General features: G+C 63.2%; 56 protein-coding genes, 1 tRNA gene and 4 pseudogenes (1 of these 61 cut by a window edge). 28 read left to right on the forward strand and 33 right to left on the reverse strand.

Going from position 1 to position 56326, the window contains the following annotated elements:
* Positions 1–100 precede the first annotated feature (100 nt).
* On the reverse strand, positions 101–763 hold the full coding sequence (locus RCH11_RS15425; protein WP_327057911.1) for a pyridoxine/pyridoxamine 5'-phosphate oxidase: 663 nt from the start codon (positions 761–763) through the stop codon (positions 101–103).
* 68 nt (positions 764–831) lie between these two features.
* Here RCH11_RS15425 and RCH11_RS15430 point away from each other — a divergent pair.
* Positions 832–906 (forward strand) — tRNA-Arg (locus RCH11_RS15430).
* Positions 907–1065: 159 nt separating this feature from the next.
* On the opposite strand, the pseudogene RCH11_RS18240 reads toward RCH11_RS15430, so the two are convergent.
* The 3 genes and pseudogenes from RCH11_RS18240 to RCH11_RS15440 all read right to left on the reverse strand — a co-directional run.
* A pseudogene (locus RCH11_RS18240) lies at positions 1066–2082 on the reverse strand (tyrosine-type recombinase/integrase); the annotation flags it as partial.
* 3 nt (positions 2083–2085) lie between these two features.
* The gene (locus RCH11_RS15435) at positions 2086–2682 is read right to left on the reverse strand and encodes a helix-turn-helix domain-containing protein (RefSeq protein ID WP_327057912.1); all 597 of its coding nucleotides are present in this window, start codon (positions 2680–2682) and stop codon (positions 2086–2088) included.
* Between the two features lie 483 nt (positions 2683–3165).
* Positions 3166–3981 (reverse strand): annotated as a pseudogene (locus RCH11_RS15440) (ISL3 family transposase); the annotation flags it as partial.
* A 65-nt stretch (positions 3982–4046) separates the two neighbouring features.
* On the opposite strand from RCH11_RS15440, the gene RCH11_RS15445 reads away from it, so the two are divergent.
* The 3 genes from RCH11_RS15445 (at position 4047) to RCH11_RS15455 (ending at position 6988) form a co-directional block, all read left to right on the forward strand.
* Positions 4047–5191, forward strand: a protein-coding gene (locus RCH11_RS15445) for an IS3 family transposase (RefSeq protein WP_327057913.1) whose coding sequence is annotated in 2 segments (ribosomal slippage) — positions 4047–4326 and positions 4326–5191 — 1146 coding nt in all. Because the reading frame shifts where the segments join, the coding sequence is not laid out codon by codon here.
* 400 nt (positions 5192–5591) lie between these two features.
* Entirely contained in the window at positions 5592–6041 is a 450-nt protein-coding gene (locus RCH11_RS15450) for a hypothetical protein (protein ID WP_327057914.1), read from the forward strand.
* A 293-nt stretch (positions 6042–6334) separates the two neighbouring features.
* Complete coding sequence (locus tag RCH11_RS15455; protein WP_327057915.1) at positions 6335–6988, forward strand: hypothetical protein; 654 nt, start codon at positions 6335–6337, stop codon at positions 6986–6988.
* Between the two features lie 15 nt (positions 6989–7003).
* Here the strand turns inward: RCH11_RS15455 and RCH11_RS15460 are convergent, their stop codons facing one another.
* On the reverse strand, positions 7004–8257 hold the full coding sequence (locus RCH11_RS15460) for a tyrosine-type recombinase/integrase (RefSeq protein ID WP_327057916.1): 1254 nt from the start codon (positions 8255–8257) through the stop codon (positions 7004–7006).
* Between the two features lie 354 nt (positions 8258–8611).
* Here RCH11_RS15460 and RCH11_RS15465 point away from each other — a divergent pair, with 354 nt between their 5' ends.
* From RCH11_RS15465 to RCH11_RS15475, 3 genes are all read left to right on the forward strand, one after another.
* Positions 8612–8863, forward strand: a complete 252-nt coding sequence (locus RCH11_RS15465; protein WP_327057917.1) for a type II toxin-antitoxin system Phd/YefM family antitoxin — start codon at positions 8612–8614, stop codon at positions 8861–8863.
* Positions 8860–9120 (forward strand): Txe/YoeB family addiction module toxin, encoded by a 261-nt coding sequence (locus tag RCH11_RS15470; RefSeq protein WP_327057918.1) that lies wholly within the window; start codon positions 8860–8862, stop codon positions 9118–9120. The genes RCH11_RS15465 and RCH11_RS15470 overlap by 4 nt, the downstream gene beginning before the upstream one ends.
* 472 nt (positions 9121–9592) lie before the next feature.
* Positions 9593–10030, forward strand: a complete 438-nt coding sequence (locus RCH11_RS15475) for a GNAT family N-acetyltransferase (RefSeq protein WP_327057919.1) — start codon at positions 9593–9595, stop codon at positions 10028–10030.
* Positions 10031–10070: 40 nt separating this feature from the next.
* Here RCH11_RS15475 and RCH11_RS15480 read toward each other — a convergent pair whose 3' ends face one another.
* Entirely contained in the window at positions 10071–10391 is a 321-nt protein-coding gene (locus RCH11_RS15480; protein ID WP_327057920.1) for a hypothetical protein, read from the reverse strand.
* A gap of 541 nt (positions 10392–10932) precedes the next feature.
* On the opposite strand from RCH11_RS15480, the pseudogene RCH11_RS15485 reads away from it, so the two are divergent.
* Positions 10933–11163: pseudogene (locus RCH11_RS15485) on the forward strand (VOC family protein); the annotation flags it as partial.
* Between the two features lie 182 nt (positions 11164–11345).
* Here RCH11_RS15485 and RCH11_RS15490 read toward each other — a convergent pair.
* From RCH11_RS15490 to RCH11_RS15555, 15 genes and pseudogenes are all read right to left on the reverse strand, one after another.
* Positions 11346–12236, reverse strand: coding sequence for a sigma-70 family RNA polymerase sigma factor (locus tag RCH11_RS15490; protein WP_327057921.1), 891 nt, complete (start codon positions 12234–12236; stop codon positions 11346–11348).
* Between the two features lie 476 nt (positions 12237–12712).
* Positions 12713–12949, reverse strand: coding sequence for a hypothetical protein (locus tag RCH11_RS15495; protein ID WP_327057922.1), 237 nt, complete (start codon positions 12947–12949; stop codon positions 12713–12715).
* 138 nt (positions 12950–13087) lie between these two features.
* Positions 13088–13585, reverse strand: a complete 498-nt coding sequence (locus tag RCH11_RS15500; protein ID WP_327057923.1) for a hypothetical protein — start codon at positions 13583–13585, stop codon at positions 13088–13090.
* A gap of 56 nt (positions 13586–13641) precedes the next feature.
* Entirely contained in the window at positions 13642–14235 is a 594-nt protein-coding gene (locus RCH11_RS15505) for a hypothetical protein (protein WP_327057924.1), read from the reverse strand.
* Positions 14236–14362: 127 nt separating this feature from the next.
* Positions 14363–14641: a DUF4304 domain-containing protein gene (locus tag RCH11_RS18245; RefSeq protein WP_442789059.1), complete on the reverse strand. Its 279-nt coding sequence runs from the start codon at positions 14639–14641 to the stop codon at positions 14363–14365.
* Between the two features lie 15 nt (positions 14642–14656).
* Entirely contained in the window at positions 14657–14932 is a 276-nt protein-coding gene (locus tag RCH11_RS15510; protein ID WP_327057925.1) for a hypothetical protein, read from the reverse strand.
* A gap of 346 nt (positions 14933–15278) precedes the next feature.
* Positions 15279–16076: pseudogene (locus RCH11_RS15515) on the reverse strand (integrase core domain-containing protein).
* Between the two features lie 26 nt (positions 16077–16102).
* Complete coding sequence (locus tag RCH11_RS15520; protein ID WP_327057926.1) at positions 16103–16408, reverse strand: hypothetical protein; 306 nt, start codon at positions 16406–16408, stop codon at positions 16103–16105.
* 197 nt (positions 16409–16605) lie between these two features.
* Entirely contained in the window at positions 16606–17259 is a 654-nt protein-coding gene (locus RCH11_RS15525) for a VOC family protein (RefSeq protein WP_327057927.1), read from the reverse strand.
* A 261-nt stretch (positions 17260–17520) separates the two neighbouring features.
* Positions 17521–17712: a hypothetical protein gene (locus tag RCH11_RS15530; protein ID WP_327057928.1), complete on the reverse strand. Its 192-nt coding sequence runs from the start codon at positions 17710–17712 to the stop codon at positions 17521–17523.
* A 126-nt stretch (positions 17713–17838) separates the two neighbouring features.
* Positions 17839–18351 (reverse strand): hypothetical protein, encoded by a 513-nt coding sequence (locus RCH11_RS15535; protein ID WP_327057929.1) that lies wholly within the window; start codon positions 18349–18351, stop codon positions 17839–17841.
* A gap of 38 nt (positions 18352–18389) precedes the next feature.
* The gene (locus RCH11_RS15540) at positions 18390–18911 is read right to left on the reverse strand and encodes a hypothetical protein (protein WP_327057930.1); all 522 of its coding nucleotides are present in this window, start codon (positions 18909–18911) and stop codon (positions 18390–18392) included.
* Positions 18912–19328: 417 nt separating this feature from the next.
* A complete protein-coding gene (locus RCH11_RS15545) occupies positions 19329–19784 on the reverse strand; it encodes a bleomycin resistance protein (RefSeq protein ID WP_327057931.1) in 456 nt (151 codons plus the stop codon).
* 158 nt (positions 19785–19942) lie between these two features.
* Entirely contained in the window at positions 19943–20125 is a 183-nt protein-coding gene (locus tag RCH11_RS15550) for a hypothetical protein (RefSeq protein WP_327057932.1), read from the reverse strand.
* An 85-nt stretch (positions 20126–20210) separates the two neighbouring features.
* Positions 20211–20888, reverse strand: a complete 678-nt coding sequence (locus RCH11_RS15555; protein WP_327057933.1) for a cold shock and DUF1294 domain-containing protein — start codon at positions 20886–20888, stop codon at positions 20211–20213.
* Positions 20889–21055: 167 nt separating this feature from the next.
* On the opposite strand from RCH11_RS15555, the gene RCH11_RS15560 reads away from it, so the two are divergent.
* The 3 genes from RCH11_RS15560 (at position 21056) to RCH11_RS15570 (ending at position 24577) form a co-directional block, all read left to right on the forward strand.
* Positions 21056–22315 (forward strand): 6-phospho-beta-glucosidase, encoded by a 1260-nt coding sequence (locus RCH11_RS15560; protein WP_327057934.1) that lies wholly within the window; start codon positions 21056–21058, stop codon positions 22313–22315.
* The gene (locus RCH11_RS15565; protein ID WP_327057935.1) at positions 22312–23343 is read left to right on the forward strand and encodes an N-acetylglucosamine kinase; all 1032 of its coding nucleotides are present in this window, start codon (positions 22312–22314) and stop codon (positions 23341–23343) included. The genes RCH11_RS15560 and RCH11_RS15565 overlap by 4 nt, the downstream gene beginning before the upstream one ends.
* Positions 23344–23485: 142 nt before the next feature.
* Complete coding sequence (locus tag RCH11_RS15570) at positions 23486–24577, forward strand: glycerate kinase family protein (RefSeq protein ID WP_327057936.1); 1092 nt, start codon at positions 23486–23488, stop codon at positions 24575–24577.
* Positions 24578–24673: 96 nt separating this feature from the next.
* Here the strand turns inward: RCH11_RS15570 and RCH11_RS15575 are convergent, their stop codons facing one another.
* A complete protein-coding gene (locus RCH11_RS15575; protein ID WP_327057937.1) occupies positions 24674–26104 on the reverse strand; it encodes a helix-turn-helix domain-containing protein in 1431 nt (476 codons plus the stop codon).
* A 189-nt stretch (positions 26105–26293) separates the two neighbouring features.
* On the opposite strand from RCH11_RS15575, the gene RCH11_RS15580 reads away from it, so the two are divergent.
* The 9 genes from RCH11_RS15580 to RCH11_RS15620 all read left to right on the forward strand — a co-directional run bounded on the left by RCH11_RS15580 (position 26294) and on the right by RCH11_RS15620 (position 36602).
* Positions 26294–28153: a phosphoenolpyruvate carboxykinase (GTP) gene (locus RCH11_RS15580; RefSeq protein WP_327057938.1), complete on the forward strand. Its 1860-nt coding sequence runs from the start codon at positions 26294–26296 to the stop codon at positions 28151–28153.
* An 83-nt stretch (positions 28154–28236) separates the two neighbouring features.
* Positions 28237–28836 (forward strand): sigma-70 family RNA polymerase sigma factor, encoded by a 600-nt coding sequence (locus RCH11_RS15585; RefSeq protein ID WP_327057939.1) that lies wholly within the window; start codon positions 28237–28239, stop codon positions 28834–28836.
* Entirely contained in the window at positions 28820–29593 is a 774-nt protein-coding gene (locus tag RCH11_RS15590; protein WP_327057940.1) for a hypothetical protein, read from the forward strand. The genes RCH11_RS15585 and RCH11_RS15590 overlap by 17 nt, the downstream gene beginning before the upstream one ends.
* A gap of 52 nt (positions 29594–29645) precedes the next feature.
* Positions 29646–31691 (forward strand): TPM domain-containing protein, encoded by a 2046-nt coding sequence (locus RCH11_RS15595; protein WP_327057941.1) that lies wholly within the window; start codon positions 29646–29648, stop codon positions 31689–31691.
* 82 nt (positions 31692–31773) lie between these two features.
* Positions 31774–32511, forward strand: coding sequence for a PspA/IM30 family protein (locus tag RCH11_RS15600; protein WP_327057942.1), 738 nt, complete (start codon positions 31774–31776; stop codon positions 32509–32511).
* Positions 32512–32601: 90 nt separating this feature from the next.
* Positions 32602–33243: an NADPH-dependent F420 reductase gene (locus RCH11_RS15605; protein WP_327057943.1), complete on the forward strand. Its 642-nt coding sequence runs from the start codon at positions 32602–32604 to the stop codon at positions 33241–33243.
* Positions 33244–33287: 44 nt separating this feature from the next.
* The gene (locus RCH11_RS15610; protein WP_327057944.1) at positions 33288–34109 is read left to right on the forward strand and encodes an arginase family protein; all 822 of its coding nucleotides are present in this window, start codon (positions 33288–33290) and stop codon (positions 34107–34109) included.
* Positions 34110–34218: 109 nt separating this feature from the next.
* The gene (locus tag RCH11_RS15615; RefSeq protein ID WP_327057982.1) at positions 34219–35004 is read left to right on the forward strand and encodes a crotonase/enoyl-CoA hydratase family protein; all 786 of its coding nucleotides are present in this window, start codon (positions 34219–34221) and stop codon (positions 35002–35004) included.
* 194 nt (positions 35005–35198) lie between these two features.
* The gene (locus tag RCH11_RS15620; protein ID WP_327057945.1) at positions 35199–36602 is read left to right on the forward strand and encodes a dihydrolipoyl dehydrogenase family protein; all 1404 of its coding nucleotides are present in this window, start codon (positions 35199–35201) and stop codon (positions 36600–36602) included.
* A gap of 32 nt (positions 36603–36634) precedes the next feature.
* On the opposite strand, the gene RCH11_RS15625 is transcribed toward RCH11_RS15620, so the two are convergent.
* A complete protein-coding gene (locus RCH11_RS15625) occupies positions 36635–37867 on the reverse strand; it encodes a glycosyltransferase (RefSeq protein ID WP_327057946.1) in 1233 nt (410 codons plus the stop codon).
* A gap of 226 nt (positions 37868–38093) precedes the next feature.
* On the opposite strand from RCH11_RS15625, the gene RCH11_RS15630 reads away from it, so the two are divergent.
* Entirely contained in the window at positions 38094–38936 is an 843-nt protein-coding gene (locus RCH11_RS15630) for an SDR family NAD(P)-dependent oxidoreductase (protein ID WP_327057947.1), read from the forward strand.
* Here RCH11_RS15630 and RCH11_RS15635 read toward each other — a convergent pair.
* On the reverse strand, positions 38933–39769 hold the full coding sequence (locus RCH11_RS15635; RefSeq protein WP_327057948.1) for an endo alpha-1,4 polygalactosaminidase: 837 nt from the start codon (positions 39767–39769) through the stop codon (positions 38933–38935). The genes RCH11_RS15630 and RCH11_RS15635 overlap by 4 nt on opposite strands.
* 22 nt (positions 39770–39791) lie before the next feature.
* Positions 39792–41207, reverse strand: coding sequence for an amidase (locus RCH11_RS15640; protein WP_327057949.1), 1416 nt, complete (start codon positions 41205–41207; stop codon positions 39792–39794).
* A 99-nt stretch (positions 41208–41306) separates the two neighbouring features.
* Here RCH11_RS15640 and RCH11_RS15645 point away from each other — a divergent pair, with 99 nt between their 5' ends.
* The gene (locus tag RCH11_RS15645) at positions 41307–42464 is read left to right on the forward strand and encodes an LCP family protein (protein WP_327057950.1); all 1158 of its coding nucleotides are present in this window, start codon (positions 41307–41309) and stop codon (positions 42462–42464) included.
* Between the two features lie 26 nt (positions 42465–42490).
* Here the strand turns inward: RCH11_RS15645 and RCH11_RS15650 are convergent, their stop codons facing one another.
* Positions 42491–42856 carry a hypothetical protein gene (locus RCH11_RS15650; RefSeq protein WP_327057951.1) on the reverse strand — a complete coding sequence of 122 codons (366 nt, stop codon included), beginning with the start codon at positions 42854–42856 and terminating at the stop codon, positions 42491–42493.
* Between the two features lie 92 nt (positions 42857–42948).
* Between RCH11_RS15650 and RCH11_RS15655 the strand changes: the two genes are divergently transcribed.
* Positions 42949–43278 (forward strand): DMT family transporter, encoded by a 330-nt coding sequence (locus tag RCH11_RS15655; RefSeq protein ID WP_327057952.1) that lies wholly within the window; start codon positions 42949–42951, stop codon positions 43276–43278.
* A 1-nt stretch (position 43279) separates the two neighbouring features.
* Positions 43280–43600 (forward strand): TetR/AcrR family transcriptional regulator, encoded by a 321-nt coding sequence (locus RCH11_RS15660; RefSeq protein ID WP_327057953.1) that lies wholly within the window; start codon positions 43280–43282, stop codon positions 43598–43600.
* A gap of 160 nt (positions 43601–43760) precedes the next feature.
* Here RCH11_RS15660 and RCH11_RS15665 read toward each other — a convergent pair whose 3' ends face one another.
* Genes RCH11_RS15665 through RCH11_RS15675 form a run of 3 tightly spaced genes read right to left on the reverse strand, consistent with a single transcriptional unit; the run spans position 43761 to position 45522 of the window.
* On the reverse strand, positions 43761–44339 hold the full coding sequence (locus tag RCH11_RS15665; protein WP_327057954.1) for a GNAT family N-acetyltransferase: 579 nt from the start codon (positions 44337–44339) through the stop codon (positions 43761–43763).
* Between the two features lie 9 nt (positions 44340–44348).
* The gene (locus RCH11_RS15670; RefSeq protein WP_327057955.1) at positions 44349–45029 is read right to left on the reverse strand and encodes a uracil-DNA glycosylase; all 681 of its coding nucleotides are present in this window, start codon (positions 45027–45029) and stop codon (positions 44349–44351) included.
* A 1-nt stretch (position 45030) separates the two neighbouring features.
* Complete coding sequence (locus RCH11_RS15675; protein ID WP_327057956.1) at positions 45031–45522, reverse strand: phosphoribosyltransferase; 492 nt, start codon at positions 45520–45522, stop codon at positions 45031–45033.
* A gap of 86 nt (positions 45523–45608) precedes the next feature.
* On the opposite strand from RCH11_RS15675, the gene RCH11_RS15680 reads away from it, so the two are divergent.
* Positions 45609–47078 (forward strand): MFS transporter, encoded by a 1470-nt coding sequence (locus tag RCH11_RS15680; RefSeq protein ID WP_327057957.1) that lies wholly within the window; start codon positions 45609–45611, stop codon positions 47076–47078.
* Between the two features lie 8 nt (positions 47079–47086).
* Here RCH11_RS15680 and RCH11_RS15685 read toward each other — a convergent pair whose 3' ends face one another.
* On the reverse strand, positions 47087–47875 hold the full coding sequence (locus RCH11_RS15685) for an SDR family NAD(P)-dependent oxidoreductase (RefSeq protein WP_327057958.1): 789 nt from the start codon (positions 47873–47875) through the stop codon (positions 47087–47089).
* Positions 47876–48125: 250 nt separating this feature from the next.
* Between RCH11_RS15685 and RCH11_RS15690 the strand changes: the two genes are divergently transcribed.
* Entirely contained in the window at positions 48126–49133 is a 1008-nt protein-coding gene (locus RCH11_RS15690) for an alcohol dehydrogenase catalytic domain-containing protein (protein ID WP_327057959.1), read from the forward strand.
* Positions 49134–49280: 147 nt separating this feature from the next.
* On the opposite strand, the gene RCH11_RS15695 is transcribed toward RCH11_RS15690, so the two are convergent.
* A complete protein-coding gene (locus RCH11_RS15695) occupies positions 49281–50972 on the reverse strand; it encodes a formate--tetrahydrofolate ligase (protein ID WP_327057960.1) in 1692 nt (563 codons plus the stop codon).
* Between the two features lie 507 nt (positions 50973–51479).
* Here RCH11_RS15695 and RCH11_RS15700 point away from each other — a divergent pair.
* On the forward strand, positions 51480–52241 hold the full coding sequence (locus RCH11_RS15700; RefSeq protein ID WP_327057961.1) for a hypothetical protein: 762 nt from the start codon (positions 51480–51482) through the stop codon (positions 52239–52241).
* 706 nt (positions 52242–52947) lie between these two features.
* Here RCH11_RS15700 and RCH11_RS15705 read toward each other — a convergent pair.
* Both RCH11_RS15705 and RCH11_RS15710 read right to left on the reverse strand, forming a co-directional pair.
* The gene (locus RCH11_RS15705; protein WP_327057962.1) at positions 52948–54612 is read right to left on the reverse strand and encodes an MFS transporter; all 1665 of its coding nucleotides are present in this window, start codon (positions 54610–54612) and stop codon (positions 52948–52950) included.
* Positions 54612–55178, reverse strand: a complete 567-nt coding sequence (locus RCH11_RS15710; RefSeq protein ID WP_327057963.1) for a PadR family transcriptional regulator — start codon at positions 55176–55178, stop codon at positions 54612–54614. The genes RCH11_RS15705 and RCH11_RS15710 overlap by 1 nt, the downstream gene beginning before the upstream one ends.
* 162 nt (positions 55179–55340) lie before the next feature.
* Between RCH11_RS15710 and RCH11_RS15715 the strand changes: the two genes are divergently transcribed.
* Positions 55341–56326: the 5' portion of a bifunctional o-acetylhomoserine/o-acetylserine sulfhydrylase gene (locus tag RCH11_RS15715; protein WP_327057964.1), read on the forward strand. Its footprint extends 343 nt past the window's final position; 986 of the gene's 1329 nt are visible here — the first part of the coding sequence; it begins with the start codon at positions 55341–55343; the stop codon falls past the right edge of the window.

Genomic DNA, 56326 nt, shown 5'->3' on the forward strand with positions numbered 1-56326 from the left:
GCGAGGCCCGACGCTCAGTCCTGCCCGCGACCAACAATCCCACCTAAATCGAAATCAGGCAGCCACCCCGAGTCGGTCGGTGGATCGAGGCTAAGGGCAGCTACGGCCAGAGCAGGTCGCGCACCCAGCCGTCTCCGTCACGTCGGTAGCGCAGCCGAAGCTGGTCCCGCTCACGCGCGGCCTGCCAGAACTCGAATTCCACCGGGCGCACAAGGTAGGCCTGCCACTCATCGGGTACGTAGTCGGGATCGGCGTCGATGCGCTCGCGAGCCGCACCCACCACGGCCTCGTATTCCGCATCCGTCGCCGGCAGCGGCTCGCTCTGCTGGCCGCCTGCCGCAATCGCCCGGGCGTTGGGATGCCGTTTGAGAAAGTCGATGCGAGCGAGCTCGCGCGAGCCGGGCTCCACGTCGCCCACCACGCGGATCTGCCGCCCTTGTTCCCGCCAATACAAGAGGAGGGCTGCGCGCGGATTCTTAACGAGGTCGCGTCCCTTGGGGCTCGACGACAGGGTGGCGAACCACAGGCCCTCTGGCGTCACATCCTTGAGAAGAAGGGTGCGGGCGGATGGCGCACCTTCGGTGCTTACGGTAGCGATGGCCATAGCGTGGGGCTGAGACACCCCGGAGTCGAGAGCGAATCCCAGCCACTCTGTGAGCAGTGAAGTCGGGTCCGCCGGGGCGGCATCCGTATCAAAAGTCGGCAGTTGGCCGCTGAAGACGGGCAGCGCTCGCAATCGGTCGCGCCAGGAGGAATCGGTCATACAACCAGCCTACGTTTCGACCCGACCGTGCGGCTGGCAGCGGGCTGGTAACGTTGAGGTGCACTTGGGCCCCCATAGCTCAGGGGATAGAGCACTGCCCTCCGGAGGCAGGGGCGGCAGTTCGAATCTGCCTGGGGGCACCACCATAAAAAGCCCGTATTCATTGGGATCGAAGGCTCCTTATCCACAAGGCGCAGGGTCGGCTTTTCACCATTTGCCCACATTTTGCCCACATTCAAATTTGTTACCACCTGATTCAGCGCTACCGCAACGCTGTCGAGATCGGTATCGAACAGTTCGGCGTACGTGTCTAGCGTCTCTTTGGCGGAGCTGTGCCCCAGCATTCTCTGCAGCGCTTTCACGTTCGCCCCGGCACTCACGGCAAGGCTGGCGCAGGTGTGACGCAGCTCGTGCGGTGTAAGCCCTGGCACACCGATCTCGTCGGCTGCAGGGTCGAAAAAGCCTCGACGGAAGACCCGATTGCGGAGCACTCCCCCGGCCTTCATGCCCACGAATAAAGTCGCATCGGGCTGTCTGCCGGCACGCGCTCCCTCAAGGTACTCGAGCAGGAATTCGGGAACGGGTATCGACCGCTCCTCGTAATCCTTTGGTGTGGAGGCTTCAAGGTATCCGTTGATCTCGATCATCGTGTTCTTGATCTCAAGCCGGGACCGGTCGAGATCCACACTGCCCACAGTCAGCCCCGCCAGCTCTCCCCAGCGGAGCCCGCAGTAGGCCAGCACGAGGACGATGGTCCCGTATCCGTCCCCGCGCTTGTCAACGGCCGCGGCCAGCGCGTGAACCTGCTCGTGGGTCAGATATCGCTTCTGATTCTTGGACACTTTGGGGAGCTTCAACCTGGCCGCGGGGTTGGCTGCTATTCGCCCGTCATCTACGGCCAGCTGCAGCGCCCCTGACAGGGTGTTGACGATCTTTCGCACAGACCACGGCGACTGAGTTTCCGAGAGCTGAGAGGCCCACTCCTGGACGCGTAGACGGTTCAGATCACCTATCGGAATGCTCCCCAGGGGAGGCGTGATGTTACGCCGGATGATTCCCTCTATCCGGTCGAGCGTCGACGGGCGGAGATCCGATCGTGTGGCTGTCCAGGTTGTCATCCACTCGGCCACCGTGACTCGTGCACGAGTCGGATCGACATAGGCGCCGCGGCTCTTAGCGACCTCCACAGAGGCTAGAAACAGCTCTGCCTCACGCTTTGTCTTGAACCCGCGTTTGTCTGTCTGGGAGCGGTCAGGCTTCCGATAACGCACCCTGTACCGCTTGCCCGCCGCGGTCTCATACGGAGTGACGCTAGGCATTTGCTAGATCCGCTTCTCTTCATCGCCCATATCCTCGGGGTCCCAGCCAACCGCCTTTAGCGTGATCTGCACTCGGTAGTCGGATAGCAGCTCGTTCCATGCAGTTGAGTAGTCACCGATTCCAGCGAACAGGGCGAGCGGTGCCCATATTTGATCAAGAGGCACCTTGTTCCCCTCAGCGTCATCGACCCATGCAGTCGGCTGTTCGGAATACAGCCGAAGCGCCTCGGTGTAGGCCAACCGTTGATACTTGAGCGTCCGCATTTGCTCCACGGTGTCGAATAGCGCTTCCGCGTAGTCGCGCCCAGTGTGGCGAACTTCATTGGCTAGTGACTCGGGAGACCCGGGAAACTGGTCGGCCAAGGTCTCAACGGGAACCCCAACCGCCTCGGCAAGGCTCACCGCCTCACCGACCGTGACCTTCCTGGAGCCCTTTTCTATTTTGTAGATCGTCTGTTGATGAAAGTCGAAGCCGCGCATTGTCATGTGCTTCGCCAGATCCTCTTGCGTCAAACCTTTGGCCTCACGCTTTGCCCGGATTGCTGCAGCGAAAGCTTCGTCCGCAGATGGGAAGGCGCCTCGCGCGCTAGTTTCGCTCATGCCTCAAATATATCCGGATGAGTGTGTGCTTGCAATCCCGATTGGTGTGAGTCATAATAGTGTGACACCGTACACCAAACAGGAGAGCAGCAATGGACAAATATCTATCACCCGAGCAAGTCTGCGAACTTATGCCGGGAATGACCCCCGGTGCACTGGCACAACGGCGCTTCATCGGCCTATCGCCCCGATTCCTCAAGCCCTCGCCAAAACGTGTGCTCTACAGGGAATCAGACGTTATCGAATGGATCGAAGGCTCGGTACGCACGCAGACCGACCGCACAGCAGTCGCGTAATGACTGCAAACAAAAGGCCAGCAGGAGCTGTAACTCCCACTGGCCCAAATTGCCCGAAAACCCAACGATCAAGTAAGGAAAACGAACTCATGAAATCTACTGAAATCGTAACAGTCGCACCCTCGGCAGGACGTAACCGAGTCACAAATAAGACGCTGATTACCGGCTCTCCTGACTCTTCCGTGGGTTAAATCCGGCCGGGGAGTACCGGTTTGTGGCCGCCGAGGCTGAGCATCGCGAGGGCGATGAGGGCGTCGGGGGAAGCGAAGCCAAAGGCGATGCGGGTCATGAGTCGGATCTTGGTATTCATTGATTCCACGCGGCCGTTGGAGAGGCCGTGCTCGATCGAGGCGAGGATCGCGGCCCGGTGTTTCACGATGCTGCGTTGGAGTTTCACAAACGTGGGGATGCGGCAACGTCTGGCCCAGCCGACCCACTTGTCGAGTGCTTCGCCTGCTTCATCGATCGGGAGTTTGAAGATGACGCGGAGACCTTCTTTCAAGTAGTAGGCCCGGCCGAGCCTGGGGTCGGTCTGCACGATCCAGGCGAGCTTGACCTTCTGTTTCTCGGTCAGGTTCTCCGGGTTCTTCCAAAGCGCATAGCGGGAGTTCTTCACCCCGGCGGCGCGGGCGCTGTCCGGGCGGGGCGGGGCGTCCTTCGGAGGTCGGCCCCGAGTGCGTCTGGCGTCGCCCAGTCGGGCGGCTTTCCGGGCATCGTTCCATGCCGCCCGGCGTACCTCATCGAGGGCGTCGGTGGCCCATTTGACGACGTGGAACGGGTCAGCGCAGCGGATCGCGTTGGGGCAGCGCACGGCGACGACAGCGGCGATCCACGCGGCCCCGTCCGCGGAAACATGCGTGATCTGGGCTGAGCGTTCCGGGCCGAGCGCATCGAAGAACGTACCCAAAGTCGCTTTGTCCTGCCCCGGGGCCGCCCAAACGAGTCGGCCTGAGTTGTGGTCGACGACGCAGGTCAAATACTTGTGTCCGCGCTTGTAGGAAAGGGACTGCCCCCGGTTTGGTTGACTCCTGACCTGTGGAGATTCGTTTCCGCTGGAAGGATGTCACCATGCCCAAGCCCTACCCACCCGAGTTCCGGCGCGATGTCGTCGCGGTCGCTCGCAAGCACGAAGCCCCGCTGAATCAGATCGCGAGGGACTTCGGGATCTCCGAGTCGTGCCTGGCGAACTGGCTGAAGAAAGCCGACGTCGAAGAGGGGGTGAAGCCCGGCGTCACGGAGAAGGAGTCCGCTGAGCTGCGGGAGGCGCGGAAACGGATCCGGCTGCTGGAGCAGGAAGCCGAGGTGATGCGCCGCGCGGTCGCGTATCTCTCCCGGGATGTCAACCCAAAATGATGTACCCGCTGGTCCGCGAACTGGCCGTCGACGGGGTCCCCGTCACGGTGACCTGCCGGGTATTGCACTTCTCCAAACAAGCTTTCTGTCAGTGGCTCCGAAACCCGGTCACGCAACGCGATTGGGACGACGCGCACCTGACCAACGCGGCGTGGGACGCCCACCAGGACGACCCCGCGTTCGGCTACCGGTTTATCGCCGACGAGCTCAACCATGCGGGTTTGAAGGCGGGCGAGAACCGGGTCTGGCGGTTGTGCTCCCAGCAGCGGCTCTGGTCCGTGTTCGCGAAGAAACGCGGTCTGAGGGGCAAAGCCGGCCCGCCCGTCCACGACGACCACGTCCAGCGCAACTTCACCGCGACAGGCCCGAACCAGCTGTGGTTGACCGACATCACCGAGCATCGCACCGATGAAGGCAAAATCTACCTCTGCGCGATCAAGGACGTCTGGTCGAACAAGATCGTCGGCTACTCGATCGACTCCCGGATGAAAGCGTCCCTGGCCGTCGCGGCGGCCCGCAACGCGATCGGGCAACGCGACATCGCCGGCACGATTCTGCACTCGGACAGAGGCTCGCAATTCCGCTCTAACGCGTTCGTGCGGGTGTTGAAGAACAACGGCATCACTGGGTCGATGGGCCGCGTCGGCGCCTGCGGCGACAACGCCGCGATGGAGTCCTTCTTCGCTCTCCTGCAGAAGAACGTCCTCGACCGGCAGCGATGGTCCACCCGAGAGGAACTGCGCCTGGCGATCGTGGTCTGGATCGAGCGGACCTACCATCGGAAGCGTCGGCAACGCGGCCTCGGTAAACTCACCCCAATCGAGTTTGAGACCATAAACATGGCCCTCAACGCCGCGTGAAACCACTAACCCACCGAGTCAACTGAACCCGGGGCAGTCCCGATGATGGGCACCGCGTACTGAGTAACGATCTGTATGAGGCGATCAACGCAGTCGGTCAGACTTGCACGTTTGAGATCCTCGGCCCGGGTATCTATACCCTGTTCTCCCGCGAGTGGGACTGGATCCGCGAGCAAGGCGGCCGGCCTCGTCGGACGCTTTAGACGGTTCGCTCATATTCAGGGCACCACCATTGCACGATGTCCTCCCCCGCTATCTCGCAGCGTGTCAGGCAATCGGGACAAGTCGATCTCACGCGCTAGTCCGTAAGAGGGCCGGCTCACGGCGTCACAGCGACCCCGGACAGGTCCCTTTGAGATCGCCGATAGTAATCAGACGTGGAATTCGTTATCGTCAGCTCATGACGGACAAAGCGCAAGTGAAAGCAATTTTGCATGGCCTCATGGGCGAGACCATGGAGGTAGATCTCGAGGGACCACCATTCCAGCGCACGATCGAGGGGAACTGGTTTAGTTACCTCAACGGGGAATTGCTCCCTTGCTTCGATTACCGTCTGGGGCAGGATGAGACGTCACTGGAGCAGCACTACGACTTCAGGGAAAATAGTCAGGCCGTCACAGACAAACCGCAAGTAATAGCGATTGCTCATCTGCCCACCGGCGAAACGCTGAAGGTGGAGATTGAAGGGCCTCCGTTTCCCACCTCGCTTCCCGGGAGTATGTTTCCTCTCCCAATGCAGGCAGTAAATTTCATTGTCCTTCATCGTCCGGAGCAGGATCCGGAATCGTTAGAGCAGCACTACGACTCAGACACGGGATACCCTGCTGGAGCTCTTCAAGCTGACGACTAGGTTTTGCCCACATTTTGCCCACACTTGCCCACAGAACTACCTGATTCATCCGAGTTGATATGAGCTATTTCCCCCGTATTTCCGGGGTTTTCAGCGTTTCTCTGAGCGTCAATTAGTGCTCAAAACACCCTCCGGAGGCAGGGGCGGCAGTTCGAATCTGCCTGGGGGCACCATACGAAAATGTTGGTTAGGTGGGTCGTGCCGATCCCGACACCACCGGCGAATCACCCTCGTGGCAACACTTTGGCAACACTTACTAATAGCTCCACGTGCACTTGTGAGAGCATTCCTAAATGGCCGAAGTTCATCGTTGGCTCCTAGACGGAGAGCTAGCCCCGGTCGGTGGAGGCGTCGCTTTCCTAGACCGGCCCCTGGACGAAGTTGTCGCGGCCCTCGTCGAATGGAAAACCGGTCTTGAACAAAAGCTCGAGACATCCCCTGGCGGCGCATTCCCGCACTGCCTTACAGCCCTGGACCCGGTCCAATCGCCGTGGACCGTTGAATTGCTCATCGAACACGGGGACTGGACCGCCTACCTCAACAACTCGCGAGACGGCAGTGACCTCTCCAATGACTACCTGAGCCGAGTGCTCGATTGCCGCTGGGTCAGCGGGCAGCACCATCCGTGTTCGGCCGCCGGCCACGCCATCACGGAGTTCAAAATGGCGGGACCCGAGGGCACCACGCCCGGCATGAATATCCGCACCGTCTACAGCTATGCAGCCGATGGGCGCTGGGATTTCAACGCCTTCGGCGAGGTGCAGCCTTTCGAGCAGACGCAGGCATACACGGCTCGCCTGAAACGAGACCGCATGACCCGCGAGATGCTGATCGACTATCTGGACCATTTTGGAATCTATCCCGACGATGGAACGAGTTTCGGCCGCTCAGTTGTGTTCCGCCAGATCGTGGAATGGAAGAGCTACACGAACTCATTAGCAGGCTAGCGGGAGTATCTCGGTTTACCTCCCATCAACGGTGCAGCGGCCGATCTCATCGCTTGATTGCACGCATGCCTGTCGGTTCCAGATGCGACCCCGAGATAATCCGCCCTCACAACAGGGAATCGCTCGCCACCTCCTTCCGTGCCATCTGCTGAGCGACTTCATCCCCGCGCGAACGATCGCCTTGTCGAGTGCCGCCGACACCGCATCGAGGTCGTTGTCAAACAGATCTGAGAACACGTCGAGCGTCACTGCGCCCGACGCATGGCCGAGCATCCGCTGGACGGCCATGACGTTCGCCCCGGCACTGATCGCGAGACTCGCTGCTGTGTGCCGCAGTTCGTGAGGCGTCAGCCCATCCTGGCCGATCATGTTCGCGGCGTCGTCGAGCCAACCGCGCCGGAAAACGCGGCCGCGCAGCCAACCACCACGGGCTGCCGCGAAAGCCGGTGAACCGCCTTCCTTACCCTCGACGTGGGATTTCAGGTCGGCCAGGATCGACGCCGGCACCGGGATCGATCTGGCCTCGTAGTCCTTAGGCTCGGAGTCCAGCTGCACTCCATCGACTTCGACGATTGTGTGTTGAACTTCGAGCCGGCCGCGAGCGAAGTCGATGTCCTGAACCCTCAGCCCAGATGCCTCGCCCCAGCGCAGCCCGCAATACGCAAGTACTTTCACCAGGAGGCCGTAGTTGTTGCGCTCACCCCGGTACATACCCTTGCCGAGCGAATCGACGCCGTCGGCGAGTTCCCGGGCTTCATCGTGGGTCAGATACCGTTTGACGGGCTTACCAACCTTGGGAAGATTCAACCCGTGGGCTGGATTGGCGGGGAGCCGTCCGTCCTTCACCGCCATCTGCAGACTGCCGGAAAGCACGTTGACGATCTTCCGCACACTCGATGGAGACTGCGTTTTGGAGAGACCACCAGCCCAGCCCTGGACCGCGCCATGGGTCAACGAGCCGAGCGGGTAGCCGCCGAGCGAGGGCTTGATGTGAAGCGCGACGATACCGCGAGCTCGCTCGCTTGACGTTGCGCGCCAGTCTGCGCGGCCATCCATCCAAGCGTCGAGCCACTCCCCTACAAGCACGCGCGACTTTGAAGGGTCGATGTAGGCACCGCGACTCTTGTCGATCTCGACACTCGCGAGGAACAACTCTGCCTCGCGCTTGGTCTTGAAACCGCGCTTCTGGGTCTGAGCGTGGTCAGGCTTTCGGAACATCGCTCGGTAGCGCTTGCCTGATTTGGTTTGGTACGCGCTGATGCTTCCCATGATTCGACAGTACGTCGGGGCGCTGACGCTATCTCGAACAAATCAACTCGACGACCGGCAACTCACTCACCGCGTCTCACCACATCGACTTCATCCCTCAACTTTTTGCTTATTTGCCGCACCCCTTTACTTCCCAACCTCCCACTCCAAGAGCTTGCGATGGGTGTGGGAGGTTGGGAAGCGCGCGCAGCGCGGGGGTGGCGGCTGATCGGCAAAAAACCAGCCCCAGCTGTTCCTTTGCGTATTCCAGCCCGTGGAATATGCAGAGGAAGCCCCACGATCAACCTTCCTCTGCGATCCCGCCATGTCACCATTGAGTGGTACGCTATCGAGTACTACTTACCGGAGGCGACAATGTCGGCAATCACCGCGACCGAAGCACGAAAGAACCTGTTCGGGCTCATCCAGCAGGTCAACGATGATCACACCGTCGTCGAGGTCGTGTCCCGGCATGGAAACGCGGTCATCGTGTCGAAGGACGACTACGACGCGATGACCGAGACGGCCTACCTGCTGCGGAACCCCGCGAACGCCGAGCGGCTGCTCGCTGCGATCGAGCGTGCCCGGCGCGGCGAGTTCGAGCAGCACGATCTCCTGGACGCGTGACGCGGACGATCGCCTTCGACCCCAATGGGTGGGAGGACTACGTCTACTGGCAGACCCAGGACCGCAAGACTCTCAAGCGCATCAACCAGCTGATCACCGACGCGCTGCGCGATCCGTTCGCTGGCATCGGCAAGCCCGAGCCCCTCAAGCACATCCTCTCCGGCGCGTGGTCGCGCCGCATCGATGACGTCAACCGCTTGGTCTACTACGTCACCGACGACCACATCGTCATCCTGCAGGCCCGCGAACACTACTGATCTGAAGTCCACGCTTTCCGCAAGGCGGAGCCGCGGCATCCCGGTGGCAACAGAATGGCAACAACTGAGGCAGGCACGGGGTCATCAAGCACATCCGAGGTCACTTTGGAACCCAGCAAGTAGGCGGGAGTTCGGGCGTTATCGGTGCAGACCGCGCCTAGCTTCCGCCCTCCGGAGGCTGGGGCGGCAGTTCGAATCTGCCTGGGGGCACCACGGTGCGCGAACTCAATTCCGATTTTGACAGCTATTCCGGACCAGCGGCCCTGTGGAAGGTTCCGCCGTACTACCGGGGCAACAACGGCTCGCGATCAACGCTCCTAAGCGCGAACCCTTCCGGGTAGGGCAAGGGTATACGGGCATCGCGACCCATCCGGATCGGCGCTCCCCCAGGAGCTGCCTACCAATAACCGCCAACCGTCACGCTTGCGAACCCGCGCTCAGGATCGCCCATCATCACCGCTAACCTCGGCGTATGTCGGAGATTGGTTATGTGGTTCGCCGGGCCCGTGCTGACGACGCGGAAGAAGTTTTTTCGCTTGTGAAGGATTTTCCTCCGGAGGTAATCCCAGACCACCAAGCATTTCAGGCCTCCTTCGCGGCGCTAAATGACATCGCCGGGAGCGTCCTTTTCGTCGCGGAAAGTGCGAGCGGAACTGTCCTGGGGTACATCCTCGTTTCTTGCCATCCGTCCTTCCTCGCAAATGCTCCCGTTGCGTGGGTGGAAGAAGTCATGGTCGCAAATGGCTGGCGGCGCAAAGAGGTGGGGAAGGCATTGATGACCGCTGCGGAGGACTGGGCAAATCGATGCGGCGCGGCATACGTTGCTCTAGCAAGTCGCCGATCCGCACCGTTTTATCTAGCGTTAGGGTACGAGGACTCCGCTGCTTTTTTCAAGAAAGCGCTCACGTAACCAATTGGCTGATGCCGCTCACGGCCATCGTCCGTCCGGCCTACGAACGAATCAGCGCGATGATTTCCGAAGCTACGCGCTCTGGGTCGATCAGCATGTGGAGGTGTCGGCCGTCCAGGGTTGCGACCGGCCATCCTTCGGCTTCGGCTCTGCGTTGTTCCTCCGCGTAGGTGCTACCGAAGGCGAGGTATCCGGATGGCGTTTCGTTCCATCCGGCTTCGATCTCAAGCTGTCCGAGTAGGAAACCGATCGGTAATGTCGGTTGTTTCGCCTCTATGAGTGATCGGGTGGCCGGGCTAGGAACGAGAACTGCGGGAACGATCCGCTGAGTACCCGATTCGACCGGGACCACAGCGTCCACGAATACAACTGAGGATATGTTCCGTGATGCGATGAGGGCAGGAATGAAACTGCCGGCATTGGAATGCGGGACCAAGATCACCGGGTAATCGGAGGGGACGGCCGCAGCGTACGCGATTGCGGCCTCCTCCGGAGTCGATGGGGCGAATCCCTCGTCCGGGGCAATGACTACATCCCACCCGAGCGTTCGCAGGTGACATGCGACTGGGTCCCAAGCTGCCGGTCCCAGCAGACAACTCGCCATGAGCACGATGACTGGCTTCTCTCCTGACTTTCCGGCTGAAGCCGAGAGATTCTGCATAATTACCTCCGTGGCTAAACGGTAGCGTCACAGCGAGAAGCGCACACGGTGTTCCCCTTTCGATGATCCCGCAAGACTTCCAATTGTCGGGTCCGCTCTGCACCCACATCTGTCAAAGATCGGCACTGGCCTGCGTTGGGTCGTTTGCGGTGGACACCCATCGGGGCCGAGCGGCACGATTGAGAGACATCAACGACGGGACAAGCCCGTGCACATCATCCGCATCACGACTGACCTCACAGTGCCCGACATCGAGGAGGCGAGGGCCTTCTACGCGGACTACCTCGGGCTCAAGGGGGAGGACATGGGCCTCGACTGGGTCACCCGCTTCGTCGTGCCCAACACCGGGGAGCACATTCAGCTCGTTTCGCGGGACGCGACATCGCCCGAGAACCCCCTGCTCACCGTCAAGGTCGACGACGTCGATGACGCCTACGCGGAGGCCCGTCGCCGCGGCTACGAGGTTGTTCATCCCTTGACAACGGAGCCGTGGGGTATTCGCCGGTTTTTCGTCCGCGCCCCCGATGGGACGGCCCGCTGGGAGTTCGGCTCGCGAGACTCGGTGCACGGTTGGCCGTTGGGGTCAACTGTTACTCGACCGGTGTGGCAGATGCGCCCATGGCCGTGGTGGGAGCCTCGGAAGGTTCGGTGGGTTCACACACGGTGTTGGCCTTGGCGGTGCTGGACTTGGCCCAGGACATTCGATTGCGCTCGGAAGTCGATTCGCTTCACCCTTCCACGATCGATTGTGAAGTCGAAGACTATTTTCGGTTCTCCGCGGTGGATCCAGGCGGCTGCTGGCCGATCCGCAACGTAGATGGGGAACGCGGCTTTGGCTGCGCCATTGAAGAACTTCGCCACCTGTTCAGCCCCCTCCAGGAGGTTCGGCGTTCCGAGGGCGACTGCGGCCTTGTCGCCTTCCACCACCACGTTGGGGGCGAGCAGTTCCAGCAAATGGGTGAAGTCACCATTTCGGGATGCGGCCAGGAACGCGTCGACAACTTGCCAATCGGCTTGCCTCCCAAAATTAGTAGACCGTGTCGCCGGCTGCGCTATTTTGCCTCGCGCCCTGGACGCCAGCTTGCGTGCGGCCGCCGGTGACCGCCCCAACATTTCCGCGATCGTGGAAAAGTCGAACCCGAAGCTGTCGTGCAACACAAACGAAACCCGCTCGGTTGGGGTCAACCGATCAAGCAAGATGTGAAGGGCGAGACCAACCGTCTCAGCGAGAGCAATCTCCTCAGATGCGTCCGGTGCATTCTCAGCCAGGTCAACGTCCGCTTCCGGCACCGGGATGCGGGCCCGCAATCGGTCCAAACACAATCGGGTGGTAACTGTCGTCAACCAGCCCGGAAGATTGTCGATGTCGCCGTCCGCCGCATCCATTCGCAGCCACGCGTTCTGGACGACATCCTCAGCTTCATGCGGCTCGCCGAGTACTCGCCCTGCGATCCGCAGCAACCGGGGCCTGTGCTGCTCGAACTCGGCGGTCTGGTCCACCGTGGTCCTCGTCTTCATCAGCCCGGTCGGACGGTCGAGGCTCAACTTAGTCCTCAGGAAGCGCGGCGAACGCTTTCTTTGCACCGGAGTACCAGTCCATCGACTGCTTCGGGTGTTTCCAACGGTTTTTCATGTCTTCACGCGCCTGCATGTGTGTGGCGTTACCGTCTGCGACCGCCTGCTTGAGGTGGCGGTCTTGGTCCTTAATTATTTGATCGGCTGTGACGGCATGAAGCTCGTGGTCACACGGGCCGCCCAGCTGTCGGCATGTCATTGTTTTCATTAGTGAGCTTCCCGTTCGTTTGGTTGCGCAGGGCTGCGAAATGCATCCCTTACCTAGCTGACGATTCGAGCGGGGTCTGTGTGACCGCAGACCGCTTAAGTTTTCGGAGAAGGACAGTATGGCCAACCCGATGAGGGCAGGCCCGCGCCCAATCTGACCGTGCTACGTCCGAAAGGGAACGAGAGGCGGGAAGGCTGTTTTCTCATAAACGCATATCCACTGGGTCACACGCCTTGCATCACCGCCGCGACCAGGAAATTTCGTTCGACTTCCTACCGGCCCATACGAGCGTGAGCAGGAACGCGACGAAGCAGACTGCGACCGCCGCCCAGAACCAAGCCGACGCGTGGGACGCCAGATTGGCGAAGGAGGTTCCAAGGAAGAAAAAGATGAGCGGCAACACGAATCGCGGAGTCCAAGCCATTCCGCAATACAAGCCGACATAACGACTGTTGGCAATCACCGCGAAATCCAAAGGTCTAACTGTGACGCAACTCCACGGCGATCTATACGGCGTGAACTCCGTTCATCCCAATGAATAGTTGAAATGCGGAAAACAAACTTCATACGTTTCCTATGCGTAACTCCACGAGATGGCGCTTCCGGATCAACATCATGCGCGGGCCGAGTACAGGCACCAGACGTATCCCAGGGACGAACCGCCCGAGTCGCCCTCTCGAAGTTGATCGCGACCTACATTTGTTTCGACACTGACTGCCTCTGCCGGTTCGATTCCAGCGGGCCAGTCCGGAAAGTCCACGGGGTTACCCGTCAGGAACGGAACAGTCCGCCCGTCTCGAAGATGCACCGTGAAGATGCTGTAACCCATCCCTGACTCCCCCGCCTCGTAGATTAAGTTTGCGAGCGCGGGAGGAAGCCGCACGGGACTGTCTTCAATCGACGCCACCTCGGACACGTCGAGGAACGGGCGATTCGGATCGTTGCCCCACATCTCCAGGAAGGCCGACTCCTCCACAACATAGACGCGCGACAGCACCTCCCCTGAGTGCAAGCGAACAAGACAAGGGGCGTACTCCAGAAGCCGGTCACGGCTAGTCGCCACACGAGCCAGTTGATCAGCCAGGCCCATCGGAAGAGATGGTGCGGACATGTTCCCTCCAAATACCTAACTGAAGCGGAACTCCACCAGATGGCGGCTCCAGTTGATCATTCGGAAAACGAAGCGAGCTGACGAAGTGCGTGGTCCAGGCCGACGACATCAGTGACGTCCTGGAACAGGATCGGTACTGGGTTGATCTGAAGAGGATCCCAGCCGGTGAGAGGACCCATCATCGCCGACATTGACATCGAGGTTCGGCCGAACGTCCTGCGCAGGTTGGCGTCATCGGGGAACCCAAAGTTGACGGTGATCTTGCGACGGTCGCGCGTCCACGTCGATGACAGGGTCTGGGCGTCGACTCTGGTGCTCTTCATCGATCGCGGGCCGAAAATGATCGCCCGGTTCGAGGTCAGAAAGTAACTCGTGGTGCGGCGTCGGTAGTGACCGACGAAGAACCGTAGAACCACGATGTAAACCCCGATGACAACGAAGACGCCGCCGAAAAGAGCGAAGAAACCTGGGGCACCCGACCTGAGGACCGAGAACTCCCAGAACACCGCGAAACCTGCCCAGAGCAGGCTGAATGGGATCAGCAGGGCATCGCCTGGCGAGAACCAGACGTCGACATCCGGGCCGCCCGACCACAGCACCCGCTCGCCGGTCGTCAGCGTGGCGGTGACACGCTCAAGACCATCGCTCATACAGAGATCATGGCAGAAGCCGAGTTGAACTTATGTCACCCACACGAGGTCCAATGAGGCGGCGCACGACATCCATAGTCAATGGGTAGCTACACGTTGAAGCAGGTATGCACCATGTCGCGGCGCATCAGCCTTTGGCGTGTCGAGGAAGCCACGGAGTGACAAAATTACCTTTTGGCTGTTCTCGCAACCACGGGATTCCAAATTCGCGGATGTCGTGGATCACCTCAACAGCGATGCTGAGCGTCGGCCCGTCAGCGGGCACCTTCCACCAATGGTCGCGACCACGGGATAGGAAACCCAGTCGTTCATGGTGCGGATATAACCGTTGAGGCGATCGGCGCACCTCGTTCGCACTCAAGGCCGATTCGATCGGATCGGCTGCAAGGTTGATCGTGAAGCTCACCTCGAGGATGTCGTCCTAGGCCGAGCGCTGAAAATCGAGAGCCAGAAGATGCGTATCTGACGGAAGTCGAAACTTTTGACCGCTCCCTTTGAACCCGAGCTCCCTCAACCGTGGCGCGATTTCGTTCTTGGCCATCAACACGAAGGCCTGCTGAGCCGTGGGGAGCCGAGCTCTCCGGCGGTCGACGATGGCCTCCTCGCGAATGAGAAAGCGCTGAAGAAACTCCTGCTGCTCCGCTGGAGTCTGCTCCCACCGAACGACCTTGATCTCAGGCGCCTGGTCGTCGGCCATGCAGCAAGGATGTCAGCCCCTGTACGAAAAGGCCGCTGCCAAGAAGTTCGTAGCTGCAGCCAGGTGCCTAACTGCAACGGAACTTCACTACGTCCCGCGCCCCTATTCGCCCGTTGACAATCCCCTCTATGTGAGGAGGCTGAGGTCATGAGGTCATATGCACAGTTTGTCCCCGTGATCTCTCTGACGCTCGTTCTGATCGGGATCGCATTCATTTTATTGAATCAGGACTACGTAGTTGGATTTCCTGCTTTTGCCATCGGAGCTGTCGGTCTGATTTCCCTCGCGATTACTCGGGGTCGTTCTCGAAAGAAAGATGATCAAGACGTCTAACTGTGACGGAACTTCACTGGGTGTATCGCCCAGGGAGGTTGGTTAACCGGCTGATGGGTGGCTGGCCCCCGATGGCGCTGTGGGGTCTGTGGTGATTGTATTCGTGGATCCATGTTGGGAGAGCGTTTCGGCGGGCCGATTCTCTGTTGTAGTGCCTGCGGGAGGCCCACCGGTCGGCGAGAGTGCGATGGAACCGTTCGATCTTCCCGTTGGTCTGGGGTCGGCATAGACGACTCGGGAATAGTCATCGATGGCTGTATAGATAAACTCTGTGCCGAGCAGGGGTTGGCGACGGTCATTGCGTTTTGCCTCGACGGTCGCGGCACGGTTGCGGTTGCCCTGCTGCCGACCGACGTAACGGCGTCCGCCGCCGTCGGGGATGTTGCCAAACTTCGTCACGTCGACATGGATCATCGATCCGGGATTGTCGTGTTCGTAGCGACGCACGATCTCGCCGGTGCGTTTATCGATAGAGCGCAGCCGGTTCAGCCAGCAGCGGACCAACACCGCGTGCACCGTTGATGCCGGCATGCCCAGTTTCGCGCCGATCTCGATCGGGCCCAGAGGTTGCCTCCATCGCAGATGCCCAATTTTTCCGCACCAGGGCAGGGTTCGTCTTCGTCGGGTTCGAATGCGGTCTGGATGATCGGTGCACCATCCCGTCACGACTCATCACCACATACCGTTCAGCCCACCGCTTCGCGGTCAGCCAGGACAGGTTGAAATGCAAAGCGGCCACCCGGACCAGCCACCCATCATCAACGGTGTGACGCCCAATCCGGAGACGGTGAGAGCGAGTCGTCACACCGATTCAACCAACGTCCCTGGGCAGTACACCTAGCTCGGTTCGATCAGCTTGCGGATGATGCAGTGGTTCTTGCCTTTTGGCCGCTCGTAGTTAAAGCCGGCCCGCTCGAACATGGCGCCGTCAAGCGCGGCCATGGTTACACCCTCACCGCGATAACGCCGGTCGACGAAGAAGCAGGTGATCTGGTTCTCGGGGAGACAATCGACGTGTCCCGTCGAACACCAGAGCCGCGTCGGCGCGACCGGTTTCGATCCGTCGCCGTTGTTCCTGGAACACAGGGCGGCGAACGCCTTCCAGGTTTCGCCCCTCAGCGCCTTGATCGTGTGCTCGCCCATCGTGAGCCTGCTCACATTGTCGTGATGCACTTAGGCGAACAGCGTCGCGCTTCCCACCGACAGTCAAGCTGTCATTGCCGAGTGGCACCGACTTCTCGATGCGCCCGCCGCTGGCATTCGGCACAACTGGCACCCGCACTTACCCACCAAAGAATCACTCAACGCTGGCGACCACTGACCCAAAAAAGCGCAGTCGTCTAGTCTCTGATGTCCCTCCACGGCGCGACGTCCACCTCGTTGCCCTCGGCGTCAGCAAGCGTCCACCAGTGGGGTGCGTGCGCGTCGTTCACGATGTGGCCGCCGGCGGCCAGAGCGGCGGCGATGCGCGCTTCGGCCTGGTCGCGTGGCACCGAGACGTCGATGTGGATGCGGTTGCGTTGCGGTCGTGTTGCATCCATCTGCTGGAAGGTGACCCACGGTCCACGACTGAGCGGGTCTACTACATCCTCATCTCCGAACCGGTCGTAGCCGAGCACTGCGCCCCAAAACGGCAGCACCTCCGGAATGAAGAGCGAATCGATTGAGACCTGCACGGTCTGCACCTTGGAGGGGTCGGCCGAGATGCCAAGCTCACGTGCGGCCATCGAGATCTGCTGCGCCAGCGCCACGTCACGGTCGCTGATGTCGCCGACCTCGTGTGTGAACAGGCCAACCACCACACCGGGGTAGCGCAGGTCGATATCCGGATGATGATTCGCCGCGTCGGCAAGCCGCCCGATGATTTCGACTAGCGCGACGCCCCTGGCGAATGAGCCGGTAGCAAAGTACGTCTTCGCGCCGTCGAAGAGCACCCTCCAATCCTCAACGCCATCGGATGCGTGGAACTGCTGGGGAGAGATGCGCTCGGCCATGTGCGCCTCCAATTCTGAGGATGCGTTAACTCTGCACTTCGGCACCGAGTGAAGTCAACCGACTGATGCGGGAGTCCGAGCTGTGACACATCGATTGACAAAATTGATCACTCAGCAGTTGACAAATTTGACGACCCACTAGAGAAATAACCACCCCGATGAAAAACGACAAGAATCGTCCACCCGGCCGACCCGCTTGCGGGCGTCATCCGCGGGCTAAGAGCTGTCTGCTTCGGAGAGGCCGCCTTGTCCGATTGAGTTTCAGATTAGTCCAGTGCCGACGGGTGCAGCTTCGTCGACTCCTGTCCAGACTTCGGTCATGTCGCTGATGAGGTCGTTGCACAGTGTTATGAAGGTGGCTACCTCGAAGTGGTTCAGCTGTCCCTCGATCTCGGCTGTGACGTGAGCACGTCCGACATCCCGCTCCGCCTGGCCGACGCAGTCCTCAAGCACGAAACCCTGGAACCCGGGATACTCCGCGTTGAGGCGAACCCGGGCGCCGGTCGAAAAGCGCGACCCGACACATCACCGCCACGGACGATAGGAATCCCGCTACTCGGGTCGGCGGACAGCACCCAGCTACTGCCCGGGCTGCACCACCGGAACCTGGACCAAAGCTGTCTTATCGGTCTTCTTCGGCGGCGTGCCCGGCCATTCCCCGAGTTGCTTTCTGAGGCTCACAGATCCGGTGACGACGATTGATGGCTGGTCAGCGGTTGTTTTCAAGTTAGTCCAACCGGCGCTTTTCCCGACCGCATCCAAGTTCACCTGGGGGGTAGTGGTGAGCACGATCCCTATGCCGTCGGGGTTGTGTTCATTGATCGACCACATCGTCGAAACGATGTAGTCGACAAACGCGGCGGTGTCTTTCGGTTGAAAACCTGGTTTGAGGTCGATCTCGACATCTTCTCCCCACTCTTTCTGGAAACCGTTGTAGGCGCCCTCAACGGTGAATTTTGCTGACGATACGCCCGGTATCGCGAGGACCGTGCTTCGAGCCGACGCGATGCTTTGCCCCCCTTTTATCGGGTTTGAGCATCCACCCAGCGTTATCGAGAGCAGACACACCACCACCAGGCAGGCACCTGTCACAGCCCGACGTCTCAAGGGCCCGGCACCAGTGGCGATTGTCACTTGCGTACCGCCGCGTAGTCGGTGACGGTGAGGGTGCCGCCCAAAAATCTGGTGATATTCGGGTCATTGTTCACGGTCGGGTTGTTGATCGCCATCACCGCGTAATGATTTGGATTGTGGACGTTGGCGGGATTCATGGTCGGGTTGCTCTCACCGACAAGAGGGTAACCGGTATGGTGCACTGTAGTCCACGTCTTCGGGTTGGTTGCCCAGTCAAGAGTGGGAACGAGGTCCTGACTTCCCTCCACAGCAACGACATGAATGGTGGGCGAGATCGGCATCGTGCCGATCGGGGATCCGGCAGTAACCGCCTGCTGAATGTTGTAGTCGCTGGAAGTGGCGGCGATCGCCCCGGCTGTAATTCCACCGAGGCTGAAGCCGGTGACCATCACCGGTGGTGCACCGTCCCCGGTCGGGATCTTCGCTTGGACCATAGCATCGAGGACCGCGTTCGCCAGCGCGGTCTGGTGGCGGTACCGCATCGCATATACATCGGAGGTGACATCATGCGGAACCATGCCGGCCACAGGATTCCAGGAACTGGTGCTCGGAATTATGACGACGGCAAGTTTTTCTGGCTCGGTAACGCTGCACTGAACAGAACAGAACAGTGGAACGTCACAGCTGGCTTTATCAGGCCGGAGAAACCTCTGAATGAGCCGTCTCGCGAGATGTTGACGAAGAAATCAGCGTGCGTTCCCGTGTAGTTGGCATCATCGGCGTGTGCGGAGGCCTCTGTTTGCAGGCGTCCCATCCTCACGGTGACGAGGTGACCTCTATGACGATCCTCAACCTGTGGGACTCATCGACCAGGACCTCGAACTCCATGCGGTGACGAACTTTCAGCACCCCGCGCTCGAGGGCACTTTGTAGCTCCCGTGACCCGCTAGCTCGCGTGATTGAACGCGACGGTGGGTCTATTGCGCAACGAGAATCTATTGCGATTGATCGAGGTCCCGGATGCGATTTGCGCCTCGCCGACCGACAGAGCACTGGAAGCGAATCAGATATCCATCCGGATCGGTGACGAGAAATTGTCGTACGCCGACTTCCTGATCGTCAATGCGGTACCACTTCGTCTCCGGCGGCATGAACAGCGAGACGCCAGCCGCCCGTAGCGCCGCCAGAATCGGCTCGACGTCGGACACAACCACCTGGAAGTTGACGCCTCGGCCGTGAGGCGCCTCGAGTGGCCCGGTGAGCCAGTTTCTTCCAATCCCTGCTTGTTCCAGCATCACATGGGCGGCTCCTCGCATGATGTATGCGAAGCCCTCCGCCGGCCGCTGATAGCGAATCTCGAAGCCACAGAGTGTGCACCAGAAACCGATGCTGGCGTCTACGTCTCGAACCAGGAGTTCTGGCACCAGTGCCGGGTCCAGTCCGATAGTCATCCCGACATGGTGTCATGCCTCTTGAGCAGCGTCAGTCAGCGTGGTCGCTCCAGACCGGCCAGGCGAAGCCCTGCTCCGAGCCCCCGTGGGGCCCGGCCGGTATCGTTCGACGGCGCCCGCCCCGGTCGTCAGCTCAGCCGACCGGCCTGCGCGCGAAATCAGGACAGGCGTTCGTCGATCTCCTGGATGGCTTCAACCGCCGCACTCAGCACGGCGTCGACCTCGGTGATCTTACGATTGAGAGTGTTGGGGCCAGCGTGATAGAGCTCGCCGGCCTGGTCGACGGCGGCTTGGAGTTTCTCGCCAGCGGTGGTGGCCTGTACTTTAGCGTTGATCGTCATGAGCGAACCGTCCTCACACAAGAAAAGTAGGGGGAGACCCTCCCGGGTCAAAAAGATTGTACCCGCCACCGACTCGAAATAGGTATCAGATGCTGCTCTGAAGTCGCGTCGAGAGCACCGCGCTGAAAGTGACGAAGGCGAGCACGTTGAGGATGACCGTGCCCCAGAATGTCGACCGGAAACCGGCTTTACGTGTCTTGTGCCGGAACGCCTGTTGGCCGATGATCGCCCCCGGCCAGCCCCCGATGATGCCGAGCGCGAGGAGGGAGCTTTCAGAGATGCGCCAGCCCCCACTCGTGGCAGCCTTCTTGTCGACCGCGTAGACGATGAAGGAGAGGATGCTCGTGACCAGGTACACACCGAGCACCCAGAGTGGTATCGGCCAGGCGAAGCTCACGAACACGTAGACCAGAAAGAATGCCACGATCGCAAGGTAATCGAACGATGCCGGGCGTCGGCCGGCAAGTATCCGCCTGGCAAAACCCCACCGAGTTGGCTTGGCAGCTTCCCGTGGGGAAGCAGCAGCGCGCACCATCCGCTCTCCGGTGACTCGCCGTGCCATCGATCGGCCATCGGAGGCCGTCTCGATCTCGAAGCTAACCGATTCTCCGAGGATGGGGCGTACCGAGGCGCGAGGGAACGCCGAGATGTGCACGAAGACCCGACGATCGCCGACATCGGTGGTGAGGAACCCGAAGCCACGATCGTCGTTCCAGGAGGTGAGGGTGCCCGTGACGCGAGTGCCATCGTCAACGTCAACCATCCATCGATGCTATCCGTGACGAGACGCCCCATTCGACTCGAAACGGGCGAAGCATGTCACAGTGGGTCCATGAGCCTGGCTGACCGGGCATGCGGAGTCCATGAGCAGCCCGAGTCCTTGAAGAGGGGACGAGCACCAGTTCGGCGTCACAGGCGAAGGAACACACTATGAAACTCACTGTCATCGGTGGCGGCTCGACCTACACACCGGAACTCATCGACGGCTTCGCGCGCCTGCGCGAGGTGCTGCCAATCGAGGAACTCTGGCTGGTGGATCCGGATGCGCACCGCCTTGAGCTGGTCTCCGGGGTCTCGCGACGCATGTTCGCCCGCGCCGGGCATCCCGGGGTCATCCACGCGACTTCGGATGTCGTGGCCGGGGTTGAGAACGCCGATATCGTGCTGCTCCAATTGCGCATCGGCGGCCAGGCAGCGCGTCACGGCGACGAGACCTGGCCGCATCTGGCCGGGGTGATCGGACAGGAGACCACCGGACCGGGTGGTTTCGCCAAGGCCCTGCGCACGGTGCCGGTGGTGCTCGACATCGCCGAACAGGTTCGGCGCCACGCGAAGCCGGATGCCTGGATCATCGACTTCACCAACCCCGTCGGAATCGTCACGCGCGCCCTGGTCAGCGCAGGGCACCGCGCCGTCGGGCTGTGCAACGTCGCCATCGGGTTCCAGAGGCGGTTCGCCGCCATGCTCGACGTGGACTTCCACGACGTGCAGCTCGATCATGTGGGACTCAACCACCTCACCTGGGAACGCGGAGTCATCGTCGGCGGCCGAAACGCCCTGCCCGAACTTCTCGCCTCGCACCTCGGCGACCTCGCCGAGGAGGTGGAACTGCCGCCGGACCTGTTGTCGCTGCTCGGCTCCGTGCCCTCGTATTACCTCCGCTACTTCTACAGCCACGACCAGGTGCTGCGCGAACAGCTCGGCTCCCCCACCCGCGCCGAGGCAGTCATGGAGGTGGAGGCCGAACTGCTGCGTCTCTACGCCGACCCGCACGTTGACACCAAGCCCGCCATCCTCGAGAAACGCGGCGGCGCGTATTACTCCGAGGCGGCGGTGGATCTCATCGCGTCTCTTGTTTCGGACCGGCGCGACGTACAGGTGGTGAACATCCGCAACGATGGCGCGCTGCCGTTCCTGCCCGACGATCACGTGATCGAGGTGCCGGCGACGGTGGGATCCGCGGGCCTCACCGCGCTACCGATCGCCCCGCTTCCGGATGACCTCGCCGGCCTCATCGCAGACGTCGCAGGCTACGAACGGCTGGCTCTGGATGCCGCGGTGAACGGCGGCCGCGACCGCGTACTGCGGGCGATGGTCGCCCATCCGCTCGTGCGCCAGTTCGATCGCGCCGAGAAGCTCACTGACCTGCTGATCGCGGAGAACAGTCGACATCTTGCGTGGACCCGATGACCGCTCCCCATTCGGCGGGCGTCCACCCTCCGCACGGAGTTGTCGTGGCGATCGACGGCGGTGGCTCGAAGACCGATGCCGTGGCGGTCGACCGTGCGGGCGTCGTGCGGGCCCACTCTCGCGGTGCGGCATCCAATCCCCAGACGCAGGGTCTCGATGTGGCCGTTGCGGTGGTCGACTCTCTCGTGACCGAGGTGCTCGAAAGTGCGGGGCTCCCCCTGCTCGGAACCGGCGTTTTCGTCTCCGGACTCGACCTCGAGGTCGAGATCGAGAGCTTTCGCGAGGCCGTCGCCCACCTGCCCTGGGCCGCGATCGGCAGCTCCCTCGTCGACAACGACATGTTCGCCCTCCTTCGAACGGGCACCCAGGAGTCAAACGCCATCGCGGTGGTCTGTGGGACCGGCATCAACGGTGTCGGCGTGCGAGCAGATGGCGAAACCGCTCGGTTTCCTGCGCTGGGAGCGATCTCCGGGGACTGGGGCGGTGGATCCCAGCTGGGCGAGCAAGCGCTCTGGTTCGCCGCACGCGCAGCCGACGGTCGCGGTGCCGCAACGGAATTCAGCCGGTCCATCCCCGACTTCTTCGGGCTCCCCGACATCCGCGCCGTGATCGAGGGGCTCCATTTCGGACAGATTTCCGGGGCGAGCCTCGCGCTACTCTCGCCGATAGTGTTCGACGCCGCCGACGCGGGCGACCTGATAGCGGCCTCGATCCTCGACCGACAGGCCGAGGAGATCGTCTCGCTCGCCGGAGCCGCCATCGCTCGGCTCGACCTGGACGACCTGCCGGTTCCGGTCGTGCTCGGGGGCGGAGTTCTTGCTGCCGGGAACCTCTCCTTTCTCGCGGCGATCGAACAGAAGCTCAGCCGACGGTGCCCGCTCGCCCGGATACTGCTCGTACGCGACCGTCCCATCGTCGGTGCGGCGCTCCTCACCCTCGAAGCGGCTGGTGCGGCCCTTCAGGCCACGGTTTCTGCGCGGTCCGCGCTGGCCACGACATTTGCCCGATTGGATGAGGCACACGGATGAGAAGGAGCATCCTTCTCCGGTCAGTCGTTGTCGGAACAACGCGGGCGAGCCGATCGGGTTCGTGACAGTGCCTTCGGCCGGGGCCGCCGCTGGATAGCGCTCGCTGCGCCGCTAGCATCGTGAGGGTGACTGGCACTCTCCCATGAAGGTCGTGATCGCCCCCGACTCTTTCAAAGGCTCGCTCGGCGCCCTCGAGGTGGCTCGGGCGATCGCCGTCGGCTGGGAGTCGGTGCGTCCTGGGGATTCGCTCACGCTCATCCCGCAGGCGGACGGTGGTGAGGGAACCCTCGACGCGGTGGAGGCGTCCGTGCCGGGTGCGGTGCGGCGTGATGCCGGACCGGTCACCGGTCCCGATGGCCGGTCGACGCCCGGAGCCTGGCTCACGCTGCCGGATGGCACGGCCGTCGTCGAACTCGCGCAGATGTGCGGGATCCCGCTGATGGGACGCCTCGATCCACTCGGTGCATCGACCGTGGGGCTCGGTGAGGTTATCCGCAGCGCTCTCGCCTCCGGGGCATCCCGGCTAGTCATCGGGCTCGGCGGCTCGGCCTCGACGGATGGTGCCGCCGGCGCCCTCGCAGCTCTCGGCCTGCGCGCCGATACTTCCCTCACCGCGGGCGGGGGCAGCCTCGGATCGATCGGGCTTCTCGACCGCTCCCCGCTCATCTCCCCGCCGCGAGGCGGTGTCACCCTGCTCACGGATGTCTCGGCCCCCCTGCTCGGACCCACCGGGGCCGCGGCGGTCTTCGGCCCGCAGAAGGGTGCGTCGTCCACCGAGGTGGCGCTGCTTGACTCCGCTCTCGCCCACTTCGCCAGCCTCCTCGGCGCCGACCCCGGCCTGCCAGGAACCGGGGCTGCGGGAGGCGCCGCTTACGGATTTTCGGCGGCCTGGGGTGCGCGCATCGAGCCGGGGGCCGACTACCTCTGCGCCCTCACCGGGGTGCCGCTGGCCATCGCCGGGGCGGATCTGCTGATTACCGGCGAAGGACGGTTCGATGCGACATCCGGCACCGGAAAGCTCGTCGGCACCCTCATCGGACTGGCGGGTGAGCACAGAATTCGGGTTGCCGTGATCGCCGGGCAGCTTGCGGTGCCGCCGCTCGGCTCCGACGGCCGGCCGCTCTGGGCATCCGGGCTCGCGGATCTCGCCGGCTCGGCGGAGCACGCGATGGCCGATCCCTGCCGCTGGCTGCGTGCTGCCGGGGCTGCCTCTGCGGCCGCGCAAGAATACTGACCCGAACCCCTCCGCGCGCACGAGGTAACTTTCGCACCAGGACCCCCACCCAACGGGAGTGAAGCTGACTGTTCAGCGCCCCGGCTCGAGTGGACGTTACTCGGCGGAGTGCGCCTCGAGAAAGGCGTATAGCTCGGTGTCGTCTACGCCCGGGAAGGTGCCGGAGGGCAGCGGCGCCAGGATGTGGGCGTGCAGCTTCGCACTCGGCCAGGCCGTGTGCGCCCACCTCTTGGACAGCTCAGTGTCCGGGCGCCGACAGCAGCTCGCATCCGGGCAGCGTGACGCCGCTCGGTTGGATGTGTCACGCCCGCGAAACCACTTTGCATCGGCGAAGGGCACGCCGAAGGTGATGGAGAACTCCTCGTTGCTCGCGGTGCCCGTCTGGGTCGAACACCAGTAGGTGCCGGTGGGGGTGTCGGTGTACTGGTAGAACTCGTTCGTGCGATTGGGGCGCCAGAATGCGGTGCGGGCGCTCCACTGGCGGCATACCAACTGGCCCTCGGTCGAGCCCGTGACATCCGCCGGCAGCTGTAGGCCGTCGTTCTCATACCCTTTGTACAGGGCGCCGTCCTCCCCCACCCGCAGAAAGTGCACGGGCATACCGAGGTGCATCGTGGCGAGGTTGGTGAATCGCAACGCTGCCGCCTCATGGGTGACGCCGAACGCATCCCGAAAGTCCTCGACCGCGAGGTTGCGCTCTGCCTTCGCCCGATTGAGAAACTCCACCGACTGCGTGAGCGGCATGAGACAGGCCGCCGCGAAGTAGTTGATATCCAGTCGCTGGCGCAGAAACTCGGCGTAACTCTCCGGTTCGTGATGCTCAAGCAGTCGGTGAGCAAGCGCCTGCAGTGCCATCGAGCGCAGGCCATGACCGCCGGGGATGGAAGCTGGTGGAAGGTAAATACGCCCGTTCGCGAGGTCGGTGACCGAGCGGGTGGAGTGCGGAAGGTCATTGACGAAAATCAGTTCGAAACCGAGCTTCTTCGCCATGAGATTGACCGCCCGGTGGGTGAGCGCTCCGCCGACGTAGCCAACGCCGCGCACCGCTTCCTCGGCCAGTTCCTCGATCTCTGGCATGTAGTTGTCCTGAGTGCGCATGGTTTGACGCAGCTCGGTATTCGCGCGTCGGGCCTCCTCGGGCGTCGCAATCGCTTCACGCGCCCTCCGCGCAAGCTCACGGTGCAAGCCGACGAGCGACTCGAGAGTCTCCTCCGGCATCGTGCGCGACGCACGAATGGCCGGAAGACCGAGTGCCTGGTAGACGGCGGCCTTCTGCATCCGGTCCAGTTCGATCTCGAGCGCCGCTCGCGGAGTGGGCGGCGCATCGTTAAGCAATTCCGACACCGGAATGCCGACGGTGCTGGCTATGCCCTGCAGTAGTGAGAGCCGTGGTTCGCGCCGGCCGTTTTCCATCAGGGAGAGCTGGCTGCCGGCAATGCCAACCCGCTCGCCGAGCTGGTCGAGCGTGAGCCCGGCCTCATTGCGGAAATGGCGGATGCGTTGGCCCAGTGTCGCGAGATCGGTCATAGATTTGACATTAGTGAAAGATTAGTCATTCTTACTACTGAATTCATCAGAAATCATGCAAAATAGCGCGCATTCTTGATCAAAGAAGGAATTTGGTGCTTATGTGGCTCAGCGTCCCTTGTCTCACTGCGTAGGTCACCGCCCTTTCGCACCTCGATGAACCGGCCCTCCCAAAGAAACGGACGAGACATGACCATCACATCAGCCCGACCGGCCACTGCCCTCAGCACACCGGACGCGGCAGGAGCACCCCCTCTGAACGCCGATTCGCGCGTCGTGGCATGGGTCTCCTCCATTGCCGCGATCACCACCCCGGACTCCGTGGTCTGGTGCGACGGATCCCTCGCCGAGAATGACCGGCTCACTCGTCTGATGGTCGACTCCGGCACGCTGCTTCGGCTCAACGCCGAGCACCGCCCCAACAGCTTCCTTGCCAGAAGTGATCCGAATGATGTCGCTCGTGTTGAGGCGCGTACTTTCATCTGCTCCGAATCGGAGGATGCTGCCGGGCCCACCAATAACTGGCGCGCGCCGACGGAGATGCGAGCGACGCTCACCGGCCTCTTCTCCGGGAGCATGCGAGGCCGCACTATGTATGTCGTGCCCTTCTCCATGGGACCGCTGGGTAGCCCGCTGGCAAAACTCGGGGTTCAACTCACCGACTCCCCCTACGTCGTCGTCAGCACTCGCATCATGACGCGAATGGGAGCGGATGCTCTCGCACTCATCGGCCCGGACACCGAATGGGTGCCCGCGGTTCACAGTGTCGGCGCGCCCCTGCTGGACGGTGCGAAGGATGTGCCGTGGCCCTGCAACGAGACGAAATACATTTCGCACTTCCCCGAAACCCGGGAGATTTGGTCATTCGGTTCGGCGTACGGCGGGAACGCTCTTCTCGCTAAGAAGTCATTCGCGTTGCGTATCGCTTCGGTGCTCGCTCGCGACGAGGGCTGGCTTGCCGAGCACATGCTCATCCTCAAGGTCACCAATCCGCGGGGCAAGTCGTTCCACGTCGTCGCCGCGTTTCCCTCGGCCTGCGGAAAGACCAACCTCGCGATGCTCAAACCCTCGATTCCCGGGTGGAAGGTCGAGACGATCGGTGACGACATAGCGTGGCTGAAACCCGGCCCTGACGGGCGCCTGCGCGCGATCAACCCCGAGGCCGGATTCTTCGGCGTGGCCCCCGGAACCGGACGCACCACCAATGCGACGGCCATCGATACCCTGTGGGGAAATACCATCTTTACCAACGTGGCGCTGCGCGACGATGGTGACGTGTGGTGGGAGGGCTTGAGCGAGAAAGCTCCCGATAACCTGGTGGATTGGCAAGGCAACCCCTGGAGCGCGGCATCCGGATCTCCCGCTGCCCACCCCAACTCTCGCTTCACCGTCGCGGCGGCCCAGTGCCCGGCGATCGCCGACGACTGGGACGACCCGGAGGGAGTCGTCATCGACGCGATCATCTTCGGCGGTCGACGCGCAACGAACGTTCCCCTCGTGACCCAGGCCCGTGACTGGGAGCACGGCGTGTTCGTGGGGGCTACGGTCTCGTCCGAGCGCACCGCTGCGGCCGAGGGCACTGTCGGTGAACTGCGCCGCGACCCCTTCGCAATGATGCCATTTTGCGGATACAACATGGCCGATTACTGGTCGCACTGGCTAGATATCGGGAAGAAGCTCGGTACCAAGGCCCCGAAGATCTTCCAGGTCAACTGGTTCCGCAAGGGCAATGACGGGTCGTTCCTCTGGCCCGGCTTTGCCGAGAACTCGAGGGTTCTCGAGTGGATCCTCGACCGGGTCGATGGCCGCGCACTGGCCCTGGACACCCCGCTTGGATGGAAACCACGCGAGGGTGGGCTCAACCTCGACGGCGTCGACGTGAGCGGTAGCGACGTCGAGCAGCTATTCGACATCGATCCCGAGGCGTGGTTCGCCGAGCTTGACGCGACCGAGCAATTCTTCGCCACCTTCGGCGATCGGCTACCGGCGGGTCTCACCACCCAGCTCACCGACATCCGCCGCCGGCTGAAACTGTCCATCGAAAACTGACGTGAGGCTCCACCCAACGTTTAATCCCCCTCGTGCGTCTTAGAAGGTAGACACTCTTCTACAAGACGCGCGAGGGGAACCGGATGGCCGCGGCAGCACCGCAGGAACAGACTGCGTACGGAGGTTGGCAATCGGTCGTTGCGACTCTGGTTGCTGAGCGCGGCGACTCTCTGACGCGATACGCCTGGCTGATCAGCGGCAGCGCGGATGACGCGGCCGACCTCGTGCAGGATGCCCTGGTGAAAACCTTTGGTCGCCTTCGCAACGGGTTCACCGTCTCCAGCGCTGAGGCCTACGTGCGCCGCGCCATCCTCAATACCTGGCTCGATAAAGGTCGTCGCACCACCCGCTGGCGTCGAATCGCGCATCTCACCGCCGTAACAGACATCCAGGACTCGTCGGCCCCGGCCACTGATAGCCGCCTCGACCTTTCGGCAGAACTCGCAAAACTCACCCCACGAGAGCGCGCCTGTATCGTGCTGCGCTATTACGAAGACCTCAAGGTCGACGACATCGCCGAGTGGCTCGGCATCTCCTCTGGCGCGGTCAAGCGCTACCTCAGCGACGGCCTCGCCACGATGGCGGTCGCCCTCGCCGAAGATCCCTCTTCCGCTAGACCCGGGCCCACCACCACCACGACCACCACTGACACGCAGGGAGCGATCCATGTCCACCGAATCTGACCTGAAGAATATGCTCGGCGACGCCGGCCCCGCGCTCGGTCACGTCGATCTCGCGCGGGTACTCCGGCGCAGCTCCCGGCGCCGGCTCGCCCAGCAGTTGACGGTCGGCAGCGCCATGACGCTCGCGGTAGCCGGCATCGGGGTTGCCGGGTTTACCGGCGTTCGCGGTCTCACGCCCTCGACCACCGCGGGATCCGCGTCCTCCGCGAAAGCTCCCGAGACCAAGGCGGATCCCTCCCTCGGGAGCACGGCGACGGATCGCGGGATCACGCGCGCACCCGCCGACAAGATCAATCTGTGCGGCGGCACGCTCGCCGAGGTCGCACCGAACGCGGACGGTCTCCTGCTCACCACCAGTTTTCCCACAGCGGATGCCTCGGCCGATCGCATTACGGGAACGGTGACCCTCACGAATTCGGGTAGCGAGCACATCACGGGAACCTCGACCGCTACCCCCGCGATCACCCTCTCGAAGGACGGGGTGGTGCTGTGGCACAGCAACGGCCCGACGATCGCGATGGCCGCGGTCGTCGACCTGGCTCCCGGAGCATCCCTGACCTACCAGGCGTCGTTTCGGCCGGTGTCCTGCGCGATCGAAGATGACAGCGCAGACAGCTTCCGTTCTGACCTGCCGCACGTGGCCGCGGGGCAGTATCAGGTCTCGGCCGCCCTCGACCTTAGCCGCCAAAATGCGGATGGCTCAGGGCTGGGCACCGACCTCGTGACCGGACCCGTGTCCGAGGTGACTGTGCGATAGCCACGCTCCCCTCACCGAGGGGGATTCAGTAGAATCGCAGGCGACATCGCCAGTGTCATTCCCGCGGTCGAAGAAGCCTGTCATTCGCGTCACCGTCTCGTCCCGACTCTCCCGGCTGGTCGCCGCGCTCACGATTGCGGTTATCGCCGCGCTCGCATCGCCAATGAGCGCCAACGCCCAGTCGCCGGTCGATCTCGGCGGACGCTATGTGGTTGACACCGTCAACGCGGTCGGTTCGCGTGGGGCCGAGATTACGGCGGCAACAAATGCGCTGTACGCGAAGACAAAACTCCAGCTCTTCGTGGTCTACGTCGATAGTTTCACCGGGGTTTCCGATAAGACCGCATGGGCCTCAAGCGTCGCAAAGAGGAACGGACTCGGCGCGAACGACATCCTGTTGGCCGTGGCGACGGTGGATCGCAATTACTCGATTCATTACGGCGACGCCGCGCCCGACGCCTCGACCAGGAAGGCGGTCGAGACCGACGACATCATCCCGGCGCTGAAGAAGAACGATTGGGTGGGGGCCGCCGTTGCCGCCGCGAACGGCTACTCGGGTCTCTCCAGCGGGAGCAGTGGCGGCGGATCCGACCCCGGCACTCCCGCTACTTCGAGCGGTGGCTCGGGGCTGCCGGTCGTGATCGTGCTTTTGCTGCTGGCTCTCGTCGTGGTCGGAATCGTATTCTTCGTGCGGTCGCGACGCCGAGGCAGCACGGGCGGTGCGGTATCCGCCCCCGCGGGGCCGACCCAGGAGCAGCTTGACCAGAGGGCAAGCAGCCTGCTCGTGCAACTCGACGACTCGCTGAAGACGAGCGAGCAGGAACTTGGCTTCGCCGTCGCGCAGTTCGGCACCGAGGTCACCACCCCCTTCAGCGCGAGTCTCGCCACCGCCAAGTCCCAGGTCGCAGACGCATTCACACTTCGCCAGAAACTCGATGATTCGGTGCCGGAGACGCCAGGGGAGAAGCGTGAAATGACCTCGCGCATCATCGAACTCTGCGAAGCCGCCGACACAGAACTCGACGCCCAGGCTGAAGCTTTCGATGAGCTGCGCAAGCTCGAACAGAATGCACCCCAGGCGCTCGCGACGGTGGTGAGGGATGCCGAAGCCGTAAGAACACGACTCGGGACAGCGCGCGCCACCCTGGCAACGCTGCAGGCCTCGTTTTCGCCGGCAGCGCTCTCGCCGATCGCCGACAACCCTGACCAGGTGGAGAAGCTCCTCGAGTTCGTGGGGACGGCCGGCTTGAACGCACAGTCCGCTATCACGAGCGGAGATACGGGTGCCGCTGCGGTCAACGTGCGGGCTGCGCAGGCCAGCATCGGCCAGACCACCCAGTTGCTCGATTCGATCGACACGCTCGCGTCGGGGCTCGCGGACGCACAGGGCGCACTCGCCGCCGCCGTCGCCGATACCCAGCAGGATCTCGCGACGGCTCGCGCGCTGCCGGCCGCCGCATCCGGTTCCCTCACCGCGGAGGTCGCCGCGGCGGACACCGCACTCACCGCGGCACTGACCGGGGACGGCCCGACTAATCCACTGGCCAGCCTCGCGTTGCTCAGTACGGCCAATGCCGCCCTCGACCGAGTGCTCGACGCCGTGCGCGACGAACAACAAAAACTGCGGTCCGCGACGGCCCAGTTGACGACGGCCATGAGCACGGCATCCAGCCAGATTTCGGCCGCAAGTGACTTCATCACTACGCGCCGGGGCGGAGTCGGCAGCACCGCTCGAACGCGGGTCTCCGAAGCCACCCGACACCTCGAAACGGCGGTGGGTCTCGCACCCTCCGACCCCGTGCAAGCGCTCGCGGAGGCTACGGCTGCCCAATCACTCGCCTCGCAAGCGCTCTCCCTCGCACAAAACGACGTCGACTCCGCCGGCGGTTTGGGCGGCGGCATGGGCGGAAGCTTCGGTGGTGGACTCGGCGGCGGTCTCGGCGGCGCCATCCTCGGCGGTCTCATCGGCGGCATGCTGAGCGGCGGCGGCGGCAGTTTCGGAGGCGGAGGTTTCGGCGGCGGGGGTTTCGGCGGCAGCTCGCGCAGCTCCGGCGGATCGTTCGGCGGTGGTGGAAGCTCCAGCGGCGGACGCTTCTAGCTCCCTGTGGCCCTCGGCCTCTCCCTGGCTAACGGAACCTCCGGTTTTTCAGATGCAACGGACACAAAGATAAGGAAACACAATGGCAAAGCAGTCAATTCTCGGACGTATCGCGCAGATGGCGAAGGCCAACATCAACGCGCTGCTCGATTCGGCCGAAGACCCGAAGATGATGCTCGACCAGATGGTGCGGGACTACACGAGCAGCATCTCCGAGGCCGAGAGCGCGGTGGCCCAGACCATCGGTAACCTCCGTCTGCTCGAGCAGGACCACGCCGAAGACGTCGACAATGCCGCGGACTGGGGCCGCAAGGCGCTGGCGGCGAGCAAGAAGGGGGACGAACTGCGCACCGCGGGTAACGCCGGGGACGCCGACAAGTTCGATAACCTCGCGAAGGTCGCACTCGGACGCCAAATGGCCTCCGAGAAAGAGGCGAAGGTTGCCGAGCCGACCATCGCGTCCCAGACCGCGGTGGTCGGCCAGCTCAAGCAGGGGCTCGACGCGATGCGCACGAAACTCAGCCAGCTCTCCTCGAAGCGCGACGAGCTGATTGCCCGCTCGAAGATGGCGGATGCCCAACAACAGGTGCAGGACGCCGTCACGTCGATCGACCTCACCGATCCCACGAGCGAGATCAGCCGATTCGAAGACAAGATCCGCCGCCAGGAGGCAACTGTTCTCGGCCGACAGGAGCTCGCAGCGTCGAGCCTTGACGCCCAGTTCGAACAGTTGGATGCCTCGGACGACGCGGTCGAGCTCGATGCCCGGCTCGCCGCACTGAAGGCCGGTACGCCGACCCCCTCCGCGATCGAGCAGTAGGCCGTGTGCTGGTCGAGTGGGCTTCCTGTGGCCGGCTCGACCAGCAGCGCGATGGGAACAAATCGCGCGCTCTTTCCGTTACTGGTCTCCATGACAACAATAGGAATTATCGGAGCAGGAAACATCGGAAGCCAGATCGCACGAAAGGCGGTCGAGAACGGCTACGACGTGGTGATCAGTAACTCTCGCGGGCCGGAGACCCTTGCGGATCTCGTCGCGGAGCTCGGTCCGAAGGCCACCGCTGGCAGCGCCATCCAGGCAGCGGATGCCGCGGATATCGCCGTCGTTACCGTGCCATTGAAGGCCTATCTTGATGTGCCGGTTGAGCCACTTGCCGGCAAAATCGTGATCGACACCAATAACTACTACTTCGAGCGCGACGGGCACATCGCCGAACTCGACGACGGCACCGCCACCGTGTCGGGGATGCTCCAGGCCCACCTGCCCACCTCTCGGGTGGCCAAGGGGTTCAACCACATCATGGCCGCAGATATCACCGGCGACTCGTACCCCGCCGGAGATGCCAGGCGTCGCGCTCTCGCCACCTCATCAGACTTCGCTGACGCCTCGGATTTCGTCACGAAACTCTATGACGAGTTCGGGTTCGACAGCGTGAACATCGGTCCGCTGGCCGACAGCTGGCGGGTCGAGCGCGACCGCCCGGCCTATGTGGTGCGCCAGAACGTTGCCGAACTCGAGGCCAACCTCGCCATAGCGCCACGCACGGTCTGATCCTCCGTCTCCCACGTGCTCCCGGTGGCGGCCATACTTGACAGGTGGCCGCCACTTTTCTCGTTGTTCCCCAATGGCAGGGCTCGGGTTCGTCCCGGGCGATGAGGCTCGCCGATGGCGCTGAGGCGATACGGGGCGATCTTCCGGCATCCGCGACCCATGTCGTCGATGTCCCGTCAGAGGCTGGCACCGACGAGGGCAGCACAGTCCTGCGGCTGAGTTCCCTTCGCCAAGTGCGCGATACCCAACTCGCGGCGCTCGAGAGCATCTCCGGACTTGCGATCACCATCGGTGGAGACTGCGGATCCGATCTCGCCTCGGTGCAGCACGCCGCGGCGAACAACGACGCGATGGCCCTGGTCTGGATCGACGCCCACGCCGATCTCAACTCTCCCGAAGAGTCACCGTCACACGCATTTCATGGCATGGTGCTCCGCACTCTGCTCGGCGACGGCCCGGAGGCCCTCCTCGCGAGTACACCGCTCTCTCCCCAACGCGTGATCCTTGCCGGCACGCGTTCACTCGACGACGGTGAGCTCACTTACATCGAGGCGGCGGGCATCCCGGTAATCGCCCCGGAAGCCCTGGATATCGAGTCACTGACGGCGGCGCTCAGCGCAAGCGGTGCCACCTCCGTGTACCTGCACATCGACCTCGATGTGCTCGATCCGGCCGAATTCGGCTCTGTCGGCTACCCCGAGCCATTTGGTGTCTCGCTCGGCAGGCTGCTCGAATTAATCGCGGCGGCAAAGGCCGCCCTCCCCCTCGCGGGGGCGGCAGTCACCGAATTTGCCCCCGCTTCCCCGGATGCTGCGGCCGACGATATCGGCAGCATCCTGCGCATCATCGGGGCACTCGCCCGCTGACCGAGCCGGTGCCGGCAGCATCTCCAGCGCCTAGCATTGTTGCACCGGCGCAACAGCAGTCGAAAGAGCTCTTGAAAGGCCAGCGGTGACCATCATCAATCCCTCCGGGATCTCCGCCCCCACAATCACGGTCGAGCGCGACGGGCACGTACTCCTCATCGGATTCAACCGGCCGGACAAGCGCAACGCGGCCAACTTCGCCCTGCTGCAAGAGCTCGCCCTCGCCTACGGTGAACTCGAGCGGGATCCGCAGCTGCGGGTGGGCTTCGTCTTCGCCCACGGCGACCACTTCACCGGTGGGCTGGATCTGGCTGACGTCGCCCCGAGAATCGGGCCGAACGGTCTCAACACCGTGCCAGACGGCGGCATCGACCCGTGGCAGGTCTCCGGCCAGCAGCTCAGTAAGCCCGTCGTCATGGCGGTGCAGGGCACCTGCCTCACGCTCGGCATCGAACTCATGCTCGCCAGCGATATCTCGATCGCTGCCACGTCGACCCGGTTCGGGCAGATCGAAGTCGCCCGCGGTATCCTGCCCTTCGGCGGCGCCACTTTCCGCCTCCCCCGCGCGGTCGGCTGGGGCAATGCGATGCGGTGGATCCTTACCGGAGACCTGTTCGATGCTGCCGAAGCCCACCGCATCGGCCTCGTTCAGGAAGTGGTGCCCGATGGCACACAATACGAGCGGGGTCTCGAACTCGCGCAGCGCATCGCCGCCCAGGCGCCGCTGGCGGTGCAGGCCGCTCTCGCCAATGCTCGGCTCGCACTGCGCGACGGTGATGTCGCGGCCGCCGCCGCACTCCAGTCAGAGCTCGTGCGGCTCATGCGGAGTGAGGATGCCTCCATCGGCATGACGGCGTTCGTCACGCGAACCACCGCAGAGTTCGTTGGCCGGTAGGTCACCCGTCTGCCGCCTGTCGAGGTGCGCCAAGAGACTTTCTCCTGCCGCTTGACGATCATCGTAAAGGGGTCGACTATCGAGAAGGTCTTCTTCCCTGTGCCCGATCCCCCGAATCGTGCGGCCGAACACGTCGCCAGGCTCGTAGCTGGGAAGCAGTTACCGACCACGCCACCGACTCGCTTGGAGTACACATGATCGACACCACCTACGACCTCATCGTCATCGGCGCTGGAGCCGTCGGCGAGAACATCGCTGACCGAGCGGTGCAAGGCGGGCTCACCGCTCTGCTCATCGAGAGCGAGCTCGTCGGCGGCGAGTGTTCGTACTGGGCCTGCATGCCGTCCAAGGCCCTGCTCCGCAGCGGCATCGTGTTGCGCGCCGCCCAGGCTGTCGGGGGGGCACGTGAAGCCGTGACCGGCGAACTGGATGTTGCCGCCACCTTCGCTCGCCGTGATAGTTTCACCAGCAACTGGGATGACGCGGGCCAGGTGAAATGGGTCGAGGCGGCCGGCATAGCGTTTGTGCGCGGCCACGCGCGCCTCACCGGCGAGAAGCAGGTCACTGTCGACGACACCGTCTACACCGCCAGGCATGCGGTCGCGGTGAGCGTAGGGTCCGATCCGTTGCTTCCCGCCATCCCTGGCCTTGCGGATGTCTCGCCCTGGACGAGTCGGGATGCCACGAGTGCGAAGATCGCGCCCAAGCGGCTCGCGATCATCGGCGGCGGCGTGGTCGGCGTCGAGATGGCGACCGCTTATCAGAGCTTCGGCACCACAGTGACGATAATCGCCCGCGCGGACCTGCTCGGCAACCAGGAGCCGTTCGCCGGCGAGCTCGTGACGGCATCGCTCGAGAATTTCGGCGTCACGGTGCTACGCGGAGTCGAGATCACCTCCGCCCACCGGGACCACGACGGCGTAACTCTCGAACTCGACAACGGGTCGACAGTCGTCGCCGATGAGGTGCTAGTTTCCACCGGACGTCTGCCGCGCACGAACGACTTAGGGTTCGAGAACATCGGGCTGACCCCCGGTGACTGGATGGACGTAGACGACACCATGCTGGTGAAGGGCTTCGACTGGCTCTATGCCTGCGGCGACGTAAACCACCGGGCGCTGCTCACCCATCAGGGTAAGTACCAGGCGCGGGCGGCCGGAGACGTCATCGCGGCCCGTGCCCTCGGCACCGGTGTTCACGACAACCGCTTTGGAAAGCACGCCGCAACCGCCGACCACGAGATGGTGCCCCAGGTGACCTTCAGCGATCCCGAGATCGCGTCGGTGGGGCTCACAGCGAAGGCTGCGGTGACGGCCGGCTACGACATCCGCGTGGTCGACTACAATCTCGGTGGGGTGGCTGGCGCGTCCTTGCAGGCTGACGGCTACACGGGCCACGCGCGCATGATCGTCGACGAGAAGCGCAAGGTCCTGCTCGGCGTCACTTTTGTGGGGCAGGATGTCTCGGAACTGCTGCATGCCGCCACCACCGCGATCGTCGGAGAGGTGTCGATCGACCGCCTGTGGCATGCGGTGCCGGCTTACCCCACGATGAGCGAGATCTGGCTGCGGCTGCTGGAGACCTACGGTCGCCCGTAACCGTCGAAATTAGCTGACCGCCAAACTCGAGTTCAGCAGAGGCTTGCGTACACTCCGATGAGCGCGGTCGCCGTCGCCGCCCAGGTGAAGCCCTCGGCGTAGTGTCGGGAGCAACGGGAAAGCCGCTCGAGTTCAGCGCCGTCATCGAGAAGGGAGACGGTCGCCTGCGCCCAAGCCAAGGGGTCGCGAGAGTCGATGAGCAGCCCCGACACTCCGGTCGACACCGACTCGACCAGGCCGCCACCGCGAAATGCGATCACCGGTGTGCCGCTGGCGGCCGACTCGAGGGCCACCAGCCCAAAGGTCTCCGAGTATGACGGCACGAGAGTGACTGCGGCGATGGCGAGCAGGTCGGCGAGCCTCTCCCGCGACAGCGCTCCGGCAAACCGCACCTCGGCGAGCACGCCAAGTTCTGCGGCGACCGCCCGAAGCAATGACGCGTAGCCGTCTTGGCCGGGTGTCGCCTCCCCCGCCACCACGAGCACCGGGGCGGAGCCACTCCGGGCGTGGAGTTCGGCGAGCACGCGGATCGCGAGCTCCTGGTCCTTGAGGGGCTGCACGCGTCCGACAATCGCGATGATCGGGCGTTCGGGGGCGATACCGAGTTCGCCACGCACGCGCGAGTCCGCGGCATCCGCTCGCGTGGGGGTGAACAGGTCGATATCCACGCCCGGCGGAATCACCCAGACCCGATCGGCGGGCGCGCGAACCTCGTCGATGAGGCTGGACACCTCTGCGGATGACCCGGCTACGACGGCGCTTGCCTGGTTCGCGAGATACATCTCGGTGCGCAGCCGTCGCTCAGGCTCAGGCTCCTGCCCTGGCGCGAGGGCCGCGTTCTTCATGGCCGCGAGAGTATGGAAACTCTGCACGAACGGCAGTCCGAGCTCCAGCGCAACGGGGAGAGTCGCGAGCCCGCTCAGCCAGTAGTGGGCATGGATGAGGTCGTAGCGCGCCTCCTGGCGCCCGGTGAGCTGCGCGACAGCTTCACCGAACTCGTCCGCAACCTCCCCGAGACGCTCCTTGGGTATGACTCCGCGTGCGCCGGCCGGTAGTTCGTGGAGGCAGACGCCATCGGCGAGCTGAGTGACAGCGGCATCTCCGGTCGCCCGAGTGATCAGATCGACCTCGACGCCCCTCACCGCCAACTGGGTGGCGGTGGCGAGCAGGGACACGTTCATGCCGCCGGCGTCTCCGCTGCCCGCGAGTGCCGCGGGCGATGTGTGCATCGATACGAGCGCGACTCGTTTCAGCGTGCCGGTCATAACCCCACTGTAGGGGTGCCGATCGAGCGACGGCTGGGCGGAGAATGGTGTGGACAGCCGAGTGGGACGGTGTAGAAACGAATCATGCCCACTACGACCAGGGCTCTCCGGCGCGCGATGACGCGCCTGGCACACCCGGGGTCGTGAGCGCAACCGCCGCGGGGGGACCCGTCGCTGAACTCAACCGGTTCGAAAGAGAAGCACTACGTGAGAAAGGGGGCTACCGATGAGCGGAGCCAGCGCAGAACTGAGTGGAAAAGTCATTGTGATCACAGGAGCGAGTTCGGGTCTGGGGCGTGCCGCGGCGATTGCGCTCTCGACCAGGGGTGCGACGGTCGCCGTTGTCGGTCGCAATGCCGAACGTACCCGCGCCGTCGCCGACCAGGTGGGCGGATTTCCGTTCATTGCCGACTTCGACAGCCTCACCGAGGTGCGCGCCCTCGGTGACGAGCTGCTCGCAAGCTACCCGCGCATCGACGTGCTTGCCAACAACGCCGGAGGGCTCGTGAGTACTCGCGGTCTCTCGGCAGACGGCCACGAGCGAACGCTGCAGCACAATCACCTCGCGCCGTTCCTGCTCACCGCGCTGTTGCTCGACCGCCTTACGCTCAGCGCCGGCCGTGTGATCTCCACCGCAAGTGGCGCGAACATGTTCTCGAGGCTCGACCTCACTGACCTCGACTGGAAACGTCGGATCTATGCCGGAGGATGGCTGCCTTACGGCACCAGCAAACTCGTGACGATCATGTTCATCCGCGAGCTCGCGCGGCGCACGGCAGGTACCGGGGTCGACGCGTTCTCGTTCCACCCGGGGTTTGTGGCAACCGGGTTCGGTGCTGACTCGGCCCTGCTTCGCCTCGGTCAGTTCGTCAGTCGCGGGTCGCTCGGGATCAGCCCGGAGCAGGGAGCCGCACCGCTCATCCACCTCGCCTCGGAGCACGACATCGCCTCGCCGAGCGGCACCTACTTCGACGGACTTAAGCCGGATGGCCGGGAGCGAAAGGCTGCCTTCGACGAGGCGATGTGCCGCGAACTCTGGGAGAAGAGCTCCGAGATGGTCGGTCTTTAGCAATACTCGTAATGGTAGGCAGACTGCCCCTTAGCCACTACATTGCGGTCGCGCAGGATCACCGAGATGTTCTTGCCCTGCGCGGAGCAGGACGTCGTAAAGGCGCTGCGCGCAGTGTCCGTGTACTCGATCTCGATGACCTTGTTTCCGTACGGGCCGGTGTATCTGCCGCATTCCGCGTAAACCTGACACTCCTCGGCTATGGCGAAGTCGAAACCGATCGAGGTCCTGCCGGTGGAGCCGAGCTCCGAGGTGTTCTTCTGGGCGATGGCGAGCCCGAGTGAGTGGGCGTGGGTCGCGAGAAGTGTCGCGAAGGCCACGTTGTTCGCCCTGGTGAGCGTGTTCAGGGAACGTGTCCAGGAGTCGAGATTGTCGGGCTCGATGGCCTGGAAGCCCTTTGTCTTACAGCCATCGATCCAGCCGTTCACGATCGTCGCGATGCTCGAGCGCTTCGCAGCGGTGGAGGTGTCGAGGATGAATTCACCTGGCCAGTTCGGATCAGTCAGGTTGGTTCCGTTCGCCCGCTTTACGAGCAGGGTGCTGTGGCCAGAGGTCCAGAACGACGCCTCATCCGGCTGGGTCTGGAACGCGTTGACGTAACAGATGTTGTAGAGGCCAGCCACCGGGGTCGCCCTGCGATCGCGATCCACGATCGGCACCGATGCCAGAGGCGTGTACGCACCGCCGATCTGGTAGTCGAACTGGCCATTCGTCGGTGGTAATGCCACCACGGCCGCCTGCTCCGATTGCGCGGCCAGCCCGATTCCGGTCATGAGGGCGGTGACTGCCAATGCCGCGGATGCGAGGATCAGGAGCACTGAACGAGCTCTCACGACCGGTCTCGCTGGTGGCGCGTCACCACTGCGGCGGATGCTTTCGCTGCCAGCTGAGTCGACGCTCGAGCTGAGCGCCGATCGCGAGTAGCACGTGCTCGCCGCCGGGCCGGCCGACCAGCTGCACTCCCATGGGGATGCCCTCCGGGGTCTCATAGACCGGCAACGTGATGGCGGGCAGCCCGGTCACATTCGCGAAAGAGGTGAACGGCGTGTACTGCACCTGCTGCGCGAAGTTGTGCTCGGCATCCTCCGCATCGTACCAACCGACCGGGCGCGGCGTCATCGCCAGGGCGGGGGTGACGACCGCATCGAAGCGCCGGAACTGGTGGATGATCGAGCGCTCGAACTCGACGAGTGCATTCAGCGCGCTCGACAGCTCCCGTGCCGACACCTGCCTCCCGCGCAGCACGAGCCATTTGGTGAGCGGCTCGAGAAGATCGAGCTGGGTACCCTCGGCGGGAATTCCCGCCGCACCGGCCTGCCAGATGGTACGGAAGTTTGGGGCATAGGAGTCGTCCGGTTCGAGTGCGAAATCCTCGATTCCGTGCCCGACCGCGTCGAGCTCGGATAGCGCGAGGGCGAGAGCGGCGGATGCCTCGGGCGCGATCTCGATGTCGTACGCGTCATCCCAGGGCGAGGTTGTCATCACGCCGAGCTGGAACCGACCCTCTCCACGTACCGCAGCGTTGAGCAAGGCCCCGCCGTCCCAGCGCGGGGCACGAACGGTAAAGGGGTAGTCGCCTCCCTCAATCAAGGCATCGAGCAGCATCGCGGCATCCGCTACAGACCGGGCAAGCGGTCCCGGTACGACCAGGCCACCGAGGGTACTGAGACCGGTCCCGCTCGGCACGAGCCCCCGCGAGGGCTTGAGGCCGACAAGCCCGCACGCGGCGGCGGGGATGCGTACGGAGCCCCCGCCGTCCGAGCCAGGAGCGAATGGCAAAAGCCCCGCCGCAACAGCGACCGCCGCACCCCCGCTGGACCCCCCGGCACCGAGTTCGGTGTTCCACGGCGTGCGCGCGGGTGGGGAGACGAGGCTTTCCGTGTAGGAGGGGAGCCCGAACTCCGGGGCGCTGGTCTTACCGAGGCTCACTGAGCCCGCGGCATCCAGAACCTCGACGATGGCGTCCGACCGGTCGGGTATGAAGCCATCCATGAGGCGTGAGCCGTAGCCGGTTCGCACCCCCGCCCGGTTCACCAGGTCTTTGTCACCGATGGGCAAACCCCAGAGTGGCGCACTCTTCGGCACGTTCTCGAAGAGGAATTCCGCCCGTACGATGGCCGCCTCTTCGGTCACTGTGACGAACGCACCGAGCCCTCCATCGAGACGCTCGATACGTTCGAGGTAGTGCCGAGTGAGCTCGACGGGCGTGATCTCACCGCGCTGCAACCAGTCCCACTGCTCCTGTGCGCTGAGATGATGGAGTTCAAACACCCTTCGAGCCTAGGTCGTCGGATAGGGTCTGGTGCTATGCCGAGCAGTCCGATTCCTCCCTTCGCCCGCCACGGCCGGCTGCCGCGTTCGCGTCCCGCTATGACGGTGCTCGTGTTCGTCGCCGCTGCTCTCGCGGTCGTGCTGGTGAGCGCCGGCGCTGTCGCCAGCTTCGCGGTCTACGACGTCGCGAAGAGCGGGAAGCCGGGAGTGAAGCTCATCGGGCAGAAGGACGGACCTGCGCCGGACATCGGAAGTTTCGAAGGCGGCATCAACGTGCTCGTCGCCGCAAGCGACAGCGGCGGCGGGGATGTCGGCACCTACGGCAAGCGCGGCGAGCACCTGAACGATGTGACGATGTTGCTTCACGTCTCCGCCGACCACACCAACGCGACTGTCGTGAGCTTCCCCCGCGACATGATCGTGCCGATCGCCTCCTGCCCGAACCCCAAGGGCGGCCACTTTCCCGCCCAGACCAACAAGATCAACGTCGCACTCACCTACGGCGGGCTTCCGTGCATCGTCAAGACCGTCGAGAATCTCACCGGTCTCACTATTCCCTTCGCCGCGCTCACCGAATTCCAGGGCGTTGTCGGCCTCTCCAACGCCGTGGGTGGGGTCACCGTCTGCATCGCCAAGGCGATCCACGACGAGCAGATCAGCTTCGACCTCGATGCCGGCCAGCAGACCCTCGTCGGACAGCAGGCGGTGCAATTCCTCCGTGTGCGCTACGGCGTAGGTGATGGCAGTGACCTTGCCCGAATCAGCAACCAGCAACTCTTCCTCTCCGCCCTCGTGCGCAAAATCAAGACGCCGGAGACTCTCGGCAACCCGATCAAGGACTACGCACTAGCCAAGGCCGTGATCGAAAACACGACACGGTCGGATTCCCTGAACAACCTGACAACCCTCGTGAGTATGGCTCTCGCGGTCAAGGACATCAGCTTCGACAAGGTCGTCTTCGTGCAGTATCCGGGCAGCTACGGCTCGGCAGCAGGACAGAACGGGGTGCTTCCGATCCGCAGCGCGGCCGACATCCTGTTCACTGCATTGAAGAACGACCAGCCGGTGTCACTCACCGGCAAAACCGGGGGCGGCACGACCACAGATCCGACGGCGACAGTAGCCCCGACCCCTGGCGTCTCCACCGCGCCGAGCGGTGCCGCGACGAGCGCGCCGGGAGTCGCCCTGCCGAGCAGTGCGACCGGCCAGACTGCAGCCCAGTCGACCTGTACCAAGGGACAACGGGCAAAGGGCTGAGCCCCACTGCTCGAATCGAAGGCGCGCTATTGGAGCTCAAGGCGCAGCTGCCGCAGAAGCGTCTCGAATGCGGCCGGAGCATCCGCCACCACCCTGCGGCCGGTGAAGCGCCCGAGCGAGCGAGCGGTCGTGGCCACATTCAGCATCACGTGCTCGACGTGCGAACCCTGCTCATCCGGAACCACCCGGTACTCCCCCCGGTACCACCAGCCGCCTTGGGACACGATGAGGAACGCGGAGGGATCGGCGAGATAGAGACTGTGGGAGGAGTTGCTCGGCCGGAACCTGGCATCGAGGGCGGTGAAGACGGCGGCGGGCCGGGCGCGCACGTGGCCACGGAGGGTGTGGAGCACGACGAAGCCCCCGGGGCGGCGGCGAGGCGCTTCGGGCATCCCCCGACTGTAGCGTCCGCGCATCACGAAGTCGGTGGCCTCACTCTCGGCCAAGCACTTTTAGCTACATTTGTAACAACCTCAGGAGCAGCATGGGATACCTCTTCCTCGCCGGAGCCATCGTGGCCGAAGTGATCGCGACAACAGCCCTCAAGTTCGCCACCGGCGACGGGGTGAACAAAATCGTGCCGTACGTGATCGTAATCCTCGGCTATATCGCCGCATTCGCCATGCTCGCCCAGTCGCTCGCCAAGGGAGTGCCGCTCGGTATCGCGTACGCGATCTGGGCCGGTGTGGGAGTCGTGCTGGTGGTCGCGATCAGCTGGCTGTTCTTCAAGGAGTCGCTCACCCTCGTGCAGGTCGCGGGAATGGTGCTCGTGATCGGCGGCGTCACGATGCTCGAGCTCGGCGGAAAGCACTGACGTGGTCGCCACGACGGCCAGGGGCGAAGCGCGTCGGACGGCGTTGCAGGATGCGGTGATCCGGGTGCTCGAACACGGAGGACCCGGCACTGTCACCCACCGCGCGGTCACTGCCGAGGCCGGGGTGCCGCTCGCCGCGGCGACCTACTACTTTGCCAACATTGATGATCTGGTCGTGAGCGCGCTCCTGGGGGTCACGGCCCAACAGGTCGCCATGTTCGCTCCCCCGAGCGGGGGCGGGGGTCTCGCCAACCTCGCGGCGGTTCTGCACCACTGGGTCTATGGCTCTCGGGCATCCGCCGAGCTCTGGTACCGCGCGTAGGAGGATGCGATCAATCCGCTCGTACCGGATCCGCATCACTCGCGGGTAGTAGCCCTCGCCGTCGACGGGCTCATCCTGCGGATGCTCTGGCGCGGCGACCCGGAGTCCGTCACGGGAGTGCACAGTGCGCTCCGCGACATCCTCGAGGCACCGCCAGAAGCTATTTGAGAGACTTCTGCATCAGGACGGTGCCGAGCCAGCGCTCGAACTTAAACCCGACCTTGCCCATTCGACCGATTTCCTTGAATCCGAAATCCCGGTGCATCTTTATCGATGCCTCGGCGCCCTTGTCCGCGATTACCGCGATGATCTCCTTGAGGCCGGCCGCCTTGGACGCGGTGATCAGTTCGCCCATCAGCACCCTGCCGAGACCCTTCCCTGTGGACGCCGCACGCAGATAAATCGAGTTCTCCACGGTGAAGCGGTAGGCCGCCTTCTCCTTCCACGGGTACACATAGGCGTAGCCGAGGATCTGCTGGCTTGGGCTCTCGGCCACGAGGTACGGCATCCCGAGCTTCTTCAAATGTTGAAACTTCGACCTGGTTTCCCGCAGGCTCTGTGGCACCTCGTCGAAAGTCACGGTTGAATTTGCCACGTAGTGGTTGTAGATCTCGCGCACGTCAGGCATGTCTTCGAGGCGGGCATCCCGGATCGAATACTCGAACGGAACTTGGAGCGGGGGCAGATTGCGTTGCGCCTCCCGCGGTCGGTGCGTGGCCTGGTATTCCTCCTCGAGCATGAGAGAAGTTTACGCCGGGATCGTCCAGTCGATTGGAGCCGCCCCCTGGGCAACGAGAGACGCATTCGCCCGGCTGAACGGCTTGGAGCCAAAGAATCCGCCGGACGCGGACAACGGGCTCGGATGCACCGACTTGATCACCGGTACCGGCGCTAGCATCGACTCGAGCGAGAGGGCATCCCGGCCCCAGAGGATCGCGACGAGAGGGCCGCCTCGCTCGGCGAGCGCGTGGATCGCGGTGGCCGTCACCGCCTCCCAGCCCTTGCGGCGATGCGCACCCGAATTACCCGGCTGAACCGTGAGAACCCGATTAAGCAGCATGACTCCCTGGTCGCACCAGGCGCTGAGATCGCCATGCGGCGGCGGCTCGATTCCGAGGTCGGCGCGGAGTTCGCGGTAGATGTTCTGCAGGCTTCGCGGCACTGGACGCACGGCCCGATCCACCGCGAACGAAAGACCGATGGGATGCCCCGGTGTCGGATACGGATCCTGGCCGACGATGAGAACGCGCACCTCGGCGAGCGGCAGGGTAAATGCCCGGAGTACATTCTCGCCGACCGGAAGGTAGCCGCGACCGGCGGTGGTCTCCGCACGCAGGAATTCCCCGAGTTCGGCGATGGTGCTAGCCACCGGCCGGAGCGCATCCGCCCATCCAGGGTCGACGAGTTCTGAGAGCGGTCGAACAGTCATCTCACACGGTGACCGGCGGCAGCGACGACCACGGGAAAGCGATCCATTTCGAGGTCTTGCGCCAGACGTAGTCGGGCTCGAGTAGGGTCTTCGGCTTGGAGTAGAGGCAGAGACTACGCACATCCGCTTCGGCGGTGAGTAGCAACGCGAGCACCATCGCGAGGGTGCGTCCGGAGTCTGACACGTCGTCGACGAGCAGCACTCTGTGGCCAGCGACCGCGGGGGTATCGAGCATCGGGGACAGCATCATGGGCTCGTCGAGACGCAGGTCGACCCCGGTGTAGAACTCCACGTTGATCGCACCGCAGCTCTTCACATCGAGGGCGTAAGCGACCGATCCGGCGAGCAGCAGTCCGCCTCGGGCGATGGCGACGACCATGTCGGGCACGAATCCGCTCTCATGCACCTGCGCTGCGAGCTCACGGCTCGCCTCCCCGAACTCGTGCCAGCCCAGGATTTCGCGATCCGGAGAGCGCTGCTCGTCGATTGTCATGACTTCACGTTAGCCGCTCACAAGGGCCGCCAGATTTCGGCCGACAGCTGACCATCGCGTGAATCAACCGGCGGTAGCATCCGATCATGCAAACCGTGCGCACGAAGGCGGGCGCGATCACTTTCGGCCTGATCGGCTACCTCTTCCTCGTCGAGATCGTCAGCGGTGTCCTGCAGGGTTATTACGTCCCCTTGATTAGCGACCTGGTCAAATACCTGCACATCCGCGATGCGGACTTCAACTGGTTCGAGGCGGCCCAGCTGCTGCTCTCGGCCCTCGTCGTACCGATTCTTGCGAAGCTCGGCGACATGTTCGGCCATAAGCGCATTCTGCTCGTCTCAACAGTTCTCACTGCCAGCGCAAGCTGGGCACTCGTCGTCGCCGACAACTTCACGACATTTCTCATCGCCTGGGCACTGCAGGGTTTTTATGTGGTCTGGCTGCCCCTCGAGGTAGCCCTCATCTTCGATCGTGGACGCCGCACCGGTCGCGGTGCCTCCCAGACGCGGCGCGCGGCAGGCTTCCTTGTCGTGGCACTCGAGGCAGGGGCGATCGTCGGCGCACTGCTGGGTGGCCGTGTCTTCGGATGGTTCGGACACAACGTACCCCTCACCCTCGCCATCCCGGCCATCGCCGTCACCCTCGTCTTTTTCGCAGTGCTGTTCGGCGTGCCCGAGTCGACTCCGCTGCCCGGTCGACGGTTGGACGTGACGGGCTTCAGCCTGCTCACGATCGGGCTGTTACTCATCACGTCCGGCCTCACCTTCCTCAGGCTTAACGGGCTCGAGGCGTGGTGGGTCTACATACTCATCGTGCTCGGAGTACTCGTCTTCGTGCCCTTCGGCCTCTACGAACTGAAGCAGGACGACCCCGCGATCGATCTCCGGGTGTTGCGACAGCCGAACATGTGGCCGGTGCAGCTCACGGCCGGGCTGATCGGCATCAGCCTGCTCGGCGCGCAGGCGCCGCTCAGCGCCTATGCGGGCACCGACCCGACCGCCGGCTACGGTCTCGGGTTGGACTCCGGCGACCGATCGACGCTCATCGGCGTCTACCTCATCTCGATGATCGGTGGGGCCCTGCTGTTCCCGCTCGTGTCACGGTGGTTCTCCCCGCGCGTCGCCCTGATCATCGCCGCCTTCCTTGTGGCTGTCGGCTACCTGCTGTTCGTACCGTTCCACCTCGAGACCTGGCAGGTCTTCCTCAATATGTTCATCGCCGGCATCGGTTCGGGGGCACTCGTCGGGGCGATGCCCGCGGCTGCGGCAGCCGCCGCTCCGCGCGGTCAGACAGGCATCGTGGCCGCGCTCACCAACACCACGAAGACGATCGGTGGCTCGTTCGCCTCGGCGATCTTCGGCATCGTTCTCGCCATGGGTGTTCTCGCCGCGGCGACCACCACAGCGTCGAGCCTCACCGGCTACCTCACCGTCTGGACTATCTGCGGGGTGGGCGCACTGGTCGCGGCCGTGCTGCTCTTCTTCGTGCCGAGACTCGCCTTCGCCGATGCCTCGAGCGAGGAGACGGTGGGCGTGGAGACGGCCTCGCTCGACTAGCCGACGTGCTACAGCTTCGGAGCGAGCACGCCTCGGATGACCTTATGCGGCGCCGCCTGCGCCACCGGTTTGATGGTCACGAGGTCGAGGTTGACAAAGCCGGGAAGCTCGATGGAGTGCACGATCGCCTCGGCGATATCTTCGGCGTGCAGGGGATTCGCCACGTCGTCGTAGACGGCGTCGGCCCTGGCCTGGTCTCCCCCGAAGCGCACGAGCGAGAACTCGTCCGTCTTCACCATGCCGGGTGCCACTTCGAGCACCCGGATCGGTTCCCCGGCGAGCTCCAGTCGCAGCACGGCCACGAGGGCGTGCGCCGCGAACTTGGCGGCGTTGTAGCCGCCACCGCCTTCGTAGGCGATGTGGCCGGCAATCGAGGTGACGGTGAGGATGTCCGCATGGGCGACACCGTCGACATCCGGTGCTCCGGCCGCTGCTCTCAACAGCGGCAGAAGTGCGCTCGTGACACGCTTGACTGCGACAACGTTCACCTCGAACATTCGAGCCCAGTCCTCGGCCACGCTCTCTTCCACCGACGCCATACCAAAGGCACCGCCCGCGTTGTTGACGAGGGCATGGATCGGCCCGAGAGCGGCGAGGTAGTCCCGGAGCGCGTCGACCTGCGCCTGGTCGGTGACGTCCGCGGTGAAGACATCGGCCCCGGTTTCTGCGGCGAGAGCTTCGAGCCGGTCCGTGCGGCGGGCGACGCCCACCACATCCCACCCGTGCAAACGGAACAGGCGAACGGTGGCCGCCCCGATTCCCGAACTTGCGCCGGTTACCACCACGCGTCGTGACATCACTGCTCTCCCTCGTATAGCTCTCTCCCACCGTAGCGCGGCTGTGGTGTGCGCCGGCCGGGTGTGGCCCTGCCCGCGATTGTTGGACACGGGGAACGGGCCATGATCACTCAACGGTCGATTGCGCCGACACGTGTCAGTTGGGACCAAATCACCCCACCACCTTGCCCCAGACAGCACTAGGAGCATCAGACACAGTCACGTGACCGGAGACGGGGTGGGGTCTGTCGTGACCTGATAACGTGCAGAGATGTACGCCATTGAGCTCGATGCTCCTGCCCCGCTGTCTGAGCATCCACTCAACTGGCGCGAGATCGCCACCCCCGAGCCCGGCCAAGGGCAGCTGTTGATCAAAGTAGCGGCCTGCGGAGTGTGCCGCTCTAATTTGCACATGATCGAGGGCGATTGGATTGATGGGGGAGTTCCTGCCATCAGCCCCATCATCCCCGGGCACGAGGCGACCGGCACGGTAGCTGCTCTTGGTGCGGGTGTGACGACATTCCAGATCGGAGATCGAGTTGGCGTACAGCCGCTGTGGTGGACCTGCGAGGAGTGCGAGTTCTGCCTTTCCGGCCGTGAGGAACTCTGCCATGAGCGCAAAATCACGGGTGAGCACGTAAACGGCGCATACGCGGAGTTCATGCTCTCGTATGCGGCGCACAGCTACCACGTGCCTGAATCCATCGACCTGGTTGACGCGGCTCCGCTCTTCTGCCCGGGAATAACCGCGTTCAGCGCCGTTTCAAAGCTCAACCTCGGGCCCGGAAAGCGTGTGGGAGTGTTTGGCATCGGCGGCGTTGGTCACATGGCCATTCAGTTCGCGGTACTCACCGGAGCCGACGTCATCGCAGTGGGTCGCAGCGCGGGTCACCTCGAGGTAGCGAAAGAGCTCGGTGCAGCGGAGGTGGTGGACTCGACGAAGGTCGATCCGGGTGAATACCTGGAAGACTCACTCGACGCGGTGCTCACCTTCGCGCCCTCCGACGTGGTGAACGTCGGCGCACTCCGGGCACTGAAGTGGGGCGGCACTCTCGTCACCGGTGTTCCCCTGACTTTCCAGGGGTTTCCCTTCAACAAGAGCCAGACCGTTATGGGCACGATCCTCGGCAACCGCGCACAGATGAACGAGGTGCTGCGTCTCGCCGCGGACGGGAAGATACGCACCGTGGTCGACCGCTTCCCGATGGCCGACGCAGCCGATGTCCTGCAGAAGCTCACCAGCGGAGAATTGCGCTCGCGCGCCGTGCTCGAAAACTGAGCTCCGACCGGCTCTTGTCAGGTGTCCGCGAAAAGCGACGCAGACACCGTGCCCGGCAGCTCGAACGCGTGCACCAAAACTCGCGGCCGGTCACGGATCACATCGTCACCGGTCACCCCATCGCATCCGCCTAACAGCATCCACCCATCAGGACAACCCGACGATCTCGCCGTTGTCGTCGATGTCGATGTGTTCGGCCGCCGGAGCAGACGAAAGACCGGGCATGGTGCGCATGTCGCCACAGATGGGATAGATGAACCCGGCCCCGATGGACGCACGGACCTCGCGGACCGGCAGTCGCCACCCGGTGGGTGCTCCCTTGATGCTGGGGTCGGCCGATAGGGACAGGTGGGTCTTGGCAATGCACACCGGCAGGGTGCCGAAGCCCGCCCGCTCGTACTTGTCGAGTTGCCGAGCGGCCAGCGGCGAGATGTCCACACCATCCGCGCCGTACATCTCGCGCGCAATCAGATCGATCTTGTCCACCAGGGGAAGTTCGTCGGGATAGAGCCGGTGATAGCTCGACGGCTCAGTACATGCCTCCGCGACTGCCTCGGCGAGCTCGACCGCACCCCTGCCGCCCTCGGTGAAGTGATGGCTAATTGCCACCCGCACACCTTCCTCTGCTGCGATGTCCATGATCGCCCGATGTTCACTGTCATAGTCGGTCGGAAATGCATTCACCGCAATGACCGGCGTAACTCCGTGCCGTCGTATGTTGGCGATCTGCTGGCGTAAATTCACCGCCCCGGCGAGGACGTCGTCGGGATTCTCGGCCAGCATCTCCGGTGGCAGCGGCCGGCCGGCGACGACCCGGTACTTGCTCGAGTGAGTTTTCAGGTCACGCACGGTCGCGACAATGACGGCAGCATCCGGCGTCAGGCCAGAGGCACGGCACTTGATGTTGAAGAACTTTTCCGCGCCGATGTCTGCCCCGAAGCCCGCCTCGGTGATGAGGTAGTCGCCAGAATGGATACCGATCAGATCGGCGACGACCGAGGAGTTGCCGGTGGCGATGTTCCCGAATGGGCCCGTGTGAACGAGGACTGGCGTCTGCTCCACGGTCTGCATCAGGTTCGGCTTGATGGCATCCTTGAGCAGCACCGTCATGGCGCCGGCCACTTTGAGCATCTCCGCCGTCACCGGATCGCCATCGCCGTTGTAGCCGACGACGATTCTTCCCATCCGCTCACGGAGATCCCGCAACGAAGTGCATAGCGACAACAACGCCATCACCTCGCTCGCTGCAGAGATGTCGAAACCGGTCTGCAGCGGATTGCCGTCGTCAGGACTGCCGAGCCCGGTGATGATGTTGCGCAGCTCGCGGTCGTTGACGTCGAGGACGCGCCGCCAGGTGATCTCATGAGGATCGAACCCGAGACGGTTTCCCTTGTGGATATGGTTGCCGATCATCGCCGACAAGAGATTGTGGGCCGCAGTAACAGCGTGCATGTCGCCGGTCAAGTGCAGGTTGAGTGCCTCCATCGGCACCACCTGGGCGTAGCCGCCACCAGCGGCTCCGCCCTTGATACCGAACACCGGCCCCATCGACGGCTGACGGATGGCGACGATCCCGAGCTTGTCGATGTGCCGGAAGCCCTGACCGAGCCCGATCGCGGTGGTCGTCTTGCCCGACCCGAGTGGAGTCGGCGTGATTGCGCTGACGACGACATACTTGGCCCGCGGACGGTCACGGAGCTCATCGATCGCATCGAGGGAGATCTTTGACGCTGCGCTTCCGTATGGCTCGAGCAGGTGTGGTCCGATGCCCATGTCGGCTGCAACTTCTTCGAGTGGACGACGGGCCACAGCGCGCGAAATAGCGAGATCCGACGGCATGGCCGCGCCGCTTGGTCGAGATGGCTTAGAAATGGTGCCTCTTCAATTGGGTCTGTCCCGAGCTCAATTGACTCGGTGGGTTGGTGATTTCACGCGGCGTTGACGGCCATACTCATTGTCTCAAACTCGATCGGGACACGACAACGCAGCAGACTGCGCGAACGTGCTGGCAGGTGCCGTAATTATCGAGCAGCACGACGAGTGGGAAGCCGGAGACCGCCGCTATTTCTTACGAGTCGTCGATGCTCTAGTTGAAAACCATGAACGACCCGACCACCGCGGTCGAGGGGGTGACACACTGCCCGAACCCATCGCCGCCTCAGCTTCAACAATTGACCTCGACCGGTAAAGCGAAAGCACAGCACTCGACGGAACGTCACCGGCATCGAACCTAGGGCGCTTCAGCCGCCCTGTGCTCTTTTCCGTGCCCCGTTATTTGGGCTTGCGAGAACTTGGTCTGGGCCCAGAAACTCATCTCGGGAAGTTGGTAGCCGGTAGTGTCAGCTAATGACCTCAGATAGTTGGGCGGTTCTCGGCGCAATCGCGACGACAGCCTCGGCGATCGTTATTGCCTATCAGTCGATTCAGACGAAGAAGTCGGTCGGTGCGGCCAAGCAGGGTGCGGAAGCAGCGGCAGCAGCGGTCGGGATCTCTCAGGCAATTCTCCAAGAGACTCAGCTCGCGCGGATCGACACTGCAATTCCACGGCTGCTTGTTATCGCCGAACGCCAAAATCCACGCGTCGACCGACTCATTGCTCGGGGCGCGGAGCAGGTCTGGCCGGAAGTCATTTTCCAGCTGCCGAGAGACGCAAATCAGTGCGTTGCGGTGACCATATCCTTTTCCGTCCACAGCGATGGTCCGGGCATGGTTGATTTACACGCCTACAACGAGGAGTCCTTTTCCGTAGCCGGGGTTTCACGAACGCGTTACGGACTGTTGCCAGGAAACGATATCTCCGTGAGCTATCAGATTTTACGAACCGTAGAGCAGTGGGTTGAACTCGCAAAGGCACTCAAAAACGGTGACTCGGTCAAGCCCCACAAATTTGGGCTGTGGCACCGTGGCCCAAACGACGCCGATGCTGCGGAGTCAATCGAAATTCACACCTACGGAACGGCGCTTCAGGAAGTACAAGATTCTGCTGGGTCTTGGCAATTGGTTCCCAATCTGATGCTCGCACCGCAAGTTCAACCAACCATCCGGCGCTACTGGCTGTCCGTGAGCGCAGATATTAAGTTCCCCAGTTTCGACAAGCGAGCCGAATAAAGCGGACCTGCCCGGAGTGACGAAATTTTTACTGCACTAGCCCGCACTTCGGGCACTCCCGAACGCTAACGGTGTGGTGCTCGATAGGTCCGATGCGCACGGGGTGCCGAGGGAAGTTCGGCGTGTTCACGATCGGGGATAGAGGATCGCTTTACCGCGCAGTCATGAACGCAGATCGCAGGGAATTAATCCAAGGAAGTTATCCTGGTACCTGACCAGCATCCTGATCAACGTTTTGTGGTGCAACCCCCGGACTTGAACTGGGAACCCACTGATCTCTCGGCACTGATCTCTCGGCACTAATCCCCCAAGATCCCAGACGATCATCGAACACGTAGATCGCTCTGTTTGCGGGGATCATCAGCGCTAGGCAGCTGCAGGTGATCTCCTCGAAGCCAATTGAGTCCGGTTGGCATCATGACGAGATAATGACGATTGCCCACCGTGTCGATTTTGAGGATATCCCCACCGCGCCATCAAGGTCGGAGTTGGATTACAACCTCTAAATCCGCCGCGACCAGCGGAGCTGCTCGGGGCTACAAGTTATGTGGACATGGCGGGCGACATTTTATCTGGCATCCCGCTCATCCATTGGGGCTCGGGCGACAACAGGGGTGGTCATTCACATATACCGAGCTCTGCGCGGGTACAAGCGAAAGCCGGCCGGACCCTCACAAACGGATCCAACCGGCTCGACGCGGGACCGTTAGCTTCCGGTCGGCTTCGCCCCGGCAGACTCGGTCGGCTTCGCCCCGGCAGACTCGGTCGGCTTCGCCCCGGCAGACTCGGTCGGCTTCGCCCCGGCAGACTCGGTCGGCTTCGCCTCCCAACCCTGGCTGAGGCGCTTCGGCAACGCGAAGACCAGGAAGAATGCAATGAGCGCAAAGGCCGCGCTCACGGCAATCGCCGCTGCGGCGCTGTGAGCGAACCCGACAGCGACATTGTGCTGGACGATGTCGGTGATGGCTGCCTTTATCGCCTGGGCGCCGTCTGCGCCATGTTTCTTCGCAGCATCCGCGATCTGGGCCGCCGTTGGCTTGACTACGGTGAGCGCTCCGAAGAAGACGCTGCCGATCACGGCGATTCCGACGGCACTCCCGAGTCGCTGCATCGTGCCGATGACGCCGCTCGCGGCACCGGCCTCTTGGGGATCTACCGTCGCGACGATGAACTGGGCATTCGGCGCGATGAACAGTCCGCTTCCCACACCGGCGACGAGCAATGGTCCGAGCAGGTCCCAGTTGGTGAGGTCGGCGGCCGGCACCAACAGCAGCACGAGCCAGACCGCGACCAGTCCGACAGTGAGCATCCCTACACCGATGACCAGCACCTTACGGCCGAGAATCGGTGCGAGTCGACTGCTCTGCGACGCCCCGAGGATGCTGCCGACCGCGAACGGGATCGACACGAAGCCCGACTCGAGCGCCGTGTGCCCCAGACCGGACTGCCAGAGGATCGAGATCGAGAAGAAGATGCTCGTGAACGCGGCAAAGTAGACCAGGGCGAGGATTGTGCCGCCGGTGAACGCCGCATGCGAATAGAGGTGAGGCGGCACCAGCGGACTCTTCCCGCGCTTGGTGTAGGAAATCTCCCACAGGGCGAAGAGCACAATCAACACGACGCCGCCCGCGATGAGCAGGTAAGTCCAGAGCGGCCATCCGACCGTCTGTCCCTCAATCAGAGGAACCAGGATCGCGACTAGGCCGCCCGCGAGAAGCACAAGGCCAATCCAGTCGACGCCACCGGATGGCTTGCTGCTCCCGGCACCCTTCGGCAGCAGGAAAACCGCTGCCACCAACGCAATGACGCCGATCGGCACATTTACGTCGAACACGTAGCGCCAGCCCTCCTTCTCGCCGAACGCCTGGATGAGCAAGCCACCGACGATCGGGCCGAGCGCGGACGAGACGCCGATCACGGCGCCCATGACGGCGAACGCCGTGCCGCGGGTCCTGCCGCTGAACAGCAACTGTATGAACGCGGTCACGGCCGGAAGGTAGATGCCTCCGGCGAGTCCCTGGATCACCCTGGCCACGACGAGCTGTGTGCTGTCCTGCGCGAGACCACAGGCCAGGCTCGCGACCGTGAACAGCGCGAGACCGGCCACGAAGATCCACTTATGGCCGAAGCGGTCGCCGAGACGACCGGCCGGTATCAGCACGAGGCCGAATGCGAGAGCGTATCCGGCGATGATCCAGGACAACGTCGCCTCGTTTGCGCTGAGGCTCGTGCGGATGGTTGGAAGTGCGACATTGACGATGGTCGCGTCGAGAAGCGACATGAACATACCGATGAGAAGCACGCCGAGAGCCTGCCAGGCCCTCTTCGTCGACACTCCGAGCGAGTTCGGTGCGGTGGTGATGGAAGACACTATTTCTGTTCCTTTCGGGACTTTTCGTCCGCAATGATGACGGGCAGAGCTGCGAGCAGATCTTCGTGCCAGCTGATTTCCCCTCTCCAGCGCGAGGCCTGGTGCCGCATGGCCCAGAGTTCTGCGATGGTGAGGAAGTGGGTGATCGATTCGAGGTGCGTTTCGTTGTCGGCGAGAGTCTGCCGCAGGGTCGCGAGACGCTCTCCAAGAACGGTGGGGAGCTCATCCAGTCGGTCCGGGTCGAGTCGGGTGAGGGCGAGGTCGAGCGGATCGGACTTGATGATGATCTCGGTGAGGCCTTCCCTGCGAAGGTCATCGAGCGCCAGGCGCCCGGTACTGCTGATGCGATAGACCTGCCGTTCCGGGTAGTTGCCGTGCTTCTCGACCCGTTCACCCGTGATGAGCCCCTCGACGGCGAGCCGCTTGATTGCCCCGTAGACGGCACTGGAGGCGAAGTCGGTCCAGAGGTCGATGTGTTCCTCTTCTGCAAGGAGTAGCAGCCCATGGCCGTGCATCGGACCTCGTTCGTCGAGCGAGCCCAGAATGAAGAGACGGATGGATGACACGCGACTACTCTCGCATGACTAGTTGCCGTGCATAACCGCCTTGACAGCGCTCGAACCCTCTGTTACGCAGCATGTCAGACCCCATTGATCGGCGGTGGTGACCTACCTAAACTTTCGAGTGCGAGTGACTACCCCGCCCGCGCCACTTTTGAGGAGATATCCATGAGCGACAACTCGGCCGACTGGAAGTTCGAGACCAAGCAAATCCATTCCGGCGCCGCGCCGGATCCCGTGACAAATGCTCGAGCGACCCCGATCTACCAGACCACGTCGTATGTCTTCAACAGCTCAGCACACGCGAAGAACCTGTTCGCCCTCGCCGAATTCGGCAACATCTATACGCGCATACAGAACCCGACGCAAAACGTCGTCGAAGAGCGTGTCGCCGCGCTTGAGGGTGGCACCGCAGCCCTTCTCCTCGCCTCCGGGCAAGCTGCCGCAACGCTCGCCGTGCTGAACATCGCTGAGGCCGGCGACCACATCGTGTCATCCTCATCCATCTACGGTGGCACCTACAACCTGTTCAAGTACACGCTCAAGAAACTCGGTATCGACACCACCTTCGTCGAAGACCAGGATGACGCCGACGAGTGGGCGGCCGCCGTTCGCCCAAACACGAAACTCTTGTTCGCCGAGACCATCGGAAACCCGAAGATCAACATCCTGGACATCGCACTGGTCGCGGATGTCGCGCACGCCAACGGCGTTCCGCTCATCGTTGACAACACGATCGCCACCCCGTACCTCATTCGCCCGTTCGAGCACGGGGCCGACATCATCGTGCACTCCGCCACCAAGTTCCTCGGCGGCCACGGCACGGTAATCGGCGGTGTCATCGTGGACGGTGGAAAATTTGCCTGGTCGAAGAACGTCGAGAAGTTCCCCGGCCTGACCGAGCCAGACCCCTCCTATCACGGCGCCAGCTACACCACCGTGCTCGGCGACGGCATTGCGTACATCATCAAAGCGCGGGTGCAGGGCCTGCGTGACCTCGGCGCGGCCATCGCCCCGGCGAGCGCCTGGCAGCTCATTCAGGGTATCGAAACCCTGAGCCTGCGCATCGAGCGCCACGTGCAAAACGCCCAAGCTATTGCCGAATGGCTCGATGACAACGACGATGTTGCCTCGGTGAACTACTCGGGACTCCC

Origin of the sequence: Glaciihabitans sp. GrIS 2.15 (assembly GCF_035984695.1) — a bacterium.
Classification (GTDB): Bacteria; Actinomycetota; Actinomycetes; order Actinomycetales; family Microbacteriaceae; genus Lacisediminihabitans.

Bases quoted from the DNA above. Each gene is read 5' to 3' on its own strand.
- RCH11_RS15545 (WP_327057931.1), bottom strand. From the start codon at position 19,784: ATGACTATCGGACTGGACCCGGCACTGGTGCCAGAACTCCTGGTTCGA.
- RCH11_RS15450 (WP_327057914.1), top strand. From the start codon at position 5,592: ATGACGGACAAAGCGCAAGTGAAAGCAATTTTGCATGGCCTCATGGGC.
- RCH11_RS15625 (WP_327057946.1), bottom strand. From the start codon at position 37,867: ATGACCGGCACGCTGAAACGAGTCGCGCTCGTATCGATGCACACATCG.
- RCH11_RS15475 (WP_327057919.1), top strand. From the start codon at position 9,593: ATGTCGGAGATTGGTTATGTGGTTCGCCGGGCCCGTGCTGACGACGCG.
- RCH11_RS15500 (WP_327057923.1), bottom strand. From the start codon at position 13,585: ATGTCCGCACCATCTCTTCCGATGGGCCTGGCTGATCAACTGGCTCGT.
- RCH11_RS15510 (WP_327057925.1), bottom strand. From the start codon at position 14,932: ATGGCCGACGACCAGGCGCCTGAGATCAAGGTCGTTCGGTGGGAGCAG.
- RCH11_RS15585 (WP_327057939.1), top strand. From the start codon at position 28,237: ATGGCCGCGGCAGCACCGCAGGAACAGACTGCGTACGGAGGTTGGCAA.
- RCH11_RS15700 (WP_327057961.1), top strand. From the start codon at position 51,480: ATGACCTCAGATAGTTGGGCGGTTCTCGGCGCAATCGCGACGACAGCC.
- RCH11_RS15425 (WP_327057911.1), bottom strand. From the start codon at position 763: ATGACCGATTCCTCCTGGCGCGACCGATTGCGAGCGCTGCCCGTCTTC.
- RCH11_RS15460 (WP_327057916.1), bottom strand. From the start codon at position 8,257: ATGGGAAGCATCAGCGCGTACCAAACCAAATCAGGCAAGCGCTACCGA.
- RCH11_RS15520 (WP_327057926.1), bottom strand. From the start codon at position 16,408: ATGGGCGAGCACACGATCAAGGCGCTGAGGGGCGAAACCTGGAAGGCG.
- RCH11_RS15675 (WP_327057956.1), bottom strand. From the start codon at position 45,522: ATGACAATCGACGAGCAGCGCTCTCCGGATCGCGAAATCCTGGGCTGG.
- RCH11_RS15620 (WP_327057945.1), top strand. From the start codon at position 35,199: ATGATCGACACCACCTACGACCTCATCGTCATCGGCGCTGGAGCCGTC.
- RCH11_RS15690 (WP_327057959.1), top strand. From the start codon at position 48,126: ATGTACGCCATTGAGCTCGATGCTCCTGCCCCGCTGTCTGAGCATCCA.
- RCH11_RS15580 (WP_327057938.1), top strand. From the start codon at position 26,294: ATGACCATCACATCAGCCCGACCGGCCACTGCCCTCAGCACACCGGAC.
- RCH11_RS15555 (WP_327057933.1), bottom strand. From the start codon at position 20,888: ATGGTTGACGTTGACGATGGCACTCGCGTCACGGGCACCCTCACCTCC.
- RCH11_RS15590 (WP_327057940.1), top strand. From the start codon at position 28,820: ATGTCCACCGAATCTGACCTGAAGAATATGCTCGGCGACGCCGGCCCC.
- RCH11_RS15655 (WP_327057952.1), top strand. From the start codon at position 42,949: ATGGGATACCTCTTCCTCGCCGGAGCCATCGTGGCCGAAGTGATCGCG.
- RCH11_RS15605 (WP_327057943.1), top strand. From the start codon at position 32,602: ATGACAACAATAGGAATTATCGGAGCAGGAAACATCGGAAGCCAGATC.
- RCH11_RS15570 (WP_327057936.1), top strand. From the start codon at position 23,486: ATGAAGGTCGTGATCGCCCCCGACTCTTTCAAAGGCTCGCTCGGCGCC.
- RCH11_RS15695 (WP_327057960.1), bottom strand. From the start codon at position 50,972: ATGCCGTCGGATCTCGCTATTTCGCGCGCTGTGGCCCGTCGTCCACTC.
- RCH11_RS15560 (WP_327057934.1), top strand. From the start codon at position 21,056: ATGAAACTCACTGTCATCGGTGGCGGCTCGACCTACACACCGGAACTC.
- RCH11_RS15575 (WP_327057937.1), bottom strand. From the start codon at position 26,104: ATGACCGATCTCGCGACACTGGGCCAACGCATCCGCCATTTCCGCAAT.
- RCH11_RS15540 (WP_327057930.1), bottom strand. From the start codon at position 18,911: ATGGTTCCGCATGATGTCACCTCCGATGTATATGCGATGCGGTACCGC.
- RCH11_RS15565 (WP_327057935.1), top strand. From the start codon at position 22,312: ATGACCGCTCCCCATTCGGCGGGCGTCCACCCTCCGCACGGAGTTGTC.
- RCH11_RS15650 (WP_327057951.1), bottom strand. From the start codon at position 42,856: ATGCCCGAAGCGCCTCGCCGCCGCCCCGGGGGCTTCGTCGTGCTCCAC.
- RCH11_RS15465 (WP_327057917.1), top strand. From the start codon at position 8,612: ATGTCGGCAATCACCGCGACCGAAGCACGAAAGAACCTGTTCGGGCTC.
- RCH11_RS15680 (WP_327057957.1), top strand. From the start codon at position 45,609: ATGCAAACCGTGCGCACGAAGGCGGGCGCGATCACTTTCGGCCTGATC.
- RCH11_RS15435 (WP_327057912.1), bottom strand. From the start codon at position 2,682: ATGAGCGAAACTAGCGCGCGAGGCGCCTTCCCATCTGCGGACGAAGCT.
- RCH11_RS15685 (WP_327057958.1), bottom strand. From the start codon at position 47,875: ATGTCACGACGCGTGGTGGTAACCGGCGCAAGTTCGGGAATCGGGGCG.
- RCH11_RS15665 (WP_327057954.1), bottom strand. From the start codon at position 44,339: ATGCTCGAGGAGGAATACCAGGCCACGCACCGACCGCGGGAGGCGCAA.
- RCH11_RS15645 (WP_327057950.1), top strand. From the start codon at position 41,307: ATGACGGTGCTCGTGTTCGTCGCCGCTGCTCTCGCGGTCGTGCTGGTG.
- RCH11_RS15505 (WP_327057924.1), bottom strand. From the start codon at position 14,235: ATGAGCGATGGTCTTGAGCGTGTCACCGCCACGCTGACGACCGGCGAG.
- RCH11_RS15600 (WP_327057942.1), top strand. From the start codon at position 31,774: ATGGCAAAGCAGTCAATTCTCGGACGTATCGCGCAGATGGCGAAGGCC.
- RCH11_RS15455 (WP_327057915.1), top strand. From the start codon at position 6,335: ATGGCCGAAGTTCATCGTTGGCTCCTAGACGGAGAGCTAGCCCCGGTC.
- RCH11_RS15670 (WP_327057955.1), bottom strand. From the start codon at position 45,029: ATGACTGTTCGACCGCTCTCAGAACTCGTCGACCCTGGATGGGCGGAT.
- RCH11_RS15525 (WP_327057927.1), bottom strand. From the start codon at position 17,259: ATGGCCGAGCGCATCTCTCCCCAGCAGTTCCACGCATCCGATGGCGTT.
- RCH11_RS15550 (WP_327057932.1), bottom strand. From the start codon at position 20,125: ATGACGATCAACGCTAAAGTACAGGCCACCACCGCTGGCGAGAAACTC.
- RCH11_RS15630 (WP_327057947.1), top strand. From the start codon at position 38,094: ATGAGCGGAGCCAGCGCAGAACTGAGTGGAAAAGTCATTGTGATCACA.